This window comes from Streptomyces rishiriensis, from assembly GCF_030815485.1.
GTDB classification, from domain to species: Bacteria; Actinomycetota; Actinomycetes; order Streptomycetales; family Streptomycetaceae; genus Streptomyces; species Streptomyces rishiriensis_A.
This window is the reverse complement of record NZ_JAUSWV010000002.1, coordinates 1,715,298-1,771,926: the sequence shown is the minus strand read 5'-3', so window position 1 is coordinate 1,771,926 and position 56,629 is coordinate 1,715,298. Positions and strand designations below refer to the sequence as shown.

The following is a 56,629-nucleotide window of genomic DNA, read 5'->3' as shown; positions in this document are numbered from 1 at the left end:
GAGCGCGTCAACGGTTATGACGACGTGACCTGAGAAGCGTCGGAGAGCTCTTAAGGTCATCCCCGTGACCAGCGAGATCACCCTCTTCGTCAATCCCGCGGCGGGCCGCGGCCGGGGCGCCCACGCGGCGCGGCCGGCCGCTTCCGCGTTGCGGACGGCCGGCTACACGGTGCACACCGTCATCGGCGCGAACGCCGAGGACGCCCTCGCACGCGCGCGTGCCGCCGTCGCCGACGGCACGGGCGCCCTGATCGCCGTCGGCGGCGACGGGCTGACCCATCTCGCGCTCCAGGCCGTCGCCGGCACCCGCACCCCGCTCGGCCTGATCGCCGCCGGCACCGGCAACGACTTCGCCCGTGCCCTCGGCCTGCCCGTCCGCGATCCGGCCGCCGCCGCCCGGCTGGCCGCCGACGCCCTGAAGGGCGCCCGGATCCGCGACGTGGACCTCGGCCGGGTGGGCGACCGCTGGTTCGGCACCGTCCTCGCCTCCGGCTTCGACTCCCGCGTCAACGACCGGGGCAACCGCATGCGATGGCCCACCGGACGCGCCCGGTACGACCTCGCGATGCTCGCCGAACTGGCCGCGTTCCGTCCGTTCCCGTACCGGATCACGCTCGACGGCGGAGCCGTCCGGGAGGTCGAGGCCGCCCTAGTCGCCGTCGGCAACGGGACTTCCTACGGCGGCGGCATGCGGATCTGCCCCGGCGCCGACCTCGCCGACGGGCTGTTCGACATCACGGTCGTCGGGGACTGCCGCCGGACGACGCTGCTGCGGGTGTTCCCGAGGGTGTACCGGGGGACGCACGTCGACCATCCGAAGGTCACCGTGCTCCGGGCGGCGAAGGTCGAGATCGCCGCCGAGGGCGTCTCGGGATACGCGGACGGGGAGCGGCTCGGGGCACTGCCGCTCACCGCGCGGTGCGTGCCCGGCGCGGTGCGGGTCATCGGCGCCTGAGACGGGCCGCCCGTGCGCCCGTGAGCTGGGCGTACCGAGGTTTGCCGGCGCCGGATCCGGATAATGATCGTCCTGTTGTCAGTGCGGCCCGGTACGCTCGAAAGCACGATGACAGAGGATCTCTCACCGGCCGAGCGGTACGCGGCAGCACGTAAGCGCGCTGTCGAGCAGGCCACCTCGCTCGCGTCCTTCCGCGAGATGTACGACTTCGGTCTCGATCCCTTCCAGATCGAGGCCTGCCAGGCGCTCGAGGCGGGCAAGGGCGTCCTGGTGGCCGCCCCCACGGGCTCGGGCAAGACGATCGTGGGCGAGTTCGCCGTCCACCTCGCGCTCCAGCAGGGCAAGAAGTGCTTCTACACGACGCCCATCAAGGCGCTGTCGAACCAGAAGTACTCCGACCTGTCCCGGCGGTACGGCAGCGACAAGGTCGGCCTGCTCACCGGCGACAACAGCGTCAACTCCGACGCCCCGGTGGTCGTGATGACCACCGAGGTGCTGCGGAACATGCTGTACGCCGGCTCGCAGACCCTCCTCGGGCTCGGGTACGTGGTGATGGACGAGGTGCACTACCTCTCCGACCGCTTCCGGGGCGCGGTGTGGGAAGAGGTGATCATCCACCTTCCGGAGTCGGTCACCCTGGTCTCGCTGTCGGCGACCGTGTCTAACGCCGAGGAGTTCGGCGACTGGCTCGACACCGTGCGCGGCGACACCGAGGTGATCGTCTCCGAGCACCGGCCCGTGCCGCTGTTCCAGCACGTGCTCGCCGGGCGGCGGATGTACGACCTGTTCGAGGAGGGCGAGGGCCAGCGCAGGGCCGTCAACCCCGACCTCACGCGGCTGGCCCGCATGGAGGCGAGCCGGCCGTCGTACCAGGACCGCAGGCGTGGCCGCAACATGCGCGAGGCCGACCGTGAGCGGGAGCGCAGGCAGCGGTCGCGGGTGTGGACGCCCGGGCGGCCGGAGGTCATCGAGCGGCTCGACGCCGCGGGGCTGCTGCCCGCCATCACGTTCATCTTCAGCCGTGCCGCCTGCGAGGCCGCCGTCCAGCAGTGCCTGCACGCCGGGCTGCGGCTGAACGACGAGGACGCGCGCGCCGAGGTCCGCGCCCTGGTCGAGGAGCGCACCGCCGCCATCCCCCACGAGGACCTGCACGTCCTCGGCTACTACGAGTGGCTGGAGGGTCTGGAGCGAGGCATCGCCGCGCACCACGCGGGCATGCTGCCGACCTTCAAGGAGGTCGTCGAGGAGCTGTTCGTGCGGGGCCTGGTCAAGGCCGTCTTCGCCACCGAGACGCTCGCTCTCGGCATCAACATGCCCGCCCGCTCGGTGGTGCTGGAGAAGCTCGTCAAGTGGAACGGCGAGCAGCACGCCGACATCACTCCCGGCGAGTACACACAGCTCACCGGCCGCGCGGGCCGACGGGGCATCGACGTCGAGGGGCACGCGGTCGTGCTCTGGCAGCGCGCGATGAGCCCCGAGCACCTCGCCGGTCTCGCGGGCACCCGCACGTACCCGCTGCGCTCCAGCTTCAAGCCGTCGTACAACATGGCGGTCAACCTGGTCGAGCAGTTCGGGCGGCACCGCTCGCGCGAGCTGCTGGAGACCTCGTTCGCGCAGTTCCAGGCGGACCGGTCGGTCGTCGGGATCTCCCGGCAGGTGCAGCGCAACGAGGAGGGGCTCGAGGGCTACAAGGCCTCCATGACCTGCCACCTCGGCGACTTCGACGAGTACGCGCGGCTGCGCCGCGACCTCAAGGACCGCGAGACCGAACTGGCCAAGCAGGGCGCGAGCCAGCGGCGCACCGAGGCCGCCGTGGCACTGGAGAAGCTCAAGCCGGGGGACGTCATCCACGTGCCCACCGGCAAGTACGCCGGGCTGGCGCTGGTGCTCGACCCGGGTCTGCCGGCCGGCCGGGCCAACGGCCACCGGGGCTTCGAGCAGCACGACGGGCCGCGTCCGCTGGTCCTCACCGCCGAACGGCAGGTCAAGCGGCTGGCCTCGATGGACTTCCCGGTGCCGGTCGAGGCGCTGGACCGGATGCGGATCCCGAAGTCGTTCAACGCGCGCTCGCCGCAGTCCCGCCGCGATCTCGCCTCCGCGCTGCGCACCAAGGCCGGGCACATCCGGCCGGAGCGGGCCCGTAAGCAGCGCTCGCAGGCCGCCGACGACCGTGAGATCGCCCGGCTGCGCACCGCCATCCGCGCGCACCCGTGCCACGGCTGCTCCGACCGTGAGGACCACGCCCGCTGGGCCGAGCGCTACCAGCGGCTGCTGCGGGACACCTCCCAGCTGGAGCGTCGTATCGAGGGACGCACCAACACGATCGCCCGTACGTTCGACCGGATCGTGGCCCTGCTGACCGAGCTCGACTACCTGCGGGGCAATGAGGTCACCGAGCACGGCAAGCGGCTCGCCAGGCTCTACGGCGAGCTCGACCTGCTCGCGAGCGAGTGCCTGCGGGCGGGCGTCTGGGAGGGTCTCGCCCCCGCCGAACTGGCCGCCTGTGTCTCGGCACTGGTCTACGAGTCGCGGGCCGGTGACGACGCCATGGCGCCGAAGCTGCCCTCGGGCAAGGCGAAGGCCGCGCTCGGCGAGATGGTGCGCATCTGGGGTCGGCTGGACGCCCTGGAGGAGGACTTCCGGATCAGCCAGACCGAGGGCGTGGGACAGCGCGAGCCCGATCTCGGTTTCGCCTGGTCGGCCTATATGTGGGCTTCCGGAAAGGGGCTCGACGAGGTGCTGCGCGAGGCGGAGATGCCCGCCGGTGACTTCGTGCGCTGGTGCAAGCAGGTCATCGACGTGCTGGGGCAGATCGCTGCGGCGGCTCCCGCCTCCGCCGGGGGCTCGACGGTGGCGAAGAACGCCCGCAAGGCCGTGGACGAGCTGCTGCGGGGGGTTGTCGCCTACTCGTCGGTGGGGTGATGCCGTCCGGCGGGCGCGGGTCGTGCGTGGCCGGTCGCGTCCGCGTGGCGGGACCGCGTGGCGACGCGGGCCCGTGACCGCTCGCCTGGCCTCCCGCGCCCGGTGAGCGCGAGCTGACCACCTGGTCGGTGTCGGCCGGCAGCCGGCCGGACAGCGCGTCGCTCGGCGTGGTGCCGACCGGAATCGTGACGGAGCACGCGTCGCCGAAACCCGGTCCCCGCGCCCTGCGGCGGCTCGGCTCAGCCCTGGCCGAGATAGGCCCGCCAGCCGCCGTACGCCGTGATGTCCTCCGCGCCGGTGAGGGCGGACGGTTCGCAGAGGAAGCCGGGGGCGTGGCTGCCGTCGGCGAGTTCGACACTGCCCAGGACCATCGGGCGGGGCAGCGAGGCGAGCAGGCGGCCGAGACCCTCCGCCGGGAGGCGCCAGATCTCCACCTCGATCGCGGCGCCGCCTTCTCCCTCGTGGACGAGGCCCGGCTTGGGCGGCGTCGTGCGCAGGGCGTGCAGGCGGTAGACCGGGGACGTCGTGGTGGTGCGGTCCAGCACCGCGCCCAGGGACAGCAGTTGAGGGTTGAGGGGCTGGCCGGTCAGATGGGCGCCCGCCACCGCCACGGACACCTCGGGGCGCAGCAGGTCCGCGATCCGGGCCAGCCGGTCGTCCGTGAAGGCCGGGCCGACCAGCATCACGCCGAAGGGCAGGCCGTCCACCTCGCCGGCCGGGACGGCCGCCGCCGCCAGGTCGAAGAGGTTCGTGGAGTTGGTGAAGCGGCCCAGGCGGGCGTTGGCGCCCAGCGGGTCGGCGGCCACCTCGGCGAGGGTGGGGTGGCCGGGGGCGGTGGGCAGCAGCAGGGCGTCCGAGTCGGCCAGTTCGGTCAGGGCGCGGTCGCGCAGGGCCGTCAGGCGTTCGCTGTCCGTGTAGAGCCGGTGGGCCGGGACGTCGCGGGCCCGGGTGATGATGCCGGCGACCGTCGGGTCCAGGCCCTCGCCGCCCTCCGCGGTCAGCTTGTCGACGAAAGCGCCTACGGCGGTGTAGCGCTCGGCGACGAACGCGCCCTCGTAGAGCATCGCGGCGGCCTCGGTGAACGGGGTGAGGTCGATACCGCGGATCGCGGCCCCGGCCGCCTCGAGCCGACGTACCGCGGCCTCGTAGGCCGCCGCCCAGCCCTGGTCCAGTTCGCCCAGCTGGTCGAGGGGCGGGACCGCCACCCGCCAGGGGCCGGGGTCGCGGGCGGGGAGCGAGGGGAGGGCGCGGCCGGCCGGTGACGCCATGTGGGCCAGGGCCCGCTCCGCCTCGGGGAGCGTGCGGGCGAACACCGTCACACAGTCGATCGAGGCGCAGGCCGGGACGACCCCCTCCGTGGGGACCAGCCCCCGGGTGGGCTTGAGGCCGACGATGCCGTTGAAGGCGGCCGGGACCCGCCCCGAACCCGCCGTGTCGGTGCCCAGGGCGAGGTCGGCGATGCCGAGGGCCACCGCGACGGCCGAACCGGAGCTGGAGCCGCCGCTCACCCGCGACGGGTCGACGGCGCCGCGCACCGCGCCGTGCGGGGAGCGGGTGCCCACCAGGCCGGTCGCGAACTGGTCCAGGTTCGTGGTGCCCAGCACCAGGGCGCCGGCCGCGCGGAGGCGGGCCACGGCCGGGGCGTCGGCGGCGGGCCGGTAGGCGTACGCCGGGCAGCCCGCGGTGGTGGGCAGTCCCGCCACGTCGATGTTGCCCTTGACGGCGAGCAGCCGGCCGGCGAGCGGGAGGCGCTCGCCGCGCGCCAGCCGTTCGTCGAGCGTACGGGCCTCCGCCTCGACGTCCGAACGCGGCCGGAGGTCGATCCAGATCTCCGGGCGGTCCGTGGCCTCGATGCGGGCGTACGCGGCGCGGACGCGGGACACGGTCGTGGACATGCGTGCTCCTTGCGTGGTGGGGTCGATCGGCCCGGTCAGCCCGCGGCCGGGGCCAGGACGAGCAGCGCCGTCCCCGCCTCGACCTGGTCGCCGGGCCGGGCCAGGACCTGTGCGACCACGCCGTCGACCGGCGCGTGCACCCTGGACTCCATCTTCATCGCCTCCAGGGCGAGCAGCGGCTGCCCCGCCGTCACCTCGTCGCCCGGCGACACGTTCACCTGCCAGACGGAGGCGGCGAACTCGGCCTCGACCAGACGGCCGCCCGGCGGTAGCGCCACCTCGGCCACCGGAGCGGCCGGCGCCTCGGCGGCCGCCGCCCGCGCGAACTCGCCTGCCGCCTCCCAGGCGTCCCGCTCCGCCGCGAACGCGCTCTGCTGCCGGGACCTGAACTCCGCTATGGGGCCCGCGTGTCCGGCGAGGAAGGTCCGGTACTCGGCGAGCGAGAAGATGCCTTCCTCGACGCGCGGCACGAAGCGGCCCGAGACGATGTCGGCCCGTAGGTCGAGGAGTTCGTCCGCCTCGACCGGATACCAGCGGATCCGGTCGAAGAAGCGCAGCAGCCAGGGCGAGCCCGGTTCGAACGCGCCGCGCTGCTGCCAGGGCGACCACACCTGGGTCGTCCGGCCCACGAACTGGTAACCGCCGGGTCCCTCCATGCCGTAGACGCAGAGGTACGCGCCGCCGATGCCCACCGAGTTCTCGGCCGTCCAGGTGCGCGCGGGGTTGTACTTGGTCGTCACCAGACGGTGGCGCGGGTCGAGAGGGGTGGCGACCGGGGCGCCCAGGTAGACGTCTCCCAGGCCCAGGACCAGGTACTCCGCGGCGAACACCGTGTCGTAGACGTCCGCCACGGTGTCCAGGCCGTTGACCCGGCGGATGAACTCGATGTTCCAGGGGCACCAGGGGGCGTCGTCGCGGACGCCCGCCATGTAGCGGGCGATGGCCTCGCGGGTCGCGGGGTCGTCCCAGGACAGCGGGAGGTGCACGGTGCGGGAGGGGACGACCAGCTCGTCCGAGGGCGGCAGGGCGGCCGTCATCTCCCTGACCACGGCGAGGAGTTCACGCTGGGGGAGGCGGCCTGGGTCCGTCCGGATCTGCAGCGAGCGGATGCCCGGGGTGAGATCGGTGACGCCGGTCAGGTCCGCCGCGGCCACCGCCTCCATCAGCGCGTGGACCCGCATGCGCAGTGCCAGGTCCAGCTGGAGGGGTCCGAACTCGACCAGCAGGTTGTCGTCGCCGCTGCGCCGGTAGGCCACGTCGCCGTCCCGGGCCAGCACGCCCCCGTCGACGATCTCGGGGCGGGGCGCACCGTCCACGTCCACCGGCGCGAAGCGGACCGTGTCGCCCGGGCGCAGCTGGCCCAGCTTCCAGCGCTCGGAGCTGAGCACCGTGGCCGGGCACACGAACCCGCCGAGGGACGGGCCGTCCGGGCCGAGCAGCACCGGCATGTCGCCGGTGTAGTCGACGGCGCCGACGGAATAGGGGGTGTCGTGGATGTTGGACGGGTGCAGACCCGCCTCGCCGCCGTCGGTCCGTGCCCAGCGCGGCTTGGGCCCGACCAGCCGCACACCGGTGCGGGCCGAGTTGAAGTGGACCTTCCAGTCGGCGGCGTAGAAGTCACGGATGTCGTCCTCGGTGAAGAACTCCGGTGCCGCGTGCGGGCCTTCGACCGCGCCCAGGTGCCAGAGCGGGGTGAACTCCGGGCGGTCGGGGACGGGCACGGCGGTGCCCTCGACGACCGTTCCGCCGTGCAGGACGTCACCCGTGCGCAGCGCCCGCCCGCCGTGGCCGCCGAACCGGCCCAGCGTGAACGTGCTCGCGCTGCCCAGGAAGGCGGGGACGTCCAGGCCGCCCGCGAACAGGACGTACGTCCGCAGGCCGTGCTCGTCGGGTGCGCCGATCTCCAGCAGGGCGCCGGCCGGCACGGTCACCGGTTCCCAGCGCGCCACCGCCGTGCCGTCCACGGTGACGGGTGCCGGCGCGCCCGTCACACACACCGTGGTGGCGTGGGTGAAGCGCAGCGCCGGGCCCTGGAGGGTGCACTCCAGGCCGGGGGCGCCCTCGGGGTTGCCGAGCGCCCGGTTGCCGAGGCGGAACGAGCGGTCGTCCATGGGGCCGGACGGCGGGACGCCGACCTGCCAGTGGCCGGTGCGGCCGGGCCAGTCCTGCACGGTGGTGAGCGTGCCGCCGGAGACGACCTCGACGCGGGGGGTCGGGTCGGTGACGGTCGCGAGCGTCGCCGTCGAGTGGGCCGCCGTCACGAAGCGGGGATCCGCCAGCGCCGCCCGGACGAGCCCGAGGTTCGTCTCGATGCCGTCGACGCGGGTCCGGGCCAGAGCCTCGTCCAGGCGGCGCAGCGCGTGCGCGCGGTCCGGGCCGTGGGCGATCACCTTCGCGAGCATCGGGTCGTACGACGTCGTCACCTCGGTGCCCGTCTCCACCCAGCCGTCGACGCGGACCCCGGCCGGGAACTCGACCCTCGTCAGCAGTCCGGCGCCGGGCCGGTGGTCGCGGCTGGGGTCCTCCGCGTAGAGACGTGCCTCGACGGCGTGGCCGCGCGGCGGGCCGGGGTCGCGGACGACGTCCCGCTCACCGCGCGCCAGGCGCAGCATCCAGGCGACCAGGTCGACGCCGTAGATCTCCTCGGTGACCGGATGTTCCACCTGCAGCCGGGTGTTGACCTCCAGGAAGTAGGCCTCCTCGCGCGCCGCGTCGTAGACGAACTCGACCGTGCCGGCGGACCGGTAGCCGACCGAGGCGCACAGGTCGTGCGCGCTCGAGGCGAGCCGCTCCCGGATGTGGGCGGGCAGGCCGGGGGCCGGGGCCTCCTCCACGACCTTCTGGTTGCGGCGCTGGAGCGAGCAGTCCCGGTCGCCGAGGACGACGACCCTTCCCGCCCCGTCTCCGAAGACCTGCACCTCGACGTGGCGGGCGTGCTCCACGAGCCGTTCCAGGAAGACGCCCGCGGAGGAGAAGGAGGCGGCGGCGACCCGCTGGACGCGCTCCCAGGCGTCGGTCAGTTCGGCGGCCGAGCGACAGGCCGACATGCCGATCCCGCCGCCACCGCCGGTGGCCTTGAGCATGACCGGGTAGCCGATGAGCCCGGCCCGCTCCAGCGCCTCGGGCAGGTCCGCCAGGAGTCCGGTGCCGGGGGCCAGCGGCACACCCGCGGCCTGCGCCGCCGCCCGCGCGGTGTGCTTGGCGCCGAACAGCTCCAGCTGCTCGGGCGTCGGACCGACGAAGACGATCCCGGCGTCGGCGCAGCGGCGCGCGAAGGCCGCGTCCTCGGAGAGGAAGCCGTAGCCCGGGTGGATCGCGCCCGCGCCGGTGTCCTTGGCCGCGGCCAGGACCAGGTCGGCGTCGAGGTATGACTCCTTGGCGGGGGCCGGGCCGAGCCGTACGGCCTCGTCGGCGAGCCGGACGTGGGGCGCCGAGCGGTCGGGGTCGGAGTACACCGCGACCGTCCGCAGGCCCAGTTCGCGGGCCGTACGGATGATGCGGACGGCGATCTCGCCCCGGTTGGCGACCAGCAGCGTGTCGAAGGTCATGCGGCGTCCGCCCCGTCGATGGTCATCCGCACGGCCGTCGGCTCGAAGCCGTTGCAGGGGTTGTTGATCTGGGGGCAGTTGGAGACCAGTACCAGGACGTCCCGTTCGGCACGGAGCGTGAGCGAGAGACCCGGCGCGGAGAGTCCGTCGACGATGCCGAGGGTGCCGTCCTTCTCGACGGGCACGTTCATGTACCAGTTGATGTTGGAGACCAGGTCCCGCTTGCCGAGGCCGTACCGGGCGCCCTCGGCGAGGAAGTTGTCCACGCACGCGTGCTGCGCGTAGGTGTGGTGGCCGTAGCGCAGGGTGTTGGACTCCTTGGAGCAGGCGCCGCCGACGGTGTCGTGGCGGCCCACGCCGTCGGCGGTCACCGTCATCAGGGCGGTGTGCTCGTTGGACATCAGCACACTGCCCGTGGTGAGGAAGATGCCGCCCTGGGCGTGGATCGTGTCGGGCGCGCTGTAGCGCACGGACGTGTCGTGGGCGTCGTACACCAGGAAGTCGACGGCCTGGTTGCCGTGCAGGTCGGTGATGGTCAGCGTCTCGCCCTCGCGGACGGTCGACGACCAGGAGGCGCGGGCCGCCACCACTGTCTTCGTGCTCATGCGAGCCCCCTCGCGGTCAGGAATTCGGCGGTGTTGAGGAAGGCGCGGCGGCCCTCGGGCGTGGCGTCCCACAGCGGGTCGCCCGGCCGGGTGGCCGTCGCCCGCCAGGCGAGGACCTCCAGCGGGGTGCTGACGTACCGCGGCCGGGGGTCGGCCGGGTGCGGCACGTTGGCGATCAGGACCGTCACGTCCTGTTCGGCCCGCAGGGTGACGCTGCCGCCCGGGCCCGCCGAGCCGGTGAAGCCGAGGGCGCCGTCGCCCTGGATCTCCACCCCCTGGAAGAAGGACAGCGAGGGCGGCAGATCGCGCGGCTCCAGGCCGTTCTTCGCGGCGGCCAGTTTGAACAGCTCCCGGCCGGCCGGGGAGGCGGACTGCGGACTGCCGTCGCCGTACCGCTCGGTGTTGCGTACGAGGGTGGAGGTGCCGCACAGGGCGTCGTGCCGGCCGGCGGTGTCGGCGACGACCGAGGCGAGGACGCGGCCCTGGTCGGACAGGAGCAGCACGCCCTCGCCGAGGTAGGCGTTCCACTGGACCTTGACCGTGTCGGCGACGTTCAGCCGCTCCCAGGGCCGGCCGTCCGCGTACAGGAGCAGATGGGCGCAGGCGTCGCCGTGCAGGTCGGTCAGGCGCAGTTCGGTGCCGCGCGCGAGGACCCGGTGGGTGTAGTTGCCGCCCGCGACCGTCTCGGCCCACACCAGGTGGCCCGCTTCGCGGGGCGGGTCCTGCCAGTCCCGGGCCGGGACGACCGGCATGGCCTCGGCCCGGGCGCCCTCCTGTGCCCGGGCGTGGGCGCGTGCTCCGTCTGTGGTCGCTGTCGCCGCCATTGCGGACCTCCGCAGCTCGGTTCCGTCGCTGTCGCGGTATTTCTGTCGCGCGACAGAAATTAGGTCCGGGGCGGGTCGCCGCCGTTGCTCTCCGGTTGCGGTGCGGTTACCGACTCCTCACGGGCTCGTCCGAAGATCGCCGGCCGGGGCCGTGTGCGAGGATCGAACGCATGGGGACCAGCAGCGGACGTCGAGTGGGCCGCCCGCGGGCCGCGCAGCGCCCGGACAGCGGGCTCGCACCGCGCGCCGAACTGCTGCTGGCCGCTGCGGAGTTGTTCACCACGCGCGGTTACGCCGCCACCACCACCCGGGCCGTCGCCGAACGCGCGGGAATGCGCCAGGCCTCCATGTACCACTACGTCTCCGGCAAGGAGGAACTGCTCGCGGCGCTGCTGGAGTCGACGGTCACGCCCTCGCTGACCTGTGCCCGTGAGCTGCTCGCGGACGACTCGCGGACGGCCGAGGACCGGCTGTGGGAGCTGTGCCGCACCGACGTGGAGCTGCTGTGCGGCGGCTCGCACAACCTCGGCGGGCTCTACCTGCTGCCCGAGGTGCGCACCGAGCGGTTCGCCGGCTTCCATGCCGTGCGCGCCGAACTCAAGGACGCCTACCGTCAGTTGATCGCGGCGACGGTAGCGGGCGGCGCGCTGGCGAAGAGCGCGCTGGATCTCCGTACCGACCTGGTCTTCGGTCTCATCGAGGGCGTCATCCTCGTGCACCGCTCGGATCCCGAGCGTTCCGTCTCCGCGTTCGCCCGTGCCACCGCCGACGCCGCTCTGCGCATCGCCGGGAACTGAACACCGCCCGAGCCACTGACGGGTGCTCGTCTCATCCGTCCCGGTGAACTGTCCCGCACGCCCGTCCGTCGTCACACGATGTGTTCGAACAGATGCGGCGCGTGCAAATGGGCTGAGGTTACTCCACGTACGGAAGCGGTTTCAGGCGGTTGCGGAATATGACACGGCGATGATCCGGTCGGACTAAGCTCGCCCGCGGCGCACCGAGTTGAGGCGTATTCGTGCGCTTGTTCCCAAACTTCCCGAAGATGCCGACAGATCCCTACAGAGGGTGCCCACATGGTGAGTGTTCAGTCCCCACCCGGTCGCCGAGAACTTCCCTACGCGCGTGTGCTGTTGTTGCCGGCGATACTGATGGCCGCGTCGACCGGAGCCGCCGTCGCCCTGGTGGCGGTGCAGGCCCGGCTCGCCGTCGGCGTCTGCGGAGCCGTCGCCACCCTCCTGGTGATCGCGACGGGAGCCGAGTCGGTACGCCGTGGGCGGCGCCTGCGGGAACTGCGCGAAGAGCGTGACCGGCGCGTGGCGTACCTGGAACGGCGGGTGGCCGGCCACGCGGAGGAGAACCGCCGTCTCGCCGAGGAGTTCGTGCCCAACGCGGTGGAGTGGCTGCGGGCCGGAAATTCCCCCAGGGAGGTGATGCGCGACTTCAGCGAGGGTGATCCCGACTTCCGCGAACTCGACGACGCGCAGCGGGCCGTGATCAGGAAGATCCTCGACATCGTCGACCACGAGGAGTCCCTGCGCGACTCGGCCCAGCGCTCCTTCGTCAGCATCGCCCGCCGCGTGCAGGCCATCGTCCACCAGCAGTCCGCGGAACTGCGGGAGATGGAGGAGGACCACGGCCGCAACCCGGAGGTCTTCGACGACCTGCTGCGCATCGACCACGGCACCTCACTGATCGGCCGCCTCGCCGACTCCATCGGCGTGCTGGGCGGCGGCCGGCCCGGCCGCAACTGGCCCCAGCCGGTCCCGCTGTACAGCGTGCTGCGCGGCGCCATGTCCCGGATCCTGGAGTACCGCCGCATCCAGCTCGACTCCATCGCCAAGGTGAACATCCGCGGCCTGTCCGTCGAGCCGCTCATCCACGCGCTCGCGGAACTCCTGGACAACGCCACCCGCTACTCGCCCCCGCAGAGCAAGGTGCACGTCAACGCCGTCGAGGTGCAGACCGGCATCGCCATCGAGATCGAGGACGCCGGCGTCAGCCTCAGCGAAGAGGCCCGCGCCAAGGCCGAACGCATGCTGGAGCAGGCCAAGGCGGGCGTGGACATCCAGGACGTCGGCGGCACCCCGCGCCTGGGTCTCGCGGTCGTCGGCCGTCTGTGCACGTCGTTCAACCTCCAGGTCTCGCTGCGCACCTCGGCCTACGGCGGCGTACGGGCCGTCCTCATCGTGCCGAGCGAGATGCAGACCTCCGACCCCGCCCCCGGCTTCGCGCACGGCATCGGAGCCACCGCCGTACCGCAGATCGACCTGAGCCAGATCGGCGAGGGCCCCAAGCGCCCGCCCAAGAAGCGCCGCCCCACCAACGCGCGTATCCCGGCCGGAGTCTCCCTGACCGACGACGAGGTGCCCGAGGTCACCGAGTGGACCGACCAGGGGCTGCCGCAGCGGCGCAGCAAGACCACGATCCCGATCACCCAGCGCTACGCCGAGGCGTACGCCGCGCAGGAGGCCGAGCGCCTGGGCAAGCCCGACCCGTTCGCCCAGCGCAGGCCGGAGCCCGAGCCGGAGCCCCAGAAGAAGCGGGAGCCCGGCCTGGCGTTCGAGGCCTTCTGGGAGGGCCTGGTCAAGGCGGCCCCGCCCGGCGTGCACCCGACCGACTTCACCCGTAATCCCACCGCATATCTGCACCTGATCGAAGACAAGGCCAAGCCCGGGGCCGACGATGAAGGGGACCTCACGTGATCCAGCAGCGCCAAAACTTCGACTGGCTGCTCAAGGAGCTCTACGACGGGGTTCCGGGCATCGAGATGATCGTGGTCCTCTCGGCCGACGGGCTGCGCATCGCCCGCTACGCCGGCGACCCCGACGCCGCCGACCGGGTCGCCGCCGCGTGTGCCGGCCTGCAGAGCCTGGCCGCCGCGGTGGGGCAGGAGATCCACTCGAGCACCGGTGAGATGGACATGGTCGTCATCGACCTGAGCGGCGGCTACTTCTACATGATGTCGGCCGGCGCCAACGCCTACCTCGCCGTCCTCGCCGACGTGCGCTGCGAGGCCAGCCGGATGAGCGGCATGATGCGCGACCTCGTGGTCCGGATCGGCGCCCATCTGACCAGCCCGCCCCGCCGCAACGGGCAGAGCGTATGACGCCTCCGCAACGCCGCCGGCGACAACCCCTGCCACAGCCGCCCCCGCCGCCCCCGCCGCTTCCGAAGGACGAGGCGGAGGGGGAGGGCAAGAACCCCGAGCGGCTGTACATCATCACGGGCGCGGACGGCGAGCGCGCACCCGTCGACCTGGTCACGTTAGTGGTGGCGCGTGCCGAACCGCCCTCGTCCGCCACCCCGGAGCAGACGGCGGTGCTGCGGATGTGCGCCGCCCCGCTGTCGGTGGCCGAGATCTCGGCCTATCTCGGCCTGCCCTTCAGTGTGGTGACGGTGTTGCTCACCGAGATGCTGGCGGCCGAACTCGTCCAGGCACGCGCCCCCATCGTCCGGCAGCAGCTCCCCGACCGTTCCCTTCTCGAAGCGGTGATGCATGGACTTCAACGGCTCTGACACGATCCCCGGCCCACGGGCCGAGGACCATCTGCCGCACACCACCACGGCCGCGGCGAAGATCGTCATCGTGGGCGGCTTCGGCGTCGGCAAGACCACCATGGTCGGCTCCGTCAGCGAGATCAGGCCGCTGACCACCGAAGAGACCATGACCCAGGCGGGCATCGGGGTCGACGACAACTACGGGTCCGAGACCAAGACCGCCACCACCGTGGCCATGGACTTCGGCCGGATCCGTATCACCGAGCAGGTCGTGCTCTACCTCTTCGGCACGCCCGGCCAGGAACGCTTCTGGTTCCTGTGGAACGGGCTGTTCGAGGGAGCGCTCGGCGCGGTCGTCCTGGTCGACACCCGCCGCCTCGAGGTCAGCTTCGAGGTCATGGGCCGGCTCGAGGAGGGCGGCGTGCCGTTCGTCGTCGCCGTCAACACCTTCCCCGACGGGCCCCGTTACCCCATCGACGACCTGCGCGCGGCCCTCGACCTGCCGCCCGAGATCCCGATCGTGGAGTGCGACGTCCGCCGCCGCGCCTCCAGCCGCGACGTCCTGATGACCCTCATGCGCTTCCTGCACTCCCTGGCCCTGACCCGCAGCCTCACCTGACCCGTACGGCAGCACCTCCCACACACCGGATTCAGCACAGTTTCGGAGCGACCCCCTGTGACTCCCGAACACCCCACCCCGAACGGCCCGCACGACCTCGCCCTGGACCCGCCGCCCGGCTGCCCCGCGCACGGCCGCGGTCCCGGCGGACTGGCCCGCCTCTACGGCCCCGGCGCGGAGGACCTGAACGAACTGTACGAGCGGCTGCGCGAGGAACACGGCCCCGTGGCGCCGGTCCTGCTCCACGACGACCTGCCGATGTGGATGGTCCTCGGGCACGCCGAGAACCTGCGCATGGTGCGTACCCCCTCGCAGTTCACCAAGGACAGCCGTATCTGGTCGCAACTGCTCGACGGCAGGGTCAGGCCCGACCACCCGCTCATGCCGCACATCGCCTGGCAGCCCATCTGCGCCCACGCCGAGGGCGACGAGCACAAGCGGCTGCGGGGCGCGGTCACCTCGGCCATGGCGACCATCGACGACCGCAGCGTGCGCCGCTACATCAACCGCTCCAGCCAGCGCCTGGTCAACCGCTTCTGCGAGGAGGGCCGGGCCGACCTGGTCGGCGACTTCGCCGAGCACCTGCCGATGGCCGTGATGTGCCATGTCCTCGGCATGCCCGACGAGTACAACGACAAGATGGTGCACGCCGCCCGCGACGCGCTCAAGGGCAGCGAGACGGCGGTGGCCAGCCACGAGTACGTGGTGGGGGCACTCGGCCGGCTCACCGCCCGCCGCCGCGCCGAGCCCGAGGACGACTTCACCAGCCACCTCATCGGCCACCCGGCGGAACTCACCGACGACGAGGTGAGGGAGCACCTGCGCCTGGTGCTGTTCGCCGCCTACGAGGCCACCGTCAACCTCCTCTCCAACGCGCTGCGCATGGTCCTCACCGACCCGCGTTTCCTCGCCCAGCTCAACGGCGGCCAGATGACGGTGGCGGAGGCGGTCGAGCAGTCCCTGTGGGACGAGCCGCCGTTCAGCACCATCTTCGGCTACTTCGCCAAGCAGGACACGGAGCTGGGCGGTCAGCGCATCCGCCGGGGCGACGGTCTCTTCTTCGCGCCCGCCCCCGGCAACGTGGACCCCCGGGTACGCCCGGACCTCTCCGCCCACATGCAGGGCAACCGCTCCCACCTCGCCTTCGGCAGCGGCCCGCACGAATGCCCCGGCCAGGACATCGGCCGCGCCATCGCCGACGTCGGCGTCGACGCGCTGCTGATGCGGCTGCCGGACGTGCAACTCGACTGTGACGAGGACGAGTTGCGGTGGACGATGTCCATCGCCTCGCGGCATCTGGTGGAGCTGCCGGTCCGGTTCGAGCCGAAGGACCAGCAGGACGTCAAGCACAAGCCGAGCCACGCCCCGATCCCGCCGCAGCGCCCGACGCGTCCGGTGAGCACGGAGCCGCGGCCCGCGCCGGCGCCCGCCCCCGCACCGGTGGCCGCCGCGGCCCCCGCACCGCTTCCCGCGCCGCCCGTCCCGCAGGCGACGGGACCGGTCCGCAGGCCCAACGCCTGGCGGCGCTTCCTGTCCTGGTGGCGCGGCTACTGAGCGGCGCCCGCCGACGGAGCGGCGGCCCAGCCGTCGTACGACGTCCAGGCCTCGAGCACCCGGCCGCTCCGCAGCCGGAGTTCCGTCCCCGTGAGCGGATCGGTGAACTCGAGCTCCCGCGCCAGCAGCTGAAGCGGGCGCCGGAAGTCACCGGCCGGCACGGGGGCGGCCACCTCCGGGTAGAGCGGATCGCCGAGGATGGGCACACCGAGCGCGTTCATGTGGACCCGCAGCTGGTGGGTCTGCCCGGTGGCGGGCAGCAGCCGGTACCGGCCCAGTCCCCGCGCACCGTGCTCGACCAGCTCGACGCGGCTCACGGCGTTCGGCTCGCCCGCCACCTCGTAGGCGGCCAGTACCCCGCGCTCCTTGACGATCCGGCTGCGCACGGTCCGGGGCAGGACGAGCTCCGGATCGTACGGCGCGACGGCCTCGTACACCTTGCGCACCCGGCGGTCGCGGAACAGCGACTGGTACGCGCCGCGCTCCTCGGGGCGCACGGTGAACAGCACGAGCCCCGCCGTCAGCCGGTCGAGCCGGTGCGCGGCGCCCAGCGCGGGGATGTCCAGCTCCCGCCGCAGCCGGGCCAGCGCGCTCTCGGTGACATGGCTGCCCCGCGGGGTGGTGGCCAGGAAGTGCGGCTTGTCGACGACGACGATGTGCTCGTCGCGGTGCACGATCTCCAGCGGGAACGGCACGGGCACCTCGGGCGGCACGTCACGGTGGTACCAGACGAACATCCCCGGTACGTAGGCCGCGTCCGGCGCCACCGCCCGCCCGTCGGCGCCGACGACGAGCCCGGCCTCCAGCAGCCCGTCCACGATCCCGGCCCGCGCCGGGCCCAGCCGCTCGACCAGGTGCTCCCGCACGGTGGCCCAGGCACCCTCGCCGGGCAGCCGGACCCGCACCGCGTCGATCCCGTCGCGCTGCGGCAGCGGGGAGGGCGGGGGAGGTGTACGGCGTCTCATCGGGGCAAGCCTACGGGCCGGAAAACCCGTTGGTCGGGCCGTGCTCCCTTGGCAGGATGCGGATCATGCCCTTCACTGCCGACGTCGTCCTGCCCGCCGGAACCCTGTCGGCGGTCCCCCAGCCCGTTCTGCGCACCGGCGACGGACTGCTGCTCCGCCCATGGCGGGCCGAGGACGCCCCCGCCGTGTACGCCGCCTTCCAGGACCCGGCCATGCACCAGTGGCACATCAGGGCCGCCGACTCCGAGGAGGAGGTGGCCGGCTGGATCGAGGAGTGGCGCAAGAGCTGGCCGGAGGAGCGGAACGCGCAGTGGGCCGTCGCCGACACGGAGACCGGCGAACTCCTCGGGCGGGTGGCGCTGCGCGGCATCCTGCTCGCCGAGGGCGTCGCCGAGGTCGCGTACTGGACGACCAGGGCGGCCCGTGGCCGGGGAGTCGCCCCCCGGGCCACGACCACTCTCACCCGCTGGGCCTTCGACGAGATCGGCTTCCACCGCCTGGAGCTGATGCACGCCACCGCCAACGAGGCCTCCTGCCGGGTCGCGGACAAGGCGGGCTTCCTCCTGGAGGGCACCAGGCGCAGCGCCGCCCTCCACCAGGACGGCTGGCACGACATGCATCTCCACGCACGCGTCCAGGGCGACTGACCGAGGCCCGCCGCGGGCGCGGGGCCGTCGACTCGTCGGCCCCGCGGCCCTGCGTACGAGAGCCGGTCGCCGACCCGACGCACGTGTCGGCCAGTCGCACCGCCCGGCGGCCGCCCCGGCGCACTTGCCCGTCCGACTGCCGGCCCGATACCCGTACCGGCTCGATACGGGTATCGGCCTTTCGTGCCGGTCCGACGGTCCGGCGGTCCGCCCGACGCGCACGCGTGTCCGAGCCGTGCGCCGGACCGCTTGGCCCCTGTTGGGTCCGTGGTCGGCTCATCGGCCGACGCGACTGCCCGTCCGGCGTGTCCGGCCGGCGGTCAGGCCGGCGCGCACATGGCTGCCCACGTGCGCGTCGGCCTGACGTGCTCGTCCGCCGGACGTCCGGCGCACCGTGCCCGCCGGGCTACGCGACCGCCGTCTCCGGTACGGCCGCCGCCGCAGGCGCCGATGTCCGCCTGCGGTAGGTCCGGAAGGCCACACCGACCGCGAGCGTCGCGCCGAGGAACAGCACGGTGAACCACTGGAAGTACCAGTGGCCGCCCGCCGGGTCGTACACCGCCGCGCGCGGCCAGGCCAGGTTGACCGTCATCAGCAGGCCGTAGAGGAGCGCTAGGGCGTTCACCGGGACGCCCCAGCGGCCCAGGGAGAACAGGCGGGCGCCCGTCTCGTCCGTGCCGGCCGAGGAGAACCGGCCGCGCAGCCGACGCACCAGCAGCGGGCCGGTGACCATCGCGTAGGCCAGGTACAGCATCACGATGCAGGTCGTGCCGATGGCCAGGAAGGCGTCCGGTGAGGCGAAGTTGAGCGGCAGCAGGGCGGCCGCGAGGACGCCGACCACCAGCGCCGGGGCGCTCGGCATGCCGGTACGGGGGTTCACGCGTGCGAGGCGGCCGGAGAACGGGAGCTGTCCGTCGCGGGCCATGGAGAACAGCATCCGGCAGGCCGCCGTCTGGATGGCGAGCGTCGCCACCGCGATCGCGACCACCACGTCCGCCAGCAGCAGTTTGCCGACCCCGTCGCCGAGGCTGCTGGTGAGGACGTAGCTGAGGCCGTCGACCCCGAGGCGCCCGTCGGTGAGGCTGGGCGCGGCCAGCAGTCCGCCCAGCACGATCAGCCCGCCGAGCAGGCCGGCCGCGCCGAGCGCGGTGAGGATCGTGCGGGGCGCGGTGCGCCGCGGGTGGTGCGTCTCCTCGCTCATCTCGCCGGCGCTGTCGAATCCGATCATCACGTACGCGGCCGTGAACGAGCCGACGAGCAGCGCCCCGAACAGGCCGCTCTGCGCTGCCCCCGTGGTGTGGAAGGTGATGCTCGGAGTGCGCTCCGAGTGGGTGAGCAGCAGCACGACGATGAGGAGGGCGCCGATGATCTCGGCGGTCACGCCGACCCGGTTGATCACGGACATCACGCGGTTGTCGACGAGGTTCACGCACGTGGTCAGCGCCAGCAGGAGCACGCCGAGCAGCGCCGCGTTGGCCGCGCCGTCGGGTGAGGTGGGCGCCGGGTCGGTGCCGATCAGCTGGAACCCCGACCAGATCGCCGGCAGCACCATCTGGAGCGCCAGCGCGGCCGCGGCGACCACGACGATCTGTCCGATCACCATGATCCAGCCGGCGAACCAGCCGAAGGAGGGCGTCGACAGCCGTGACGACCACTGGTAGATCGCGCCGGAGATCGGATAGCGCGCCGCCAGCTCCGCGAAGCAGGCGGCGACCAGCAACTGACCGACCAGCACGACCGGCCAGGCCCAGAAGAAGACCGGGCCGCCGAAGGCGTACCCGAAGGCGAAGAACTGGAAGACGGTCGTCAGGACGGAGATGAAGGAGAACCCGGCGGCGAACGAGGCGTACCGGCCGAGGCTGCGGTGCAGCTCCTGGCGGTAGCCGAACTCGGCGAGGGAGCCGTCGCCCGGGTCGGGGGAGTGCGGCGGGTCGGGGCGTACGTCGGAAGGGGTCGTTGTCGTCACGGCGGAACCTGCCTTGGGCCCAGAGGGACGTAATTCCTGTCGGGCGACAGAAATTAGGGACGCGCTGTTTCGTACGCGTCACGCCGCCGTGTCCGGGGCGGGCCCAACTCCTCACGCCCCCGCGCACCTCACCCGCCATCGCGTCACATCGCGTCTCCGGCACCAGGTGGTCGAGGTGGGCGGCCGCGCCGAAACCGCCCGGCACCACGACGTGAGCGCGCCCACCTCCGACCTGGGGGTGGGCATGGGCACGCGGGCAACCTGTGGGCGACATGGGGACGCCGGAGGAGATTCAGCGCGGCATCCGCAACCGTTTTCCGACCACCCCGGCCATCCGGGCGGCGCTGATGAACGGCGCTGTCGTCCACGACGGCATCGTCACCGCTCTCCAGCCGGCCGTCATCGTGCCGCTGGGCCTGGCGGGCGCTGCGGAGCACCCGGGCGGGATCGTGGGCGTCGCGGTCCTGGTCGGCGCCTCGGTGCTGCGGGGCACGGTCTTCGGGGCGCTGTCCCACGCCCTGGGTGTGCTGGTGCGGGAACGGGAGTCGAGGATCGGCGTCGGCGTCGACACGTTCCTGCTGCTGCCGCTGCCCTTCGTCTCCGGCGCGGTCATGGCGCCGGACCGGATGCCCGGCTGGATACGGCGAAGACCCGTTTCGACCCGCTCGACGGGGCGTTTGCCGCGGGCCGTTCGGCCTTGTCCGCGGACCCGGACCGGAGCGTGGTGTTGCCGCGCTGCGGTGCGTTCCTCGCGCTCGCGGCGGCGGCCGTGTGGGTCTCGATCCGGACGTGCTGGTCGTACCGGCGGTCGGTACGGCCACGGGCCGGGGCGGGCCCGGGGTCGCCGGGGCGGCCCGCGCCACGAGGGCGGGCCGCTTACGCCCAGGTCACGCGGCCGGTGCCGCGCCCTCCTGCTCCGCCTCCACCCGCGCGTTCCAGTCCCGCTTCGAGGCCTGCCAGCCGTCCTCGTTGTGGCCGAGCCGCCAGTAGCCGGAGATCGACAGGTCCTCGCGGGGGATCTGAAGCTCGACGCGCAGGAGTTTGCGCAGCTCCTTCACGCAGGCGGCCTCGCCGTGCACGAAGGCGTGCAGGCGGCCCTCGGGGAACTCCAGCGCCCGTACGGCCTCGACGAGCCGCTCGCCGATCGGCCGGTCGCCGCGGTGCAGCCAGACGATCTCCACGTCGGAGTCGACCTTCTGCTCCTCCTCGGGGCCCGACACCTCGATGAAGGCGTGGGCGACGCTGCCGGCGGGCAGCGACTCCAGGGCGGCCGCGATGGCCGGCAGGGCGCTCTCGTCGCCGGCCAGCAGATGCCAGTCGGCGGCGGTGTCGGGCGCGTAGGCGCCGCCGGGGCCCATGAAGCGGACCGTCTCGCCCGGCTGGACGCGCGCGGCCCACGGCCCGGCCAGGCCCTCGTCGCCGTGGACCACGAAGTCCAGGGTCAGTTCGCGCAGTTCGGCGTCCCAGTTGCGCACGGTGTAGGTCCGGGTCACGGGCCACTGCTCGCGGGGGAACTCGGCCCGGATGCGCTCCAGGTCGAAGGGCTCGGGGTAGGTCACGCCCTCGGGGCCGAAGAGCAGTTTGACGTAGTGGTCGGTGCAGCTGCCCGCGGTGAACTCGGCCAAGCCCTCGCCGCCGAGGACGACGCGCTGCATATGGGGGGTCAGCCGTTCGGTGCGGACGACCTGCGCGGAGTGGGGCTTCCGCGGCTTCCGTGCCGGACGTTCTGCCATGACGGCCTCCCATGAGGGTATGGTTAGGGTTACCTAAGTTAGCATCTCTCCCCCCGGTGATGCCCGTCCCTTTCGAGAGGTCGACTCACCTCTCATCCGGATCTCATGCAGAGAATGGCTCCCGGACTCCGCGATCGTCGGTCCTCGGCACGGGGGCGACGCTCACGCGCGCGGGGCGCCCAGCGTCGTCAGCAGCCGCTGGAGCGACCCGCCGAGGCCCCAGCGCCGCGCCAGTGCCTCCAGTGTCGCTCCGTCCCGCGGCGCGCGCGGCAGGGCGGTGTCCACGTCCGGCAGCGGCACGTCGTCGGCGACCTCGACCACCTTCGGTGCGACGGCGAGGTACGGCCGCGCCTCGTTCAGCCGGTTCCGCTGGGACGGGGTGAGCTTCGCCCGGGGGTCGTCGACCGCTGCCACGATCCCGGCCAGGTCGCCGAACTCGGCCAGCAGTTTGGCCGCGGTCTTCTCTCCGATGCCCGGCACGCCCGGCAGGCCGTCGCTCGGGTCGCCGCGCAGCAGCGCCAGATCCGCGTACCCGCTCCCGTCGACGCCGTACTTCCCGCGCAGCCACGCCTCGTCCGTGAGCTGGAGCGTGCCGACGCCCTTGAGCGGGTACAGCACGCGCACTCCACGTGCGTCGTCCACCAACTGGTAGAGGTCGCGGTCGCCGGTGACGATGTCCACCGGGCCCTTCGCCCGCCCGGTGAAGGTGCCGATCACGTCGTCCGCCTCGTAGCCCGCGACGCCCACCCGTGCGATGCCGAGCGCGTCCAGGACCGCCTCGATGATCGGCACCTGCGGCGAGAGCGTGTCCGGCACCTCCTCCTCGTCCGGCCCGGACTCGCGCACCTCGGCGACACGGTGCGCCTTGTAGGAGGGGATCAGGTCGACCCGCCACTGGGGGCGCCAGTCGGCGTCCATGCAGGCGACGAGCCCGTCCGGCCGGTGGTCCTTCACCAGCCGGTCGATGAATTCCAGCAGCCCGCGCACGGCGTTCACCGGAGTGCCGTCCGGCGCCTTCACGGAGTCCGGGACGCCGAAGTAGGCGCGGAAGTAGAGCGAGGCGGTGTCGAGGAGCATCAGTCGTCCGGTCACGCCCCGCATCATGCCGCACGCGTGCCTCGACCATCGGCGCGTATCCACTCCCGTGGCATGAGTGAACCTCCTGTGAAACTTGCTGTGAACCGAGCCACTCCTCCGTTTGTACGCCGTGAAGAAGCCGATCGTCGTCGCCCTCTGGTCGCCGCACGGGGCGTACAGCGACTACGACCTGAAGAAGCTCGGGGATCCCGAGGGCGCCTGGGGCAAGCGAGACGGCGTGCACACCGTCGCCCGCAAGGGCTTCGCCGCCGACAGCCCCGAGGTCGGCGAGTGGCTGAAGAACTTCAGCATGACCGAGGCCCAGCTCACCGGTCTGGAGGCGCGGATCCGGAAGGCCGGCAAGGGCAAGGAGCAGGACGCGGTCCGGACCTGGCTGAAGAAGAATCCAGCTCTGGTCGAGAAGTGGGTACCGGTCACCGATTCGGGGCAGGAAAGCCGGGCGGCCCGGTGACCTGACAGCACCGTGACCGCCCGACGAGGGGCGGGCACCGACGCACGGCCTTCCGGGCCGGCGTCGGGGCCCGCCCCTCGTGTCGTCCGGGCGCGTTCCTCCCTGTTCCGGCGGCGCGCACCGCCCGCCACGGCGCCGGCCGGCGCCAGGTCGGCCCACCCCCCGGCACGGCAAGGATCCGGCCAAGTACGGAGAGCTACGCCCGCACCCGGGCCGGGGTCTTCGCGAAGCCGGGGACGAGCGGGAACATGCGCGGCCGTCCGCGCATTGAACCGTAGAGCCGCAGTGCGGGTCCGTGCCCGGCGCATCCGGGGGGCCGATCGGCTGGCGCGAACTGTGAGGTCCGGTGTGACGCCCGGTGTCCTCGATGTGACGGGCGCGTGAAACGGTTTGCCGAACATGCGTAGGGTGCAGACAACTCCTCGGAGGGCGTGGAGGACGTCACGGCAGCGACGAGCTAAGGAGGGAGCCGAAGCGATGGGCGACCACAAAGAACAGCCCCTGCGGGTGGGCGCGGCCGTGCGGCGCCGACGCCGGTCCCTGGAGCTCACCCTCGCCGTCGTGGCCGAGCGCAGCGGCCTGTCCGTCCCGTTCCTCAGCCAGATCGAGAACGAGCGCGCACGGCCCAGCACCAGCTCCCTGGAGAAGGTCGCCGACGCCCTGCGCACCACGGCCGTCGAACTCCTCGCCGCCGCCGACCCCGCGTGCAGCGTGGACGTCGTACGCGCGGAGGTGAGCGAGCCGGCATCCGAGCCGCGCTCCCGGTCCCTGGTGCGCGGACACCACCAGATGCACGCCTCGGAGTTCACCGGCGACCATGAGGCCGGCCGTGAATTCCAGTACCGCAACGACCAGTTGATGTACGTGGCCGACGGCGCCGTGGAGATCGAGGCGGAGGGTCGCGCCTACCGTCTCGGTCGCGGCGACACCCTGTACCTCACCGGTGGGGTCCGCCATCGCTGGCGGGCGACCGTGCCGGACACCCGGGTGGTCGTCGTCGCCGTGGCGGAGCACATCGAGGCGGTACGGGACCGGGACCGGGGCCGGAAGCGCTAGTGCGGATCGTCTCGCTGGTGCCGTCGCTCACGGAGGCGGTGGCCCGCTCCGTGCCCGGCGCCCTGGTCGGCGTCACCGACTGGTGCACCCACCCGGCGGACCTGGGCGCCACCCGGGTCGGCGGAACCAAGAACCCCCGGGTCGACCGGATCGTCGGCCTCGCCCCCGACCTGGTGATCGCCAACGAGGAGGAGAACCGGGAGCCGGACCTGGCCGCTCTGCGAGCGGCCGGCCTCGACGTGCTGGTGACGGAGATCCGGAACGTCCCGCAGGCCTTCGGTGAGCTGGCACGCGTGCTCCGGGCGTGCGGGGCGCCCTCGCGGCCGGAGTGGCTCGACCAGGCGGAGAGGGCCTGGGCGGCGCCGCCGGCGTTCACCCGCCGCAGGACGGCCGTGGTACCGATCTGGCGCCGCCCGTGGATGGTCCTGGGCCGCGACACCTTCGCCGGGGACGTGCTGGCCCGCCTCGGCGTCGACCAGCTGTACGCCGGGCACGCCGAACGCTATCCGCGGATCCCCGCCGGGGAACTCCTCGCCGCCGCGCCGGACCTGGTCGTCCTGCCGGACGAGCCCTACCGCTTCACCGCCGACGACGGCCCGGAGGCCTTCCCCGGGCTGCCCTGCGCCCTGCTCAGCGGACGGCACCTGACGTGGTACGGCCCGTCGCTCGCGGAGGCGCCGAAGGTGCTGGGCGAGGCGCTGCGAGCAGCTCACCGCTGACCAGCCCGCGGACGGTGTGCGCGGCGGCCACGATCCACGCGGCGACGAGGACGACGTACAGCGCGCAGGCGAGCACGTCGTAGACGACCAGCCCGGTGTGCCGGGCCAGCGCCGCCGCTCCGGTCACACAGGTGCCGACCGGGAAGGTGAACGCCCACCAGGTCATCGCGAAGTCCATCCCGTGCCGGCGGGCCCGCGCCACATGCGCGGTGGCCAGGCCCAGCCAGAGCAGCGCGAACCCCATGACGGGCACCCCGTACAGCATGGCGAACACGGCGAGACCGCGGCTGTCCGGGCCGGGCAGGATCCCCGGAGCGACCTCGGCGAACTTCCCGACGGCGGTGGTGGACTGCCCGAGCGGGCCGAGGACGAGGAACAGGGTCGGGGTGAGGGCGAGAGGCAGCGGGCCGCCCGTCAGCAGCCGCCCGAACACGAGCGGCAGCATGACGAACGTGGCGAGCAGGCTCAGTCCGAACAGCGCGAAGCACGCCAGGAGCAGCGTCTGCCGCGGCTGCCCGGCCGGCAGGTACGGCACCAGCAGCGGTCCGAGCGCGGCGGACACCATGGGCGCGACGAGCGGCAGCAGCCACACGGGCGTCGCGTCCGATGCCCGCACACGATGGCGGACGGCCATCAGATACGGGACGGCCGCGGCGGCCGTGAGCGCGACCGCCGTCCCGACGGTGAACAGCACGGCGTCGAGGGCGACCGCGGCCCGGATGCCGATCAGGTCCCGGCCGACGACGACGGCGCCGCCCCCGACGGCGAGCAGCGCCATCGCCGTACAGCCGTGGAAGGGCGCCGTCGCCGGATCCAGCAGATGGGCGCGGGCCTGGTCGCGGTGGTGGCGCCAGTGCAGGGCACGGGCGCCGAGCAGGGCCGACAGCAGGACGAAGGAGAGGACCCAGCAGGCGGTGAGGAGCGATCGCAGCCCCGGAGGGTGCGCGGGGAGCGCGGCTCCCGCCGGGGCGAGGATCGCGGTTCCCATGACCGTGGCGTACCAGTTCGGTCCGAGGTGACGGACGGCGCCGGCGCGGGCACGGGGGAGGGCGTAAAGGGGCTGGGCGGCGGTGACCATGGCTCCACGGTCGCCCCGTCGTCCGGCCGCGACCAGGGAGTATGACTCTATGGGGGCATAAGCTGGGTTTATGGGGAGTGTCGAGGAACAGCGCGCGGACACCGCGCCGGGGTCGATCGCGCACCGCGTCCCGGACCTGGGCGCGCTGGAGCTGCTGCTGGCGGTGGCACGGCTGGGCAGCCTGGGCGCGGCCGCGCGGGAGCTCGGCATCACCCAGCCCGCCGCCAGCAGCCGGATCCGTTCCATGGAACGCCAACTGGGCGTGGCCCTGGTGGACCGGTCGCCGCGCGGTTCCCGGCTCACGGACGCCGGCGCGCTGGTGACGGACTGGGCGGGGCGGGTCGTCGAGGCGGCACGGGCGTTCGACGCGGGAGCGCAGGCGCTGCGGGTCCGCCGTGACTCCCGGCTCCGGGTGGCGGCGAGCATGACGATCGCCGAGTACCTGCTGCCCGGCTGGCTGCTCGCGCTGCGCGCCGGGCGGCCGGACACGGCGGTGTCGCTGCTCGCGGGCAACTCGGCGGCCGTCGCCGAGCGGCTGCTCTCCGGGGAGGCGGACCTCGGCTTCGTCGAGGGCCTCACGGTGCCGCCCGGCCTGGACTCCGCCGTGATAGCCCACGACCGCCTGATCGTCGTGGTCGCGCCCGCCCACCCGTGGGCCCGCCGCCGACGGCCCCTCCCCGCCGCCGAACTGGCCTCGACGCCGCTGATCCTGCGCGAGAAGGGCTCGGGGACCCGTCAGGTGCTCGACACGGCGCTGGGCGGCCTGGCCCGGCCGCTGATCGAGCTCTCCTCGACGACAGCGGTCAAGGCGGCGGCGGTCAGTGGGGCGGGGCCCGCGGTGCTGAGTGAGCTGGCGGTCGGTGAGGAGCTCGCCATGCGGCGGCTGGTGAAGGTGCCGGTGGAGGGGGTCGCGCTGGCGCGCGATCTGCGGGCGGTGTGGCCGACCGGGCATCGGCCCGCGGGACCGGCGCGGGAGCTGCTGTCGCTCACCCGGGGGTAGGTTCTTCGCCCCGCCGCCAGCCGCCCGCCGCCCGTCCCTCTCCCGTCTGCGGGGGCTGTGCCGCAGGACCTCCCGTTTCTGGCCCGGGCTCCCTGCCGACCCTGAACGGGCCTCGTCCTCACGGGGCCGACCGGCCGGATCGCGCCGCCGTCACCAGGGCGCGCATGACGCGTGCGTCCTCGTCCATCTCCGGGTGCCACTGGACACCCAGTACCCAGGCCGCCGACGGCAGTTCGACGGCCTCCACGGTGCCGTCCGTCGCGTACGCCGACGGGATCAGGCCCGCGCCGAGACGGTCCACGGCCTGGTGGTGATAGGCCGGAACGGAGGTCTCCTCCTCGACGGCCCCCGCGTACCGGGTGCCGGGGACCGGCTTGACCGGGTGCCTGCCGAAGGCGCCGACGACCTCCGCGTGCCCGTCGATGTGCTGCGTCAGGGTGCCGCCGAGCGCGACGTTCAGCAACTGCATCCCCCGGCAGATGCCCAGCAGCGGCAGATCGGCCGCCAGCGCGGCCTCGATCAGGGCCAGCTCCCAGGCGTCCCGTTCCCGCGCCGGCGGCCCGGTGCGCGGGTGCGGCTCGGCGCCGTAGCGGACCGGCTCGACGTCGGGCCCGCCCGCGATCACCAGGCCGTCGAGGCGGGCCACGGTCGCCGCCGCGTGCTCGGGAGCGTCCGGCGGGAGCATCGCGGCCAGCCCGCCGGCCCGCTGCACCAGCCGTGGATAGCCGACGGGCAGCAGCACGGCGTCCAGCGCCCACACGCCCCAGCGTGCCGCGGACTCCAGATACGTGCTGACGCCGATCAGCGGCCGTGAGCCGTCCGTCATGTGCCCTCCCGCTCCCGCAATGGACCGTGGTCGTACCATTTCACGCGAGGAAGCCCCTGAGCAGGGCCGCCGTCCCCGCGCAGTGCTCCCGCGTCATCTCCCGGGCCCCGTCCGCGTCACCGTCCAGCACCGCCTCGACCAGCGCCAGGTGCTGGCGCTGCGAGTGCTCCAGGTTGCGGACGAGGAGCGGGATGCAGTCGAGCAGATCGTTCACCGTGGCCCGGACCGCCGCGTACCGCGCGGTCAGCGAGGGTGAGCCGCACAGCTCGGCCAGGGTCAGGTGGAGCATCGTGTCCAGGCGGCGGTAGTCGGCCAGCGGCGCGTCCGCCGTGTCGGCCAGGGCGTCGCGCAGGCGCTCCGCCTGTTCGTCCGTCAGCCCGTGCGTCGCGCACAGGCCCGCGGCGCCCACCTCGAGCACCTCGCGGAAGCGCAGCACGTCCTCGATGTCGACCTCCGCGATCCGCCGCCGCAGCTCGTCCTCGCCGCCGGCGTCCGCACGCGGCAGCACGAACGTTCCGCCGTAGCGGCCCCGACGGGACTCGACCAGTCCCTGGTCCTGGAGGACCTTCAGCACCTCGCGCAGCGTCACCCGGCTGATCCCGAGCCGCTCCGCCAGGTCCCGCTCGGCCGGCAGCCGTTCGCCCCCGGGCACCAGGCCCAGTCGCACCACCTGGAGTATCTGCTCCAGCGCCTCCTCGAAGCCGTTCCCGGCCCGCACCGGCCGCAGTACCGGCGTCAGCCGGTCGTCCGGTCCGCCGTCAGCGTCCACCGGCATCTGGCCGCGCCCCCTTCCCAAGCAATGGTTCTCGGCAATACCTTATGGCTCCCGGCCCGCCCGCAGAAGACGAAGGAGCCGGGGAAGCCGAAGGAGGCCCTCCCGTGGCAGACCGCACACCCCCGCTCAGCGTCGAGGAGCTGCACGCTCACGTCGCGAGCGGTGAGATCGACACTGTCGTCCTGGCCTTCCCCGACATGCAGGGACGTCTCCAGGGCAAGCGGTTCGCCGCCGGATTCTTCCTCGACGAGGTCCTCCGGCACGGCACCGAGGGCTGCAACTACCTCCTCGCCGTCGACACGGAGATGAACACCGTCGAGGGCTACGCGATGTCCTCCTGGGAGCGCGGCTACGGCGACTTCGCCATGCGCCCCGACCTGTCGACCCTGCGCCGGGTGCCCTGGAACGCCGGTACCGCCATGCTGATCGCCGACCTGGCCTGGAACGACGGCTCGCCCGTGGTCGCCGCCCCGCGCCAGATCCTGCGCCGCCAGCTGGAGCGCCTCGCCGGGCTCGGCCTGACCGCCCAGGTCGGCACCGAGCTGGAGTTCATCGTCTTCAAGGACAGCTACGAGGCCGCCTGGGACGCCAACTACCGCGGCCTCACCCCGGTCAACCAGTACAACGTCGACTACTCGGTGCTCGGCACCGGCCGGGTCGAGCCGTTGCTGCGCCGCATCCGCAACGAGATGGCCGGCGCCGGACTCACCGTCGAGTCCGCCAAGGGCGAGTGCAACCCCGGCCAGCACGAGATCGCCTTCCGCTACGACGAGGCCCTGACCACCTGCGACCAGCACGCGATCTACAAGACCGGCGCCAAGGAGATCGCCGCCCAGGAGGGCGTCTCACTGACCTTCATGGCCAAGTACAACGAGCGCGAGGGCAACTCCTGCCACATCCACCTCTCGCTCACCGACGCCGACGGCGCCAACGTCATGGCGGGCGAGGGGGAAGGGGGGATGTCCGACGTCATGCGGCACTTCCTCGCCGGACAGCTCGCCGCCCTGCGCGACTTCTCCCTCCTCTACGCCCCCAACATCAACTCCTACAAGCGGTTCCAGCCGGGCTCCTTCGCCCCGACCGCCGTCGCCTGGGGATACGACAACCGCACCTGCTCCCTCCGCGTCGTGGGCCACGGCCGTTCGATGCGCTTCGAGAACCGGCTGCCCGGCGGTGACGTCAATCCCCACCTCGCGGTCGCGGGCCTGGTCGCGGCCGGCCTGTACGGCATCGAGCAGAAGCTGGAGCTGCCCGAGCCCTGTCCCGGCAACGCCTACGCCGCCGAGTACGCACACGTCCCGACCACCCTCCGCGAGGCCGCCGAGCTCTGGGCGGCCAGCCCCATCGCGCTGGCCGCGTTCGGCGAGGAGGTCGTGGCCCACTACGGCAACATGGCGCGTGTCGAGCTGGAGGCCTTCGACGCGGCGGTCACCGACTGGGAGCTGCGCCGCTCCTTCGAACGTCTCTGACGCAGCCGCCCGTCCCCCGCGCGTGAAAGGCCCTTCCTTGTCCGGTCCCTCCCTGTCCGGTCCTTCCTCGTCCGGTCCTTCCTCGTCGGACCCGCAGTCGCTGCCGCACGAGCTGATCGTTCTCAACCCGGCCACCGAGGAGGTCGTCGCCACCGTCCCGGCCGCCGACCCGGCCGACGTGGACCGGGCCGTCACCCGCGCCGGTGGCGCCCAGAGGGCCTGGGCGGCAGCCGCCCCCGCCGACCGGGCCCGGCTGCTGCGCCGCTTCGCCGACGTCGTCGACGCCCACGTCGAGGAACTGGCGCTCCTCGAGGTCCGCGAGGCCGGTCATCTTCTCGGCAACGCCCGCTGGGAGGCCGGCAACGCCCGCGACCTGCTCCTCTACGCCGCCGGCGGCGTCGAACGGCTCCTGGGCCGCCAGATCCCCGTGCCCGGCGGCTGGAACATCACCTTCCAGGAGCCGCTCGGCGTGGTCGGGGTGATCGCTCCGTGGAACTTCCCGATGCCCATCGCCGCCTGGGGCTCCTTCCCGGCCCTCGCGGCAGGCAACGCCGTGGTCCTCAAGCCCGCCGAGACCACCCCGCTCACCGCGCTGCGCCTGGCCGAACTGGCGCTGGAAGCGGGCCTGCCGGAGCACCTCTTCCAGGTACTGCCCGGCCACGGAGCGGTCGCCGGCCGCGCGCTCGTCGACCATCCCGGCGTGGCGAAGATCGTGTTCACGGGCTCCACCCGCACCGGCCGTGAGGTCATGGAACGCTGCGCCCGGCAAGTCAAGCCGGTCACCCTGGAACTCGGCGGCAAGAGTCCCAACATCGTCTTCGCCGACGCCGACCTGAAGGCCGCGGTCGACCCGTTCTCCTTCCTCGACAACTCCGGCCAGGACTGCTGCGCCCGCACCCGCGTACTCGTCCAGGAATCGGTCTACGACGAGGTGGCCGACCACCTGGCGCGGGAACTGGCCGCCGTGACGGTCGGTGACCCGGCGGACGAGAAGACCCGGATGGGCCCGCTGATCTCCCGGCAACAGGTGGACCGCGTAAGGTCGTTCGTACCGGACGACGCCGAGGCGCTGCGCGGCACCGCGCCCGACGGCCCCGGCTTCTGGTTCCCGCCGACCGTCCTCACCGGCGCGGCGCCCGACTCGCCCGCCGCCCGCGAGGAGATCTTCGGCCCCGTCGCCGTACTGCTGCCCTTCACCGACGAGGCGGACGCGATCCGGCTCGCCGACGACACCCCCTACGGCCTCTCCGGCTCCATCTGGACCCGGGACGTCGGCCGGGCGCTGCGCGTCTCGCAGGCCGTCCGGGCCGGCAATCTGTCCGTCAACTCCCACTCCAGCGTTCGCTATTGGACCCCCTTCGGCGGCTACAAGCAGTCCGGCGTCGGCCGGGAACTGGGTCCGGACGCCCTGACCGCCTTCACCGAGACCAAGAACGTCTTCATCAGCACGGAGGGCCCCGCACAGTGACCGCATCCTCTGACGAGATCATCTGCCGCCGTCTGGTCGGCCGCACCGCCGTCATCACCGGAGCCGGCAGCGGCATCGGCCTCGCCACCGCGCGCCGGCTCGCCTCCGAGGGCGCGCACGTCGTCTGCGGCGATGTCGACGAGACCCGCGGCAAGGCCGCCGCCGACGAGGTCGGGGGCACCTTCGTGAAGGTCGACGTCACCGACCCCGAGCAGGTCGAGGCGCTGTTCAGGACGGCTCACGACACCTACGGCAGCGTCGACATCGCCTTCAACAACGCCGGCATCTCCCCTCCCGACGACGACTCCATCCTGGAGACCGGCCTCGAGGCCTGGAAGCGCGTCCAGGAGGTCAACCTGACCTCCGTCTACCTGTGCTGCAAGGCGGCGATTCCCTACATGCGGCGTCAGGGCAGGGGCTCCATCATCAACACGGCGTCCTTCGTGGCCCGGATGGGCGCCGCCACCTCGCAGATCTCGTACACCGCGTCCAAGGGCGGCGTCCTCGCCATGTCCCGTGAGCTGGGCGTGCAGTTCGCGCGGGAGGGCATCCGAGTCAACGCCCTCTGCCCGGGTCCGGTCAACACCCCGCTGCTCCAGGAGCTGTTCGCCAAGGACCCGGAGCGGGCCGCCCGCCGACTGGTCCACATTCCCGTCGGCCGGTTCGCCGAGGCCGAGGAGATCGCCGCCGCCGTCGCCTTCCTGGCCAGCGACGACTCCTCCTTCGTCAACGCCTCCGACTTCCTGGTGGACGGCGGGATCTCCGGGGCCTACGTGACTCCGCTGTAGGCCGCCTCGCGCCGGCCGGCCTACAGGAAGGTCCGCCCCTCACCCCGGTAGGTCGGCACGGTCGCCGTCACCGTGTCCCCCTCGACGAGGTGCAGCACGTCGAACCGCTCGCACAGCTCACCGGCCTTCGCGTGCCGGAACCACACCTTGTCGCCGATCAGGAGATCGTCGGCGGGGGAGCCGAGCAGCGGCGTCTGCACCTCGCCCGGCCCCTCCTGGGGATCGTAACGCAGCCCTTCCGGCAGGTACGGCACAGGCAGCCGGTCGGGCCCGGGGGCGCCGGACGCGGGATACCCGCCGCCGAGGACGGTCACGATCCCCACCCCCGGCCGCCGGACGACGGGCTGGGCGAACAGGGCCGCCGGACGTCCGCTGAAGGACGTGTAGTTGTCGAACAGCCGCGGCACGTACAGCCCCGATCCGGCCGCGATCTCGGTGACCGCGTCCTCGGCGGCGGTGTGCTGCACACTGCCGGTGCCGCCGCCGTTGACGTACTCCAGGTCCGGCACGACGGCCCGCACCGCGCGCACGACCGCGGCGCGGCGCTCGGCGAGCTCGCGCCGGGCGGTGGCCTGCATCAGCCGGATGGCACGGGACCGGAAGGGCCGCCCGGCGACGGCGTCGCCCACCCCGGCGATGTGCCCCTCGTAGGCCATGATCCCCACCAGCCTGAAACCGGGCCGCCGGGCGATCGCCCTCGCCACGTCGGCGACCTGGGCGGGGGAGTGCAGCGGCGAGCGCAGGGCGCCGACCCGGACCCGGCCGCCGAACAGCTTCAGCGCGGTGTCCAACTCCAGGCAGACCCGCACGACTTCGCGCCCCTCGCCGCGCGCCCCGTCGATGAGGTCGAGCTGGGAGACGTCGTCGACCATGACCGTGACGGCCGCGGCCAGTTTGGGATCGGCGGCCAGCTCGGCGAAGGCGGTGCGGTCCGCCGACGGGTAGGCGAGGAGGATGTCCTCGAACCCGGACCGGGCCAGCCACAGGGACTCGGCGAGGGTGAACGACATGATGCCGGCGAAGCCGTCCTTCGCCAGGACGCGCTCCAGGAGCGTCCGGCAGCGGACGGACTTGCTGGCGACACGGATCGGTTTGCCGTCGGCCCGGCGGACCAGGTCGTCGGCGTTGGCGTCGAAGGCGTCCAGGTCCACGAGGGCGAGAGGGGCGTCGAGATGGGCGGTGGCCCGGTCGTAACGGGCCCGGTCGGCGGCGCGCGCAGTCATGAACGCAGCCTGCCAGACAGGATTACCGCAGGGTAGGGGGACGTTCCGGGCAGAAGCCCCGGGCGTCGCGGACCGGTTCCCGTTCGCCCGGCGACAAGCCGTAGAGTGACGCGCACGCACGGAGGACGGCTCCGGCCGGCCAGCCGTGCCGGGATGCCGGTCCGCCCGTGCGGGTATGTGTGCCCGGAGCGGACCGCAGCGTCCGCACGGGGCCGCCCGGGCACGAGATTCGTCCGCCCGCGTACCAGAACGACGGCCCGGGGACGAGGAAACGGGGGGTGCATGAGCACCGAAGCACGCCGCGCCTCGGTCCCCCCGCGCCCGGACGTGCCGCCCCAGCCCGGAGTCCCGCCCCGCCCGGCCACCCCGCCCCGCCCGTCGGGACCCCCGGCGGCCCCGACGGACCGTGAGAGCACCGGCCGGGCGCCCGCCGAGCCGCCGAAGCGCGACCCCGCGCACCGGGTGATCCCCGACGGGGAGCAGCAGGATTCCGCCGCGCCGCCCCGGACGCCGACCGACCCACCGCGGCAGCGAGCCGTGCGGAAGGACGCGCGCGAGGAGGCTTCCGGCACGCCCGGGCCGCAGCAGCAGGGCGCGCGCCGGACGCCGGCCGGCCCGGCCGGAGCCGCCTCCCGGGGCGAGGCCACAGCCGCGGACGGCTTCCTCTCCCCGGACCCGGACGCCCCCCTGTCCCGTACCGCCCCCCGCTCCACCGACCCGCGGCCCCGGCACCCGGACGCCCTGACCCCGCCTCCGCCGCCCGCGTCGGCCCGTTTCCCGGACACCCCGCCGCAGCCGTCCCGCCCCGGCCCGGCGGTCCCACGACGCGACGACACCGGGACGCCCTCGGGAGCCGAGGAGCGTCCGGCCGCCTCCCGCCCCGCCCCGCCCCACGACTTCCGCCGCGCCCCACGGCCCACCAGGCCGGCCCCCCGCACGGGCGACGCCGCCCCGCGCCCCGGCACGCCTTCGCCGCGCCCCACCGACGGGACGCCCACCCGCCCGGTCGGCCCCGACGGCTCCCCCTCCACGGGCGCCTCCGCCGTCCGCCCCGCCGGCGACGGGTCCCCGCTTCCCGCCGCACCCGAGAGCCGCCCTTCCGCGGGCGCCGCCCCTCCCCGTTCCACCGGCCCCGAGGGCGCTCGTGCCGCAGGTCCGGGCGGCTCCCGTCCCACCGACGCCTCCTCGGGCTCGGGCACGTACCCCACCCGCGCGGATGGTTCCCGGCCCGCCGCCGCGGACGGCTTCTTCTCCGCCGGTGCGGGCGCCCGCCCTGTCCCGCCGTCCGCCCGTCCCGTGGTCCCGCCGCCGCCCTCCCGTCCCGCGGGCTCGACGGATGCCCCCGAGGCCTCGCCGGGCGCGCCCGTGTCCGACCGGGCCTGGTCGCCGTTGCCCCGCAGCTGGGTGCCCGCGCCCGGACGGAATCGGCGGGAGGCGGAGGCGTCGGGCGCCCGGGGCGGTCCGCGCGGTGACTCCCGGGCGGCCCCGGCGGTGCCGGACGACGGGCCGGCCTGGAGCCCCGGAGCGGCCGTTCGGCAGCCCGGTTTCGCCGTACCGCCCGCCCCTGCCGGGCCCCCGGCGCCGATGACCCCGCAACGGACCGACGGCGGCGGCTCCGGCGTGCCGAGCGGTCCCGATCCGTCTCTTTCCTGGAGCGCTCCCATGACCCCGGGCGGCGCCCCCGGCGCCACCCGGCCCGTGGTCACGTTCGCGCGCCCCGAGGGGTACGGGGACACGCACCGGACCTTCGGCCGGCGGGGACGCGTCGCCGCGGCCGCCGCCTGTGTCGTCCTCGGGCTGGGGCTCATCGGCGGTGCCGTCACCGGCAGTTGGCTGATCGGGGACTCGGCGGACGCCGCCGAGCGCAGCACGTACACCACCGCCGGGGGCCTGTGGCACAACGTGCCGGTCGACCAGCTGTTCCCGCCCACGGTCGACGGTCAGGGCGCCGGTCCCGGCGGCGCCGACCGCACCTGGACCCGGATCGCCGTCGCCCCGGACGGCGACTGCGCCGACGCCCTCGACCCGCTGCTGCTCAAGGTTCTCGCGCCGGTCGGCTGCCGGCGGCTCCTGCGGGCCACCTACACCGACGCCACCGAGAGCTATGTGACCACCGTCGGTCTGCTGTTCACCACGGCCGACGCGGCCGCCATGCGTTCGCTCGACACCCGCTTCACCAAGGAGAAGCTGGCGGAGCGGACCGATCTGATGCCCCGGCCGTACGCCGCGAAGGACACCGTCGCCGCCGCCTTCGGCGACAAGCAGCGTGCCGCGTGGACGGTCTCCGTCCTCACCGACGCGCCCGTCGTCGTCTACTCCGTCTCCGGCTGGGCCGACGGCCGCGTGGTCGACACCCCGCAGCCGGCCCCGGCGGCCACCGCGGCGGGCGCCACCACGGCCCCCGCCCAGGCGGGCCTCGGCAACGAGGCCCAGGGCCTCGCCGACCGCATCGAGCGCGGCCTGCGCAAGACCGCCGTCACGCCCTCGGAGCCGCCCTCATGAGCACCCGCAGGACTCGCACGACCCGCAGGGCAGGGCTCCTGTCCTGCCTCCTGGCCGCCGCCGTCGTCCTCGTGCCGCCCTCCACCGCCTACGCCGACGGCATCCGCGCCAAGCAGTGGGCCCTGGAGGCACTGCACACGCAGGAGGCCTGGCAGACCACCAAGGGCGCCGGCATCACCGTCGCCGTCCTGGACACCGGCGTCGAGGCCGACCACCCCGACCTCACCGGCAACGTGCTCACCGGCAAGGACATGGTCGGCTTCGGAGCCGGACCCGGCGACCGCGCGTGGGCCCGCCACGGCACCGCGATGGCCGGCATCATCGCCGGTCACGGCCACGGCTACGGCAACGGCGACGGGGTGCTCGGGGTCGCCCCCGAGGCGAAGATCCTGCCCGTCCGCGTGATCCTGGAGGACGGCGACCCGCAGCGCACCAAGGCCCGCAACACCCGTGGCAACGCCCTCGCCGAGGGCATCCGCTGGGCCGCCGACCAGGGCGCCGACGTCATCAACCTCTCGCTCGGAGACGACTCGGCCTCCGCGCATCCCGAGCCCGCCGAGGACGAGGCCGTCCAGTACGCGCTGAAGAAGGGCTCGGTCGTCGTCGCCTCGGCCGGCAACGGCGGCGAGAAGGGCGACCACATCTCGTACCCGGCCGCCTACCCGGGCGTCATCGCCGCCGCCGCCGTCGACCGGTACGGCACCCGTGCCTCCTTCTCCACCCGCCGCTGGTACGCCACGGTGAGCGCGCCCGGCGTCGACGTCGTCATCGCCGACCCGGACCACAAGTACTACGAGGGGTGGGGGACCAGCGCCGCTTCCGCCTTCGTCTCGGGGGCCGTGGCGCTCATCAAGGGCGCCCACCCCGGGCTCACCCCGGCCCAGATCAAGAAGCTCCTGGAGGACACCGCCCGCAACGCCCCCACCGGAGGGCGCGACGACTCCCGCGGCTACGGGTTCATCGACCCGGCCGCCGCGATCACGGCTGCCGCCGGACTCGAGCCGGAGGGCCTGCGATCGGCGGCCTACGCGGAGCGGTACTTCGGCTCCGGCCCGGACCGTCCGGAGGCGGACGAGGACACGGCCGGCTGGGCGGGCCTGCTCGCGGGCGGCGCCGGGGGAGTGCTGCTGGTGACGGCGGTGGCCCTGTGGCGCGGCCGCCGCGAGCGCGAACGGCCCGAGACCTACGAGGCGCTCTAGCTATTCGGCGGACGGCGAGGCGGATCCCGACGCGGATCCCGAAGCCGACGCCGCGGCGCCGCCGTCACGCAACGCCGACACCGCCGTCCGCGCCACCTGCTCGACCAGCGAGATCCCGGCCGCCTGCGTCGTGTTGCCGTTCGACAGCACGGCCACGAGGCAGTCGTGGCCGTCGACGGTCACCCGGCCGATGCTGTTGACGTCCCACAGCCCGGTCGTGCTCCGCGCCAGCCAGCCGTTCTTCAGCGCCCACGAGGACCCGTCCGCCGCTGCCGAGACACCCCAGCGCTGATCGACGGCTATCCGCCCCATCAGGCCCCGGAGATACGTCCGTGACGCCTCGCTCAGCTCCGAGTCGTCCCCGAAGACCTGCCGGAGCAGGATGAGCTGATCGCCGGCCGTGGTCTGCGTCAGGCCCCACAGCATGTCGGCGCCGCCCGCGGTGTCCGTCAGCCCGAACCGCTCGTTCGCGGCGTCGAGCCCCGGCGCCTTCCCGATGATCCGCCACAGCGCCGACGCCGAGTCGTTGTCACTGTTCTCGATCATCGCGGTGGCGTACGTCTTCTCGGCCGCCGTGAGGTGCCGGTCCGCGTCCTGCGCCTGCAGCAGCAGCGTCGCCAGGATGTCCACCTTGACGATGCTCGCCGTGTCGAAGGCGTTCTCGCCGTACGTGGCGTCGTCACCGGAGTCCAGGTCGAGCACGGCCGCGGACACGGCCGCGTCGCCCGGCACGGTCACCGACCTCATCGCGGACGCGAGCAGTGCGTCGTGGTCCACCTCGGGCGCCGCCACCGTCTCCACCGACACCTTTCCGCTGTCCGACCCGGACGCCGACGGCGTCACGGAGGACGACGATACGGCTCCCGTCCCCGGGTGCCCCTGCGCCTTCACATAGACGGTCCCGCCCGCCGTCGCGCCGAGGACGGCGACCGTGGCGAGCGCGGTGTACAGGAGCGGCCGGCGCCGGGCGGGCTGAGCGCGGCGGCTGCGACGTGCTCTGGAGGACTCCATGACCGTCGATGCTCGGGGCGCTGACTGTGCGCGCCGTTAGACGGAGGTTAGAGGCACGTCAGGGATGTATGAGAATCCGGTGAAAGACGTCACCGCCGTGTTTCGGGCCCCGCACGAGTCCCGTGCCGTCCCCCCGATAGGGTCGACGACCGTGGCGAACAAGAACATTCCCGACCCCGGCTTCTCCGACGACGACGGCTCGGCCGACCCCCGGCTGACCGCGGCGCTCGCCGCCTGGGCCGAGGACCGCACCGCCGTCGGCCCGGTCCTGGCGGCCCTCAAGGGCGCCCGGCTCCTCGTGCCCGTGGTGGCCGTGCTCGGCGAGGTGGAGGAGGACGAGAACGGGCTGCGCCGCGAGAAGACCAGCGACATGGCCGTGCCCACGCTGAAGGCCGGCGCCCGGACCGCGCTGCCCGCCTTCACGTCCACGGAATCCCTCGCCCGCTGGGACCCCGAGGCCCGCCCGGTCGCCGTACCCCTGCACCAGGCGCTCCAGGCCGCCGCCCACGAGAAGGCGGACACGGTCGTCCTCGACCTGGCCGGGCCGGTGGTGTTCGAACTGACCGGACCGGCGCTGCTGGCGCTCGCCGAGGGCCGTACGTCGGCCGACCCGCTCGCCGACCCGGCGGTGCGGGCGGCGGTACGGGACGCCGTGGCCGCCGAACCGGCGGTCCTCAGCGCCCACCTCGGGCCCGGACAGGCGGACGGCACCCTCGCCCTCGTCCTCGGCACGGACGCCGTCCCCGCCGAGACCGCCCGCGCGGTGGCAGCCCGGCTCGCCGCCGACGAGACACTGAGGGCCCGCCTGGTGCGCGGCCTCGACCTGGCACTGCTGCCGGCCGGGACGACGCCTCCTGGCGAGCCCCTGTACGTGAAGAGCTGAACCGGCGGCTGGGCCGGTCCGGTGGAGGTACCGGCTCAGCCGTAGAGCGGACCCGTGTACTTCTCGCCCGGGCCGTGACCCGGCTCGTCCGGGACGAGGGACGCCTCGCGGAACGCCAGCTGGAGCGACTTCAGACCGTCGCGCAGCGGCGCCGCGTGGAAGGAGCTGATCTCGGTCGCGCTTCCGTCCAGCAGGCCGGCGAGGGCGTGGATCAGCTTGCGGGCCTCGTCGAGGTCCTTGTACTTGTCGCCCTCCTCGGTGAGCCCCAGCTTCACGGCGGCGGCGCTCATCAGGTTGACGGCGACCGTCACGATCACCTCGACGGCGGGGACCTCGGCGATGTCGCGGGTCATGGCGTCGAAGTCGGGGGTGCCGGGGGTCTCGGCGGGGCCGGCGGGGGAGGAGTCACTCATGCCCCACACGATAGGCGCAGGCCGGCCCGGTCCCCGTACCGAGGCTCGATTGGCCGTTCCTGGCGCAGGCTGCTAATCTCGTGTAACGACCGGTCGGACACGCGTGCCCCTCAGCAGGCGGATCCGGCCCACAAGTGGAGGCTCCGAACTCCCACCCGACCGTCCTCGCGGACGGCGGGTCACCCCGGTCAGGCGGCCACCATCGTTCCGTACGGACGATGGAGTCGCCCGGTAGTGCGCCCCGCGTTCACGCGGCGGTGCTCCGGTAGTGCTTGGAGCCCCGCATGTGATCGTTCGGGGCATTTTTTGTGCTTCGGCGTGGTTACTGGTCTGACAACCAAGACGTTACGCGGCCGTTCGCCAGACCGCCGCGTGGTGCTATCTAGGAGGATCCATCAGCGCCGAGCCCCGCATCAACGACCGGATTCGCGTTCCAGAGGTGCGACTTGTCGGTCCCAGTGGCGAGCAGGTGGGCATCGTCCCCCTGGCCAAGGCACTGGAGCTTGCCCAGGAGTACGACCTGGACCTGGTCGAGGTCGCGGCGACAGCCCGCCCCCCGGTCTGCAAGCTCATGGACTACGGGAAGTTCAAGTACGAGTCGGCCATGAAGGCCCGTGAGGCGCGCAAGAACCAGGCGCACACGGTCATCAAGGAGATGAAGCTCCGGCCGAAGATCGACCCGCACGACTATGACACCAAGAAGGGTCACGTCGTTCGGTTCCTCAAGCAGGGCGACAAGGTCAAGATCACGATCATGTTCCGCGGTCGTGAGCAGTCCCGGCCCGAGCTGGGCTACCGACTGCTGCAGCGTCTCGCGGAGGATGTCGCGGACCTCGGGTTCATCGAGTCGAACCCGAAGCAGGACGGCCGAAACATGATCATGGTTCTCGGTCCGCACAAGAAGAAGACCGAGGCGATGGCCGAGGCCCGTCAGGCGCAGGAAGCCCGCAAGGCCGAGGCGAAGGCCAACCCGGGCCGCTCGCAGAACGCCGCGGACGCCGACGCCGTCAACGCCGATGGTGACGCCGATGTCGTCGCCGCCGAGGATGACGTCGAGGCCCCTGCCGAGGCTTCCGCCGAGGCGTGATCCGCGGGACGCGAGTCCCGAGGACATAACCGATACCAGCGACGTTCCACCGTGCCCGGTTTCACGACCGGGCACCGGAACGCCACCGACGAGGAGAGAACGGCGCTATGCCGAAGAACAAGTCGCACAGCGGTGCCAGCAAGCGCTTCAAGATCACCGGCTCCGGCAAGGTGCTCCGTGAGCGTGCCGGCAAGCGCCACCTGCTCGAGCACAAGTCGTCCCGCGTGACGCGTCGCCTCACCGGCAACGCCGAGATGGCCCCGGGCGACGCCGCGAAGATCAAGAAGCTTCTCGGCAAGTGACGTCGGGCGCGTGACGCGCGCCTGACCTCAGACCGGGACCCAATCGATTCCGGGTCGTGTGAGTCCCACCACGGCCCCGCTACAAGGAGTTAAACAAGTGGCACGCGTCAAGCGGGCAGTCAACGCCCACAAGAAGCGCCGGGCGATCCTCGAGGCGGCCTCCGGCTACCGCGGTCAGCGTTCGCGCCTGTACCGCAAGGCCAAGGAGCAGGTCACCCACTCGCTGGTCTACAACTACAACGACCGCAAGAAGCGCAAGGGCGACTTCCGTCGGCTGTGGATCCAGCGCATCAACGCGGCTGCCCGCGCCAACGGCATCACGTACAACCGCTTCATCCAGGGTCTGAACGCCGCGAACATCGAGGTGGACCGCAAGATCCTGGCCGAGCTGGCCGTGAACGACGCCACCGCGTTCGCCGCGCTGGTCGAGGTCGCGCAGAAGGCCCTCCCGGCGGACGTGAACGCGCCCAAGGCCGCGTGACGCCGCGCCGGCTCCGGCCGACGTGACTGAAGGACCCGCAGGTTTCGGCCTGCGGGTCCTTTTGCTGCCGACGCCCGTCGGGTCCGTCGTTCGGGTGGCCGGCCGTACGCGGCCGGTCGCGCAGTTCCCCGCGCCCCCTGGGGGGTTGCAGTCGCCCTCGCTGCCAAGTCGGCCGCACTGATACCGAAGGTGAACCACATGTCCTCCGCCAGCCCCGAGCCGATCTCCCCCCGTTCCCCCCGCGTCTCCGCCGCCCGGCGGCTCGCCCGGCGGAACTTCCGGGGCAAGGAGCGGCTGTTCCTCGCGGAGGGACCGCAGGCCGTGCGGGAGGCGGCCGCGCACCGGGCCGGCGACGACGCGACCCTGGTGGAGCTGTTCGCCACCGTCGAGGCCGCGGAGCGCTACGCCGACATCATCGGCGAGGCCCGCGCCGTCGGCGCCCGCGTGCACCTCGCCGACGAGCAGGTCATCGAGGACATCTCCACCACCGTCACCCCGCAGGGGCTCGTCGGGATCTGCCGGTTCCTGGACACGCCCTTCGAGGAGATCCTCGCGGCCCGGCCGAAGCTGGTCGCCGTACTGGCCCATGTGCGCGACCCGGGCAACGCGGGCACCGTCCTGCGCTGCGCCGACGCCGCGGGCGCCGACGCCGTCGTCCTGACCGACGCCTCCGTCGACCTCTACAACCCCAAGGCCGTCCGCGCCTCCGTGGGCTCCCTCTTCCACCTCCCCGTGGCGGTCGGGGTCCCCGTCGAGCGGGCCGTGGCCGGGCTGAAGGACGCCGGGGTACGCATCCTCGCCGCCGACGGCGCGGGGGACGACGACCTCGACGACGAGCTGGACCGGCGGACGATGGGCGGGCCCACGGCGTGGGTGTTCGGGAACGAGGCCTGGGGACTCCCGGAGGAGACCCGGGGGCTCGCGGACGCCGTCGTGCGGGTTCCCCTCCACGGGAAGGCCGAGAGCCTGAACCTCGCGACCGCCGCCGCCGTATGTCTCTACGCATCGGCCCGTGCACAGCGCGCCTCCGGAGGGTGCCGCTCCGTCACCGAGAGCTAGTAGGGTGACCAGCTCGGGGGCCCCTCAGTCGTCTGAGAGGTGGGGTACGGGGAATGAGCGTCGGCATGAGCAGTACACGGGATGCGCAGCCCGCGCCCGACGCCGCCGCGCCCCGGCCGGCCGCTGACCCCGCCGGTCTCGGCATCGACCCCGACGACCTGCCCGACGGGCTCGTGGTCGCCGACGAACACGGGCACGTCGTCTGCTTCAACGCCGCCGCCCAGCGCATCACCGCCGTCCCGGCCGCGGACGCCCTCGGGCAGCGGCTCGAGAAGGCCCTGCCGCTGGAGGACCTCGAAGGCCGCCGCTGGTGGCAGCTGACCGACCCCTACGGCGGCCTCGCCATCCGGGTGGGACAGCCCGAGCGCAACCTCCTGCTGCCGGGCGGACGCGAGGTGCTCGTCACGGTGCGGTACGTCCGCGGCGAACCCACCGGACCGGTCCGCCGGGTCGTCGTCTCGATCCGCGACACCGAGGCCCGCCGCCGTACCGAACGCAGCCACGCCGAGCTGATCGCCACCGTGGCCCACGAGCTGCGCTCGCCGCTGACCTCGGTCAAGGGCTTCACCGCCACCCTGCTCGCCAAGTGGTCGAGGTTCACCGACGACCAGAAGCGGCTGATGCTGGAGACCGTCGACGCCGACGCGGACCGGGTCACCCGCCTCATCGCCGAGCTGCTCGACATCTCGCGCATCGACTCGGGCCGGCTGGAGCTGCGCCGCCAGCCCGTCGACATCGGCGCGGCGGTGGGACGGCACATCCAGGCCTACGTCGCCGCGGGACAGCCCGCCGACCGGTTCCTGCTGCGTCTGGAGCAGCCGCTGCCCGCTCTGTGGGCCGACCCCGACAAGGTCGACCAGGTCCTCAGCAACCTCCTCGAAAATGCGGTGCGCCATGGCGAGGGAACCGTCACGATCGACGTCACGCCCTCGGCGTCCCCCCGCGAAGGGGAGGACACCGGTACGTCGGTCACGGTGAGCGACGAGGGGGCAGGCATCCCGGAGGAGTCCATGAACCGCGTCTTCACCCGCTTCTGGCGGGGCAGCAAGCGCGGTGGCACGGGCCTCGGGCTGTACATCGTCAAGGGCATCGTCGAAGCCCACGGCGGCGTCATCACGGTCGGCCGCGCCCCCGGCGGCGGCGCCGAGTTCCGATTTACCCTGCCCGTGAGCGCCCCGGCGTATCTCACCTGAGAACCGGCCGGGCGGCCCGCGGGCGCATGCGTATACCTCCACCCCGTTAGACTCGGCCTTTGGCACCTTTGTGTCCCATGGACGGCCCTCTGACCTCAGCGTGAGTCGGTGACGGGGACCTTCAGCCAGCCAATCGGAAGCACGGGAAGAGATGTCGGCACCGAATAAGTCGTACGACCCGGTAGAGGTCGAGGCCTTGAAACCGGAAGAGATCGAGCGCATGCGGGACGGGGCGCTCGCCGCCTTCGCCGCCGCGGACTCCCTCGACGCGCTCCAGGAGGCCAAGGTCGCGCACACCGGCGGCGCCTCCCCGCTGGCCCTGGCCAACCGCGAGATCGGCGCCCTGCCGCCGCACGCCAAGGCGGCCGCCGGCAAGCTGGTCGGCCAGGCCCGGGGCGCCGTGAACAAGGCCCTCGCCGCCCGCCAGGAGGAGCTCGAGGCCGAGCGCGACCAGCGCGTGCTGGTCGAGGAGGCGGTGGACGTCACACTGCCGTACGACCGCGAGCCGGCCGGCGCCCGCCACCCGCTCACGACGCTGTCGGAGCGCATCGAGGACGTCTTCGTGGCCATGGGCTACGAGGTCGCCGAGGGCCCGCAGGTCGAGGCCGAGTGGTTCAACTTCGACGCGCTCAACATCGGTCCGGACCACCCGGCCCGCGGCGAGGCCGACACGTTCTTCGTGCAGGGCCCGCAGGGCGGCACCGAGTCCGGTGTCGTGCTGCGCACCCACACCTCGCCGGTCCAGATCCGCTCCCTGCTCGGCCGTGAACTGCCGGTGTACGTGATCTGCCCCGGCCGCGTGTACCGCACCGACGAGCTGGACGCGACGCACACCCCGGTCTTCCACCAGGTCGAGCTGCTGGCCGTGGACGAGGGCCTGACCATGGCCGACCTCAAGGGCACCCTGGACCACATGGTCCAGTCGCTGTTCGGCGAGGGAATGAAGACCCGGCTGCGGCCGAACTTCTTCCCCTTCACCGAGCCGTCCGCCGAGATGGACATGGTCTGCTACGTCTGCCGCGGCGAGTCCGTCGGCAACCCCGACCGCCCCTGCCGCACCTGCTCCAGCGAGGGCTGGATCGAGCTCGGCGGCTGCGGCATGGTCAACCCCAAGGTGCTGGCCGCCTGCGGCGTCGACCCGGAGAAGTACAGCGGGTTCGCCTTCGGGTTCGGCATCGAGCGGATGCTGATGTTCCGCCACAACGTCGAAGACATGCGAGACATGGTCGAGGGTGACGTCCGGTTCACCCGGCCGTTCGGGATGGAGATCTGATGCGGGTCCCGCTTTCCTGGCTGCGGGAGTACGTCGACCTGCCGGCCACCGAGACCGGCCGTGACGTGCAGGCCAAGCTCGTGTCGGCGGGCCTCGAGGTGGAGACCGTCGAGCCGCTCGGAGCCGACCTGAAGGGCCCCCTCGTGGTGGGCCGGGTGCTCACCATCGAGGAGCTCGAGGGCTTCAAGAAGCCGATCCGCTTCTGCACCGTCGACGTCGGCACCGCCAACGGCACCGGTGAGCCCCAGGAGATCGTCTGCGGCGCCCGCAACTTCGCCGTCGGCGACAAGGTCGTCGTGGTCCTCCCGGGCGCCGTCCTGCCGGGCAACTTCGCCATCGCCGCGCGCAAGACGTACGGCAAGACCTCCCACGGCATGATCTGCTCCGGCGACGAGCTGGGCATGGGCGACGACGGCAGCCACGGCATCATCGTGCTGCCTCCGGAGACCGAGGTCGGCAAGGACGCCATCGAGCTGCTCGAGCTGGTCGACGAGGTCCTGGACATCGCCGTCACCGCCAACCGCGGCGACTGCCTCTCCATCCGGGGTGTCGCCCGTGAGGTCGCCATCGCCTACGGTCTGCCGCTGCGCGACCCGGCGCTGATCGACGTACCGGCGCCGAACGCCTTCGGCTACCCGGTGCGGGTCTCCGAGCCGATGGGCTGCGACCGCTTCACCGCCCGCACCGTCACCGGCCTGAGCCCCGAGGCGCGCTCCCCGATCTGGCTGACGCGCCGGCTTCAGAAGGTCGGCATGCGCCCGATCTCGCTCGCCGTCGACATCACCAACTACGTGATGATGGAGATCGGCCAGCCGCTGCACGCCTACGACCGTTCGCTGGTCCAGGGCGCCATCGGCGTGCGACGGGCCGGGGAGGGCGAGCGGATCGTCACCCTCGACGGGGTGACGCGTGAGCTGCACGCCGAGGACCTGGTGATCACCGACGACCGCGGTCCCATCGGCCTCGCCGGTGTCATGGGCGGCGCCAACACCGAGATCGCCGATCACGAGGCCGCCGAGACCGGCGGCGCCTCGACGACCGACGTGGTCATCGAGGCCGCTCACTTCGACGCGGTGTCGATCGCGCGTACGGCCCGTCGGCACAAGCTGTCCTCCGAGGCGTCCAGGCGCTTCGAGCGCGGTGTGGACCCGCAGGCCGCGGCGGCCGCCGCGCAGCGCACCGTCGACCTGCTGGTCCTGCTCGCGGGCGGCACGGCCGACGCGGGCGTCACGGAGATCATCGCCCCGTCCGCCCCGCACACGATCAGTGTCCCGGCGAACCACCCGGACAAGGTCGCGGGCGTGGAGTACGGCCGGGAGACCGTCGTCCGCCGCCTCCAGGAGATCGGCTGCGACGTGTACGGGCAGGACGAGCTGATCGTCACCGTCCCGTCCTGGCGTCCCGACCTCGCCGAGGTCAACGACCTGGCGGAGGAGGTCATCCGGCTGGAGGGCTACGAGAACCTGCCCTCCACGCTGCCCAAGCCGCCCTCGGGCCGCGGTCTCACCCACCGCCAGCGCCTCCACCGCCGCGTCGGCCGCGCCCTGGCCGGCTCCGGCTATGTCGAGGCGCCGAACTACCCGTTCATCGGCGAGCAGGTCTTCGACCAGCTCGGGCTGGACGCCGACGACCCGGCCCGCCGTGTCGTCCGGCTGACGAACCCGCTCAACGACGAGGAGCCCGTGCTCCGTACGTCGCTGCTGCCGGGCCTCCTGGCCGCCCTGCGCCGCAACGACGGCCGGGGTTCGCACGATCTGGCGCTGTTCGAGACCGGGCTGGTGTTCCTCCCGCAGGAGGAGCAGCGCGTCGCCGGGCACCTGCCCGTCGACCGCCGTCCCACCGACGAGGAGATCGCGTCGCTGGACGCCGTGCTGCCCGCGCAGCCGCGCCATGTCGCCGTCGTCCTCGCGGGCGCCCGCGAGCAGGCCGGCTGGTGGGGCAAGGGCCGTCCGGCGGACTGGGCCGACGCCGTCGAGGCGGCGCGTGCCGTCGCCCGCGAGGCCGGGGCCGAACTGCTCGTGCGCAGCGGGCAGTACGGGCCGTGGCACCCGGGCCGGTGCGCCGAGCTGCGGGTCGTCGTCGACGGCGCCGAGCGCGTCGTGGGCCACGCCGGTGAGCTGCACCCGCGGGTGCTGAAGGCGCTGGGGCTGCCCTCGCGCACCTCCGCGATGGAACTGGACCTGGACGTGCTGGAGCAGGTCGGCGACGACACGCCCCAGGCGCCGAGCATCTCGGTGTTCCCGGTGGCCACGCAGGACGTCGCCCTGGTCGTCGACAGGTTCGTCCCGCACGCCGAGGTCGAGGCCGCGCTGCGCGAAGGCGCCGGCGAACTGCTCGAGGCGATCCGGCTGTTCGACGTGTACGAGAACGCGGAGCAGCTCGGTGAGGGGCGCAAGTCCCTCGCGTACGCGCTGCGTTTCCGGGCGGACGACCGGACGCTGACCGTCGACGAGGCGTCGGCCGCCAGGGATGCGGCGGTTGCCCTGGCGGGCGAGCGGACGGGCGCGGTCCTGCGGGCCTGATGCCGACCCGCCGCCGTGGCGGCCGGTCGCGCACCTGCGTGCCCCCGGGTGCGGGGGTGCGCGACCGCACCCGGGGGGAACCTCACCCGTCGGGATGAGATCTCCCGATGGCCGGTCCTTCCGGGCCATGACCTCGACAGAATCGGACCGGCCTTTCGGGGCCGGTCCGATCTGCGTTGTCGGGGCCTGGACGGGGGACCAGCGACATGTTCGGCATCAGGGCGTTGCGCCGGGCCCTCGCTGGGGCTGCCCACGGCCGGCATGTGCGCGAAGGGGCGCGTGACACCCGCGCCGCCACGGTGACGCGTGACGCAGCAGCGGTGAATCGCCGGGCCGTCGCTTGATGAGGGGGGCGCCGACGGCCCGGCGAACCTCTTGCGAGGCATTCCAGTCAACCGACCGGAAACGCTCCGCGACAGTGCGCGCACCCTGCGAACGCGCGTACTCCGTTCACACCCCGTGTGAGGGCGGACCCACTACTCTGACGGCACCGAGGCACCGGGGGGCACCCATGCAGCCCAACACTCTGCTCGACGCGATCCTGGACGAGGCGGGCGTCTCGCACGCGGGCCTCGCCGCCCATGTGAACCAGGCCGGACGGGCCCGCGGCCTGGCGCTGCGGTACGAGCACACGGCGGTGGCCCGGTGGCTGAAGGGCCAGCGGCCGCGGGGCCAGGTGCCCGACCTCATCTGCGAGGTGCTCGCCGGGCGGCTGCACCGGCCGGTCACCCTCGACGACATCGGCCTGGGCGTGCCGGGCGAACCGGCCGGCCCGCACAGCTCCTCGCTCTCCGGCTTCGTCGAGCGGGCCACCGCCCTGTGGCGCTCCGACGAGCAGCAGCGCCCGCACCTCCTGGGGGCGCCCGCCGTCACCGGCACGCCGGCCGTGATGCCGGTGTGGGAGTGGGAGAACCCGCCGGAGGACGTCGACGTCTCCCGGGGCGGCCGCCATCCGGTCACCTCGGCCGACCTCGAGATGCTGCGGGCCGCCCGAGCCCACTACGAGCAGATGTACCGCAAGGCGGGGGGCATCGCGACGCGCAGCCGCATCGTCGGCTTCCTCAACGCGGAGGCGGCGCCGCTGCTGCGCGGCAGCTACACCGACGAGACGGGCCGTCAACTGCACCGTGCCACCGGCGGGTTGGTGGCCGTCGCCGGGATCTGCGCGTACGACTCGGACGCGCACGGCCTGGCCCAGCGCTACTTCCACCAGGCGCTGCGACTGGCGAAGGCCAGCGGGGACCGGGGGCTCGGGGCGTACGTCATCGCCCTGCTCGTCAACCAGTCGCTGTTCATGCGGGAGTACCGGCAGGCCGTCGCCTTCGCGGAGGCCGCGCTGCGGGCGGCTGGCCGGCACATCACGCCCGCCCTCGCCTCCGACCTGTACGCCATGCAGGCCAAGGCGTACGCCCACCTCGGCGACGGCACGAGCGCCCTGTCCTGCATCCGGCGTGCCGAGACCGCCGCCGATCACATCCGGCGTGGACACGAGCCCGACGAGACCGGCTATGTCCAACCGGGCCTCGTCAACGTCCAGGTGGCGGAGGCGCTGCTCAGTCTCGGCGACCTCGCCGCCGCCGCCGAGCACGCCGCGGCCGCCGTCGGCACCCCGGCGCACGACCGCGGCCGGGTGCACCGGCTCGCCATGCTCAGCACGATCGAACTGCGCCAGGGCAACACCGACAAGGCGGTGGCCACCGCGGTGCAGATGGCCGAACAGGCCCGGGGAATGGAGTCCCGGCGGGTGCGCGACAGACTCCGGGCGGTGCGCGAACATCTGGTGCGCAGCGACTGCGCGGGCACGGCGGAGGCCGCCGAACTCATCGACGGGGCCCTGCGCGTACCGCTCTAGGCGGGACGCAGCGGGGTAAGGGACCACCGACGCCGTAAGCCGACACCCACACCGACACGACATCTCCACAGCCATCCACACCGACGGCTACGCCGACGCTGCACAGTTCCTGCTGCGATATTGCCACTCACTCGACGGAAGGTGGCAGAACCGTGCAGTGGACGAAACAGAACGAACAAACTGTGTATGAAAACCGCTGGTTCAGCGTCAACCTGGCAGATGTGGAGCTGCCTGACGGCCGGCACCTCGAGCACTTCCTCATACGGCTGCGGCCGGTCGCGGTGGCGACGGTCGTGAACCGCGCCAACGAGGTTCTCCTGCTCTGGCGCCACCGCTTCATCACCGACAGCTGGGGATGGGAACTCGCGGCGGGAGTGGTGGAGGACGGCGAGGACATCGCCCGCGCGGCCGCCAGGGAGCTCGAGGAGGAGACCGGCTGGCGGCCGGGGCCGCTGCGCCACCTGATGAGCGTGGAGCCGTCCAACGGGCTCACCGACGCCGTCCACCACATCTACTGGTCGGACCGCGGCGAGTACCTGGGGCACCCGGTGGACGACTTCGAGTCGGACCGCCGGGAATGGGTCCCCCTCAAGGTCGTTCCCGACCTGGTCGCCCGGGGGGAGGTGCCGGCCGCCAACATGGCGGCCGCACTGATGCTGCTACACCACCTCAGGCTCGCCGACGGCTAGTCGCGGGAGGCGGCCGCGGGACCGGCCGTGGCCGGGGTTCAGTGGGCCAGCGCCTGCCAGACCGTCGCGACCAGTGCCCCCAGGGCCGTGAGCGCCGCCAGCGAGGGCAGCGGCCAGCGCGCGTGTTCCAGCGAGATCATGCGGGTGTTCAGCTCGTCCAGTTCCTTGGCGGTCTCCTCCGTGCGGTGGGACAGCAGGGCCAGCCCGCCCTCGACGCGGGCGTAGGCCACATCGAGCCGGCGACGTAACTCTGCGAGTTCTCCATGAACCGCGGGATGCCCGGGGTCGGCGGTCACGTGTCCGCTCCCTTCCGTAGTCGTCTCACATCCCTTGCATGCACATGACGAGTGAACCCGCCTGGTGGGCCGGTGGGGAGAGTGTGCGCGCGGCATATGCGGACCCGTGGCGCACACGACGTGTGAATGCCGCGGGCCCGGCACTCCGAGGAGCGCCGGGCCCGTGGGAACACGGTCGGTGATCAGTACGCGTAGAAGCCCGAGCCGGTCTTGCGGCCGAGCCGGCCCGCGTCCACCATGCGCTGGAGCAGCGGGGGAGCGGCGTACAGCGGTTCCTTGTACTCGTCGTACATGCTCTGCGCCACCGAGGCGACGGTGTCCAGGCCGATGAGGTCGGACAGCTTCAGCGGCCCCATCGGGTGGGCGCAGCCCATCTCCATGCCGTTGTCGATGTCCTCCCGGCTGGCGATACCCGTCTCGAACATCCGGATCGCGGAGAGGAGATAGGGGATCAGCAGCGCGTTGACGACGAAGCCGGACCGGTCCTGGGCGCGGATCGCGTGCTTGCCCAGCACCTTCTCGGCGAACAGCTGGGCCCGGCTGAGCGTGCCCTCCGAGGTGGTCAGCGCCGGGATCAGCTCGACGAGCTGCTGCACCGGGGCCGGGTTGAAGAAGTGGATGCCGACGACGTGGTCGGGCCGCGAGGTGGCGACCGCCAGCTTCACCAGCGGGATGGAGGAGGTGTTGGAGGCGAGGATCGCGTCCGGACGGGTCACGACCTGGTCGAGGACCTGGAAGATCTCGGTCTTGACCTGCTCGTTCTCGACCACGGCCTCGATGACCAGGTCACGGTCGGCGAACTCGCCGAGATCGGTGGTGAAGCTGAGGCGCGCGAGTGTGGCGTCCCGCTCCTCCTCGGAGATCTTGCCGCGCTCGGCGGCCTTGGCCAGGGAGTTCAACAGCCGGGTACGGCCGATCTCCAGGGCTTCGCCGGTGGTCTCGGCGACCTTGACGTCGAGGCCGGCGCGGGCGCAGACCTCTGCGATGCCCGCTCCCATCTGGCCGCAGCCGACCACTCCGACCCGTGAGAGATCTCCCGCTGGGGTGCCCGTCACATCAGTCCCTTTCGCCGCGCTGACTCAGATGGCCGGGGCAGGTCTGCCGGGTCCCGGTCGCCCTGCTCCGATCGTGCACGTTACTAGCAAGTATCGATGATCGATCGTCGGGGTGGAGGCATGCTGTAGCGCGAAACGATCCGTGACCGAGCGGATCCGCAGAGTGTGTGGGGATGTGTGCGATGGGGCGACTGACCCGGCGGGCGTTCGCGCTGGCAGCGCTGTCGGCGTTCACCACGACGGGCGCGGCGGCCGCTCCCCCGGGGGAGCGGCGGGCGGCTACCGAGATGCGGGGGATGTGGATGGCGACCGTCTCCAACCGGGACTGGCCGTCCCGCCCCGGCCTGACCGCCGCGGCGCAGCGCGCCGAACTGATCGCCATGCTCGACCTGGCGGTGAGCAGGCGGCTCAACACCGTGATCTTCCAGGTGCGGCCGACGGCCGACGCGCTGTGGCCCTCTCCGTACGAGCCCTGGTCGCAGGTCCTTACGGGCACCCAGGGCAAGTCACCGGGCTGGGACCCGCTGGGCACGGCGGTCACCGAGGCGCATGCGCGCGGACTGCAGTTGCACGCCTGGTTCAACCCCTACCGGGTCGCGACCCATGACGACCCCAGGAAGCTCGTCGCCGCCCACCCCGCGCGAAGGCACCCGCAGTGGGTGGTCCCGTTCGGCGGGAAGCTCTACTACAACCCGGGCCTGCCCGAGGTCCGCGCCTTCGTCCAGGACGCGATCCTCGACGCCGTCCAGAAGTACCCCCTGGACGCCGTGCACTTCGACGACTACTTCTATCCGTACCCGGTGGCCGGCCAGACCTTCGACGACGAGGCCGCGTACGACGCCTACGGCGGTGCCTTCCCCAGCCGGGCGGCCTGGCGGCGGGACAACGTCGACCGGCTGGTGCTGGAGACGGCCGCCCGGATCAAGGCGGTGCGGCCCGGCACCCAGTTCGGGATCAGTCCCTTCGGGGTGTGGCGCAACGCCTCCACCGACTCGCGCGGCTCGGACACCCGGGCGCTCCAGTCGTACGACGACATCTACGCGGACACCCGCAGATGGGTGCGGGAAGGCTGGATCGACTACGTCGTCCCGCAGCTGTACTGGAACATCGGGCTGACGGCCGCCGACTACGCCAAGCTCGTGCCCTGGTGGGCGGAGGTCGCGAAGGGCAGCCGTACCCGGCTCTACCTCGGTGAGGCCCTCTACCGGGCGGGTGACCCGACGCAGCCCGCGGCCTGGCAGGACCCGGCCGAACTGTCGGACCACCTCGACCTGGCCGCCGCTCACCCGCAGGTGCGCGGGCATGTCTTCTTCGCCGCCGGGGACGTGCGCAGGGACCGGATCGGGGCGATGGCGCGGGTGGTCGCCGATCACTACCGGCAGCCGGCGCAGCCCCCGCGGTGAACTACTGCTGTTCCTCGGCCGTCCTGTGACGGATCTCGGTGTCGGGGCCGGGCGAGCACACGCCCTCGTGTCCGTCCGTGAAGCGGACCCGGTACGGGGGATTTCCTCCCTGGCCCATGACTTCGACGATCTCACCGACCTTGTCGTGCTGGCCGACCACCCTGCCGTGCTGGACGAACTGGTCGCCCTTGGTTGCGCGCATCTGCGGGGCCTCCTCACCGGGTGCCGCGGTACGTCTGCCGTGCCTAGCCGCGCGCCCGCTGCGTGACGGCGATGCAGACGAGCACGGCGGCGGCCGTCAGCGGAGCGGCGGGCGTGACGTGCTCGCCCAGCAGCAGCACCGACCACACCAGTGTGAGCAGGGGCTGGGCCAACTGCAACTGGCTGGCCTTCGGGATGCCGATGACCGCCATGCCCCGGTACCAGACCACCAGGCCGAGGAACTGCGAGCCCGCCGCCACCCACAGCAGCCCGGCCAGGCTGTGCGCGGTCAGGTGGGCGGGTTCACGGGTGAGGGCGAGCACGGCGCCGGGCACCGTGAGCGGCAGGCAGAACACCAGCGCCCAGCCGATGACCTGCCAGCCGGGCATGACCCGGGCCAGCCGGCCGCCCTCGGTGTAGCCGGCCGCGCACACCAGCAGCGCTCCGAACAGATACAGATCGGCGGTGGTCAGGGCCCCGCCGCTCTGCTGCACGGTGAACGCCACCACCGCGGCGGCGCCCGTCAGCGCGGCCGCCCAGAAGGCCCGGGAGGGGCGGGTCCCCATGCGCAGGGCGGACAACAGCGCTGTGGTCAGCGGAAGCAGACCGACCACGACGGCGGCGTGCGCGGTGGTGGACGTCCGCAGCGCGAGCGTGGTGAGCAGAGGGAAGCCGACGACGACCCCGGCGGCCACGACGGCGAGTCCCGCCCGGTGCCGCCGCGCGGGCAGCGGAACGCGGAGGGCCAGCAGACACCCACCCGCGATCAGCGCCGCCAGGACGCTGCGCACGGCGACCAGCGACCAGGGGCCGAACCCCTCCAGGCCCCAGGCGGTCGCGGGGAACGTCAGGGAGAAGGCGAGGACACCGAGGCCGGCCAGGAGAGTGCCGAGGCCGCTCGCCTGCGGCGCGCCGACGTGAGCGCCGGCCGAGGCGTCGGCGCGGGAGTTTCCGTGGGCGCTGACCGCTATCGCGGATCGGTCAGTAGCGCTACTCTCTGTCTTCATGCAAGAGCGTAGCAGTGTGGGTGAGCTGGCGGATCGGCTGCGGCGGGAACTCGACCGCTACTCTCCCGGTGGAAAGCTCCCATCGAGCCGGGCTCTGGTCGAACGGTTCAGGGTGAGCCCGGTGACCGTCTCGCGGGCACTGGCGCAGCTGGCCGCCGAGGGGCTGGTCGTCACCCGGCCGGGCGCGGGCGCCTACCGGGCCCGGCCGGCGCGGGCGGCCGCCGCCCCCGCGGGCGACACCTCCTGGCAGGAGGTCGCGCTGAGCGCGGACGGCGCGGCCGACCTCGTCCCGCGCTCGGTCGACGCCTCCGGCGTCACCGTGTCGCTGGCCGCCCCGCCGCCCGGCGTGACCGAGTTCAACGGCGGCTATCTGCACCCCTCGCTGCAGCCGGAACGGGCGATGGCCGCGGCCCTGGCCCGGGCCGGACGGCGGCCGGGCGCATGGGGCCGGCCACCCATGGAGGGGCTGCCCGAGCTGCGCGAGTGGTTCGCGCGGACCATCGGCGGCTCCGTCACCGCGGCCGAGGTGCTGGTCAGCGCGGGAGGCCAGACATCGCTCACCACCGCCCTGCGCGCGCTCGCCCCGCCCGGGGCGCCGGTGCTCGTCGAGTCGCCCACCTATCCGGGCATGCTCGCCATCGCCAGGGCGGCGGGACTGCGCCCCGTACCGGTCCCGGTCGACCCGGACGGGGTCAGGCCCGAGCTGCTCGCCGACGCGTTCCGGGCGACCGGCGCCCGGGTGTTCGTCTGCCAGCCGCTGTTCCAGAACCCGACCGGCGCCGTCCTCGCTCCCGGCCGGCGCGCCCAGGTGCTGCGCATCGCGCGGGAGGCGGGCGCGTTCGTCGTCGAGGACGACTTCGTGCGGCGGCTCGCGCACGAGGACGCCGGGCGACTGCCGCGACCGCTCGCCGCCGACGACCCCGACGGCGTCGTCGTGCACGTCGGTTCGCTGACCAAGGCGACCTCGCCGAGCTTCCGGGTCAGCGCGCTGGCCGCGCGCGGCCCGGTCCTGGAGCGGCTGCGCGCCATCCAGGTCGTCGACACCTTCTTCGTGCCCCGCCCCCTCCAGGAGGCGGCCCTGGAACTCGTCGGCTCGCCCGCCTGGCCGCGCCATCTGCGGTCCATCGCCACCGAGTTGCGGGTCAGGCGGGACGCGATGACCGCCGCGCTGCGGCTGACGCTGCCCGAACTGGCGCTCCCGCACATCCCGTCCGGCGGCTACCACCTGTGGCTGCGGCTGCCCGACGGCAGCGACGAAGGCGCGTTCACGGCCGCCGCCCTGCGCGCGGGCGTCGCCCTCACCCCCGGGCGTCCCTACTTCAGCGCCGAACCCCCGGCCGCGCACGTGCGGTTGAGCTTCGCGGCCGTCGCCGGGACGGAGGAGATCGCGCAGGGGGTGCGGCGGCTGCGGGCGGCGTGCGACGAGGTCTTCGGCCGGAAAACGTTCGACACGATGAACGCCGTCCTGTGAGGATCCGGCCATGAATGCCATGAATGCCATGAGCGCCGTTCCGCCCCTCGCCGAGGGCTACGAGATCTCCGCCGACTCCGCCCGCGTCGACGTCGACCGGGTGCACCACTGGCTGTCCACGGACGCGTACTGGGCTCTCGGACGCGAGCGGGAGAAGCAGGAACGGGCGATCGCCGGTTCGCTGAACTTCGGTGTCTACGACACCGCGTCGGGAGAGCAGGTCGCCTACGCACGGGTCGTGACCGACCTCGCGGAGTTCGCGTGGCTGTGCGACGTGTACGTGGACCGGGCGGCGCGCGGCAAGGGCATCGGGACCGCTCTCGTCGCCGCCGTCCGCGACCACCTGCGCTCGCACGGGCTGCGCCGCATCCTGCTCGCCACGCACGACGCGCACGGGGTCTACGAGCAGGTCGGCTTCGAGGCGCTGGAGAAGCCGGACCAGTGGATGGCCCTGATCTTCGCGAAGCCCGGGCCGGCGTGACGGAAACCTCGCGATCGGGACATCGTGAGCGCGGAACGGTTATCTATGGACTTGTCCGGCAGGTCCTGACCCGCCGGTAAGTTTTCTTCCAGCCGTCGGCCGACAGCTCTTGACCTGCGCAGTTACGCGGCTCACCATCACCGCATGCCACTTCGGGTCACGTTCGTCGCCGCCGCTCGCAGCTCCTCGCTGCTCGCGGAACGCTTCGAGGACGACCGACCGCTGGACCAGGACGGCTGGGCTGAGGTGTTGCAGGTGGCCGACGCTCTGCTGCCGCTCGCGGCCGCCGAGCTGCGCTACTGCTCACCGACCCCGCGCAGCCGCGCCACCGGTGACGCGCTCGGCTACGCCCCGCTGGTGCAGCTCGCCCTGCGGGACTGCGACATGGGCCGCTGGCGGGGATTCACGCTGGGCGAGGCGATGGCCCGCGAGCCGGAGGCCGTGGACGCCTGGCTCGCCGATCCGCTCGCCACCCCGCACGGCGGCGAGTCGCTGTTCGCGTTCATCACCAGGGTCGCCGGGTGGCTCGACACCCGGCCGGTGGGTGACGGCGGCCGTATCGTC

The 56,629-nt window shown here is 73.0% G+C and carries 51 protein-coding genes and 1 pseudogene (2 of these 52 only partly in view); 33 read left to right on the top strand and 19 right to left on the bottom strand.

What is annotated here, in order from left to right; translation table 11 throughout:
* The 3 genes from tatC to QF030_RS10305 all read left to right on the top strand — a co-directional run.
* Positions 1-33: the 3' end of a twin-arginine translocase subunit TatC gene (gene tatC, locus QF030_RS10315; RefSeq protein WP_307162350.1), read on the top strand. It extends 927 nt beyond the left edge of the window; only the last 33 of its 960 coding nucleotides appear in the window; the start codon falls outside the window, past its left edge; the stop codon is at positions 31-33.
* A gap of 31 nt (positions 34-64) precedes the next feature.
* On the top strand, positions 65-955 hold the full coding sequence (locus QF030_RS10310) for a diacylglycerol kinase (RefSeq protein ID WP_307162349.1): 891 nt from the start codon (positions 65-67) through the stop codon (positions 953-955).
* Between the two features lie 63 nt (positions 956-1,018).
* Complete coding sequence (locus tag QF030_RS10305) at positions 1,019-3,877, top strand: DEAD/DEAH box helicase (RefSeq protein WP_307162348.1); 2,859 nt, start codon at positions 1,019-1,021, stop codon at positions 3,875-3,877.
* Between the two features lie 239 nt (positions 3,878-4,116).
* Here the strand turns inward: QF030_RS10305 and atzF are convergent, their stop codons facing one another.
* Genes atzF through QF030_RS10285 form a run of 4 tightly spaced genes read right to left on the bottom strand, consistent with a single transcriptional unit; the run spans position 4,117 to position 10,749 of the window.
* Positions 4,117-5,772: an allophanate hydrolase gene (gene atzF / locus QF030_RS10300; RefSeq protein ID WP_307162347.1), complete on the bottom strand. Its 1,656-nt coding sequence runs from the start codon at positions 5,770-5,772 to the stop codon at positions 4,117-4,119.
* Between the two features lie 35 nt (positions 5,773-5,807).
* Positions 5,808-9,320 (bottom strand): 5-oxoprolinase/urea amidolyase family protein, encoded by a 3,513-nt coding sequence (locus QF030_RS10295; protein ID WP_307162346.1) that lies wholly within the window; start codon positions 9,318-9,320, stop codon positions 5,808-5,810.
* Entirely contained in the window at positions 9,317-9,925 is a 609-nt protein-coding gene (locus QF030_RS10290; RefSeq protein ID WP_307162345.1) for an urea amidolyase associated protein UAAP2, read from the bottom strand. The genes QF030_RS10295 and QF030_RS10290 overlap by 4 nt, the downstream gene beginning before the upstream one ends.
* On the bottom strand, positions 9,922-10,749 hold the full coding sequence (locus QF030_RS10285) for an urea amidolyase associated protein UAAP1 (protein ID WP_307162344.1): 828 nt from the start codon (positions 10,747-10,749) through the stop codon (positions 9,922-9,924). Before QF030_RS10285 ends, QF030_RS10290 begins: the two co-directional genes overlap by 4 nt.
* Positions 10,750-10,919: 170 nt before the next feature.
* On the opposite strand from QF030_RS10285, the gene QF030_RS10280 reads away from it, so the two are divergent.
* From QF030_RS10280 to QF030_RS10255, 6 genes are all read left to right on the top strand, one after another.
* A complete protein-coding gene (locus tag QF030_RS10280; RefSeq protein ID WP_307162343.1) occupies positions 10,920-11,546 on the top strand; it encodes a TetR/AcrR family transcriptional regulator in 627 nt (208 codons plus the stop codon).
* 279 nt (positions 11,547-11,825) lie between these two features.
* Complete coding sequence (locus tag QF030_RS10275; RefSeq protein WP_307162342.1) at positions 11,826-13,454, top strand: sensor histidine kinase; 1,629 nt, start codon at positions 11,826-11,828, stop codon at positions 13,452-13,454.
* Positions 13,451-13,858 (top strand): roadblock/LC7 domain-containing protein, encoded by a 408-nt coding sequence (locus QF030_RS10270; protein ID WP_062646899.1) that lies wholly within the window; start codon positions 13,451-13,453, stop codon positions 13,856-13,858. Before QF030_RS10275 ends, QF030_RS10270 begins: the two co-directional genes overlap by 4 nt.
* A complete protein-coding gene (locus tag QF030_RS10265; protein WP_307162341.1) occupies positions 13,855-14,268 on the top strand; it encodes a DUF742 domain-containing protein in 414 nt (137 codons plus the stop codon). Before QF030_RS10270 ends, QF030_RS10265 begins: the two co-directional genes overlap by 4 nt.
* Positions 14,249-14,869: a GTP-binding protein gene (locus tag QF030_RS10260; protein ID WP_020128348.1), complete on the top strand. Its 621-nt coding sequence runs from the start codon at positions 14,249-14,251 to the stop codon at positions 14,867-14,869. Before QF030_RS10265 ends, QF030_RS10260 begins: the two co-directional genes overlap by 20 nt.
* A gap of 57 nt (positions 14,870-14,926) precedes the next feature.
* On the top strand, positions 14,927-16,423 hold the full coding sequence (locus tag QF030_RS10255; protein ID WP_307162340.1) for a cytochrome P450: 1,497 nt from the start codon (positions 14,927-14,929) through the stop codon (positions 16,421-16,423).
* Here QF030_RS10255 and QF030_RS10250 read toward each other — a convergent pair.
* Positions 16,417-17,388, bottom strand: a complete 972-nt coding sequence (locus QF030_RS10250) for a pseudouridine synthase (protein WP_307162339.1) — start codon at positions 17,386-17,388, stop codon at positions 16,417-16,419. The two genes, QF030_RS10255 and QF030_RS10250, sit on opposite strands and share 7 nt — an antisense overlap.
* Before the next feature lie 56 nt (positions 17,389-17,444).
* Between QF030_RS10250 and QF030_RS10245 the strand changes: the two genes are divergently transcribed.
* Entirely contained in the window at positions 17,445-18,035 is a 591-nt protein-coding gene (locus QF030_RS10245) for a GNAT family N-acetyltransferase (protein WP_373428753.1), read from the top strand.
* Positions 18,036-18,441: 406 nt separating this feature from the next.
* Here QF030_RS10245 and QF030_RS10240 read toward each other — a convergent pair whose 3' ends face one another.
* From QF030_RS10240 to QF030_RS10225, 4 genes are all read right to left on the bottom strand, one after another.
* Positions 18,442-20,001 (bottom strand): amino acid permease, encoded by a 1,560-nt coding sequence (locus QF030_RS10240; protein WP_307162337.1) that lies wholly within the window; start codon positions 19,999-20,001, stop codon positions 18,442-18,444.
* Positions 20,002-20,293: 292 nt separating this feature from the next.
* Positions 20,294-20,614, bottom strand: coding sequence for a hypothetical protein (locus QF030_RS10235; RefSeq protein WP_307162336.1), 321 nt, complete (start codon positions 20,612-20,614; stop codon positions 20,294-20,296).
* Between the two features lie 274 nt (positions 20,615-20,888).
* Positions 20,889-21,734, bottom strand: a complete 846-nt coding sequence (locus QF030_RS10230) for a siderophore-interacting protein (RefSeq protein WP_307162335.1) — start codon at positions 21,732-21,734, stop codon at positions 20,889-20,891.
* Between the two features lie 162 nt (positions 21,735-21,896).
* Positions 21,897-22,838 (bottom strand): 5'-3' exonuclease, encoded by a 942-nt coding sequence (locus tag QF030_RS10225; RefSeq protein ID WP_307162334.1) that lies wholly within the window; start codon positions 22,836-22,838, stop codon positions 21,897-21,899.
* Between the two features lie 85 nt (positions 22,839-22,923).
* Between QF030_RS10225 and QF030_RS10220 the strand changes: the two are divergent.
* The 3 genes and pseudogenes from QF030_RS10220 to QF030_RS10210 form a co-directional block, all read left to right on the top strand.
* Positions 22,924-23,283 (top strand): annotated as a pseudogene (locus QF030_RS10220) (glycine betaine ABC transporter substrate-binding protein); the annotation flags it as partial.
* 477 nt (positions 23,284-23,760) lie between these two features.
* The gene (locus tag QF030_RS10215) at positions 23,761-24,339 is read left to right on the top strand and encodes a helix-turn-helix domain-containing protein (RefSeq protein WP_307162332.1); all 579 of its coding nucleotides are present in this window, start codon (positions 23,761-23,763) and stop codon (positions 24,337-24,339) included.
* Positions 24,339-25,058, top strand: coding sequence for a helical backbone metal receptor (locus QF030_RS10210; protein ID WP_307162331.1), 720 nt, complete (start codon positions 24,339-24,341; stop codon positions 25,056-25,058). Before QF030_RS10215 ends, QF030_RS10210 begins: the two co-directional genes overlap by 1 nt.
* On the opposite strand, the gene QF030_RS10205 is transcribed toward QF030_RS10210, so the two are convergent.
* Positions 24,970-26,136, bottom strand: a complete 1,167-nt coding sequence (locus tag QF030_RS10205; protein WP_307162330.1) for a TDT family transporter — start codon at positions 26,134-26,136, stop codon at positions 24,970-24,972. The genes QF030_RS10210 and QF030_RS10205 overlap by 89 nt on opposite strands.
* 70 nt (positions 26,137-26,206) lie before the next feature.
* Between QF030_RS10205 and QF030_RS10200 the strand changes: the two genes are divergently transcribed.
* Positions 26,207-27,136 carry a LysR family transcriptional regulator gene (locus tag QF030_RS10200; RefSeq protein ID WP_307162329.1) on the top strand — a complete coding sequence of 310 codons (930 nt, stop codon included), beginning with the start codon at positions 26,207-26,209 and terminating at the stop codon, positions 27,134-27,136.
* A gap of 118 nt (positions 27,137-27,254) precedes the next feature.
* Here QF030_RS10200 and QF030_RS10195 read toward each other — a convergent pair whose 3' ends face one another.
* The gene (locus QF030_RS10195) at positions 27,255-27,962 is read right to left on the bottom strand and encodes a gamma-glutamyl-gamma-aminobutyrate hydrolase family protein (RefSeq protein WP_307162328.1); all 708 of its coding nucleotides are present in this window, start codon (positions 27,960-27,962) and stop codon (positions 27,255-27,257) included.
* 40 nt (positions 27,963-28,002) lie between these two features.
* Entirely contained in the window at positions 28,003-28,737 is a 735-nt protein-coding gene (locus QF030_RS10190; protein ID WP_307162327.1) for a FadR/GntR family transcriptional regulator, read from the bottom strand.
* Positions 28,738-28,841: 104 nt separating this feature from the next.
* Here QF030_RS10190 and QF030_RS10185 point away from each other — a divergent pair, with 104 nt between their 5' ends.
* The 3 genes from QF030_RS10185 (at position 28,842) to QF030_RS10175 (ending at position 32,462) form a co-directional block, all read left to right on the top strand.
* Complete coding sequence (locus QF030_RS10185; RefSeq protein WP_307162326.1) at positions 28,842-30,206, top strand: glutamine synthetase family protein; 1,365 nt, start codon at positions 28,842-28,844, stop codon at positions 30,204-30,206.
* Between the two features lie 100 nt (positions 30,207-30,306).
* On the top strand, positions 30,307-31,674 hold the full coding sequence (locus QF030_RS10180) for an aldehyde dehydrogenase family protein (RefSeq protein ID WP_307167529.1): 1,368 nt from the start codon (positions 30,307-30,309) through the stop codon (positions 31,672-31,674).
* Positions 31,671-32,462 (top strand): 3-oxoacyl-ACP reductase, encoded by a 792-nt coding sequence (locus tag QF030_RS10175; RefSeq protein ID WP_307162325.1) that lies wholly within the window; start codon positions 31,671-31,673, stop codon positions 32,460-32,462. The genes QF030_RS10180 and QF030_RS10175 overlap by 4 nt, the downstream gene beginning before the upstream one ends.
* A 20-nt stretch (positions 32,463-32,482) precedes the next feature.
* Here the strand turns inward: QF030_RS10175 and QF030_RS10170 are convergent, their stop codons facing one another.
* Positions 32,483-33,685, bottom strand: a complete 1,203-nt coding sequence (locus QF030_RS10170; RefSeq protein WP_307162324.1) for an amino acid deaminase/aldolase — start codon at positions 33,683-33,685, stop codon at positions 32,483-32,485.
* Positions 33,686-35,347: 1,662 nt separating this feature from the next.
* Between QF030_RS10170 and QF030_RS10165 the strand changes: the two genes are divergently transcribed.
* Together QF030_RS10165 and mycP are read left to right on the top strand one after the other, a co-directional pair.
* Positions 35,348-36,187, top strand: coding sequence for a hypothetical protein (locus tag QF030_RS10165; RefSeq protein WP_307167528.1), 840 nt, complete (start codon positions 35,348-35,350; stop codon positions 36,185-36,187).
* Positions 36,184-37,386: a type VII secretion-associated serine protease mycosin gene (mycP, locus tag QF030_RS10160; RefSeq protein WP_307162323.1), complete on the top strand. Its 1,203-nt coding sequence runs from the start codon at positions 36,184-36,186 to the stop codon at positions 37,384-37,386. The genes QF030_RS10165 and mycP overlap by 4 nt, the downstream gene beginning before the upstream one ends.
* On the opposite strand, the gene QF030_RS10155 is transcribed toward mycP, so the two are convergent.
* Positions 37,387-38,397 (bottom strand): serine hydrolase, encoded by a 1,011-nt coding sequence (locus QF030_RS10155; protein WP_307162322.1) that lies wholly within the window; start codon positions 38,395-38,397, stop codon positions 37,387-37,389. It abuts the gene before it with no gap.
* Between the two features lie 151 nt (positions 38,398-38,548).
* Between QF030_RS10155 and QF030_RS10150 the strand changes: the two genes are divergently transcribed.
* Positions 38,549-39,280 carry an SseB family protein gene (locus QF030_RS10150; protein WP_307162321.1) on the top strand — a complete coding sequence of 244 codons (732 nt, stop codon included), beginning with the start codon at positions 38,549-38,551 and terminating at the stop codon, positions 39,278-39,280.
* 35 nt (positions 39,281-39,315) lie between these two features.
* On the opposite strand, the gene QF030_RS10145 is transcribed toward QF030_RS10150, so the two are convergent.
* Entirely contained in the window at positions 39,316-39,693 is a 378-nt protein-coding gene (locus tag QF030_RS10145) for a DUF1844 domain-containing protein (protein WP_307162320.1), read from the bottom strand.
* Between the two features lie 394 nt (positions 39,694-40,087).
* Between QF030_RS10145 and infC the strand changes: the two genes are divergently transcribed.
* From infC to QF030_RS10100, 9 genes are all read left to right on the top strand, one after another.
* Positions 40,088-40,780, top strand: coding sequence for a translation initiation factor IF-3 (gene infC / locus QF030_RS10140; protein WP_307167527.1), 693 nt, complete (start codon positions 40,088-40,090; stop codon positions 40,778-40,780).
* A 107-nt stretch (positions 40,781-40,887) separates the two neighbouring features.
* Positions 40,888-41,082, top strand: coding sequence for a 50S ribosomal protein L35 (gene rpmI, locus QF030_RS10135; protein WP_003977225.1), 195 nt, complete (start codon positions 40,888-40,890; stop codon positions 41,080-41,082).
* A 97-nt stretch (positions 41,083-41,179) separates the two neighbouring features.
* On the top strand, positions 41,180-41,563 hold the full coding sequence (rplT, locus tag QF030_RS10130) for a 50S ribosomal protein L20 (protein ID WP_020132316.1): 384 nt from the start codon (positions 41,180-41,182) through the stop codon (positions 41,561-41,563).
* A gap of 198 nt (positions 41,564-41,761) precedes the next feature.
* Positions 41,762-42,622: a TrmH family RNA methyltransferase gene (locus tag QF030_RS10125; protein ID WP_307162319.1), complete on the top strand. Its 861-nt coding sequence runs from the start codon at positions 41,762-41,764 to the stop codon at positions 42,620-42,622.
* A 53-nt stretch (positions 42,623-42,675) separates the two neighbouring features.
* Positions 42,676-43,815, top strand: a complete 1,140-nt coding sequence (locus QF030_RS10120) for a sensor histidine kinase (protein ID WP_307162318.1) — start codon at positions 42,676-42,678, stop codon at positions 43,813-43,815.
* Between the two features lie 151 nt (positions 43,816-43,966).
* Positions 43,967-45,088, top strand: a complete 1,122-nt coding sequence (gene pheS, locus QF030_RS10115; RefSeq protein ID WP_307162317.1) for a phenylalanine--tRNA ligase subunit alpha — start codon at positions 43,967-43,969, stop codon at positions 45,086-45,088.
* The gene (pheT, locus tag QF030_RS10110) at positions 45,088-47,610 is read left to right on the top strand and encodes a phenylalanine--tRNA ligase subunit beta (protein WP_307162316.1); all 2,523 of its coding nucleotides are present in this window, start codon (positions 45,088-45,090) and stop codon (positions 47,608-47,610) included. The genes pheS and pheT overlap by 1 nt, the downstream gene beginning before the upstream one ends.
* Positions 47,611-48,121: 511 nt before the next feature.
* The gene (locus QF030_RS10105) at positions 48,122-49,462 is read left to right on the top strand and encodes a transcriptional regulator (protein ID WP_307162315.1); all 1,341 of its coding nucleotides are present in this window, start codon (positions 48,122-48,124) and stop codon (positions 49,460-49,462) included.
* A 152-nt stretch (positions 49,463-49,614) separates the two neighbouring features.
* Complete coding sequence (locus QF030_RS10100; protein WP_307162314.1) at positions 49,615-50,151, top strand: NUDIX hydrolase; 537 nt, start codon at positions 49,615-49,617, stop codon at positions 50,149-50,151.
* Between the two features lie 38 nt (positions 50,152-50,189).
* Here QF030_RS10100 and QF030_RS10095 read toward each other — a convergent pair whose 3' ends face one another.
* Entirely contained in the window at positions 50,190-50,447 is a 258-nt protein-coding gene (locus QF030_RS10095) for a hypothetical protein (RefSeq protein WP_307162313.1), read from the bottom strand.
* A 182-nt stretch (positions 50,448-50,629) separates the two neighbouring features.
* A complete protein-coding gene (locus QF030_RS10090) occupies positions 50,630-51,502 on the bottom strand; it encodes a 3-hydroxybutyryl-CoA dehydrogenase (RefSeq protein ID WP_307162312.1) in 873 nt (290 codons plus the stop codon).
* Positions 51,503-51,684: 182 nt separating this feature from the next.
* Between QF030_RS10090 and QF030_RS10085 the strand changes: the two genes are divergently transcribed.
* Positions 51,685-52,905, top strand: a complete 1,221-nt coding sequence (locus QF030_RS10085; protein ID WP_307162311.1) for a glycoside hydrolase family 10 protein — start codon at positions 51,685-51,687, stop codon at positions 52,903-52,905.
* Between the two features lies 1 nt (position 52,906).
* On the opposite strand, the gene QF030_RS10080 is transcribed toward QF030_RS10085, so the two are convergent.
* Positions 52,907-53,107 (bottom strand): DUF1918 domain-containing protein, encoded by a 201-nt coding sequence (locus QF030_RS10080; RefSeq protein ID WP_307162310.1) that lies wholly within the window; start codon positions 53,105-53,107, stop codon positions 52,907-52,909.
* Positions 53,108-53,150: 43 nt separating this feature from the next.
* Positions 53,151-54,113 (bottom strand): DMT family transporter, encoded by a 963-nt coding sequence (locus QF030_RS10075; RefSeq protein ID WP_307162309.1) that lies wholly within the window; start codon positions 54,111-54,113, stop codon positions 53,151-53,153.
* Here QF030_RS10075 and QF030_RS10070 point away from each other — a divergent pair.
* From QF030_RS10070 to QF030_RS10060, 3 genes are all read left to right on the top strand, one after another.
* Positions 54,112-55,584 (top strand): aminotransferase-like domain-containing protein, encoded by a 1,473-nt coding sequence (locus QF030_RS10070; RefSeq protein ID WP_307162308.1) that lies wholly within the window; start codon positions 54,112-54,114, stop codon positions 55,582-55,584. The genes QF030_RS10075 and QF030_RS10070 overlap by 2 nt on opposite strands.
* A gap of 28 nt (positions 55,585-55,612) precedes the next feature.
* Positions 55,613-56,065 (top strand): GNAT family N-acetyltransferase, encoded by a 453-nt coding sequence (locus QF030_RS10065; RefSeq protein WP_307167526.1) that lies wholly within the window; start codon positions 55,613-55,615, stop codon positions 56,063-56,065.
* A 144-nt stretch (positions 56,066-56,209) separates the two neighbouring features.
* On the top strand, positions 56,210-56,629 hold the 5' portion of the coding sequence (locus QF030_RS10060) for a histidine phosphatase family protein (RefSeq protein WP_307162307.1). 174 nt of this gene lie beyond the right edge of the window; 420 of the gene's 594 nt are visible here — the first part of the coding sequence; the start codon lies at positions 56,210-56,212; its stop codon lies beyond the right edge, outside the window.

Bases quoted from the DNA above. Each gene is read 5' to 3' on its own strand.
- QF030_RS10305 (WP_307162348.1), top strand. From the start codon at position 1,019: ATGATCGTCCTGTTGTCAGTGCGGCCCGGTACGCTCGAAAGCACGATG.
- atzF (WP_307162347.1), bottom strand. From the start codon at position 5,772: ATGTCCACGACCGTGTCCCGCGTCCGCGCCGCGTACGCCCGCATCGAG.
- QF030_RS10295 (WP_307162346.1), bottom strand. From the start codon at position 9,320: ATGACCTTCGACACGCTGCTGGTCGCCAACCGGGGCGAGATCGCCGTC.
- QF030_RS10290 (WP_307162345.1), bottom strand. From the start codon at position 9,925: ATGAGCACGAAGACAGTGGTGGCGGCCCGCGCCTCCTGGTCGTCGACC.
- QF030_RS10285 (WP_307162344.1), bottom strand. From the start codon at position 10,749: ATGGCGGCGACAGCGACCACAGACGGAGCACGCGCCCACGCCCGGGCA.
- QF030_RS10280 (WP_307162343.1), top strand. From the start codon at position 10,920: ATGGGGACCAGCAGCGGACGTCGAGTGGGCCGCCCGCGGGCCGCGCAG.
- QF030_RS10275 (WP_307162342.1), top strand. From the start codon at position 11,826: ATGGTGAGTGTTCAGTCCCCACCCGGTCGCCGAGAACTTCCCTACGCG.
- QF030_RS10265 (WP_307162341.1), top strand. From the start codon at position 13,855: ATGACGCCTCCGCAACGCCGCCGGCGACAACCCCTGCCACAGCCGCCC.
- QF030_RS10260 (WP_020128348.1), top strand. From the start codon at position 14,249: ATGGACTTCAACGGCTCTGACACGATCCCCGGCCCACGGGCCGAGGAC.
- QF030_RS10250 (WP_307162339.1), bottom strand. From the start codon at position 17,388: ATGAGACGCCGTACACCTCCCCCGCCCTCCCCGCTGCCGCAGCGCGAC.
- QF030_RS10245 (WP_373428753.1), top strand. From the start codon at position 17,445: ATGCGGATCATGCCCTTCACTGCCGACGTCGTCCTGCCCGCCGGAACC.
- QF030_RS10235 (WP_307162336.1), bottom strand. From the start codon at position 20,614: ATGACCGCGCCGGAGACGAAGGGCAGCGGCAGCAGCAGGAACGTGTCG.
- QF030_RS10230 (WP_307162335.1), bottom strand. From the start codon at position 21,734: ATGGCAGAACGTCCGGCACGGAAGCCGCGGAAGCCCCACTCCGCGCAG.
- QF030_RS10225 (WP_307162334.1), bottom strand. From the start codon at position 22,838: ATGATGCGGGGCGTGACCGGACGACTGATGCTCCTCGACACCGCCTCG.
- QF030_RS10215 (WP_307162332.1), top strand. From the start codon at position 23,761: ATGGGCGACCACAAAGAACAGCCCCTGCGGGTGGGCGCGGCCGTGCGG.
- QF030_RS10205 (WP_307162330.1), bottom strand. From the start codon at position 26,136: ATGGTCACCGCCGCCCAGCCCCTTTACGCCCTCCCCCGTGCCCGCGCC.
- QF030_RS10200 (WP_307162329.1), top strand. From the start codon at position 26,207: ATGGGGAGTGTCGAGGAACAGCGCGCGGACACCGCGCCGGGGTCGATC.
- QF030_RS10195 (WP_307162328.1), bottom strand. From the start codon at position 27,962: ATGACGGACGGCTCACGGCCGCTGATCGGCGTCAGCACGTATCTGGAG.
- QF030_RS10190 (WP_307162327.1), bottom strand. From the start codon at position 28,737: ATGCCGGTGGACGCTGACGGCGGACCGGACGACCGGCTGACGCCGGTA.
- QF030_RS10170 (WP_307162324.1), bottom strand. From the start codon at position 33,685: ATGACTGCGCGCGCCGCCGACCGGGCCCGTTACGACCGGGCCACCGCC.
- QF030_RS10165 (WP_307167528.1), top strand. From the start codon at position 35,348: ATGACCCCGGGCGGCGCCCCCGGCGCCACCCGGCCCGTGGTCACGTTC.
- mycP (WP_307162323.1), top strand. From the start codon at position 36,184: ATGAGCACCCGCAGGACTCGCACGACCCGCAGGGCAGGGCTCCTGTCC.
- QF030_RS10155 (WP_307162322.1), bottom strand. From the start codon at position 38,397: ATGGAGTCCTCCAGAGCACGTCGCAGCCGCCGCGCTCAGCCCGCCCGG.
- QF030_RS10145 (WP_307162320.1), bottom strand. From the start codon at position 39,693: ATGAGTGACTCCTCCCCCGCCGGCCCCGCCGAGACCCCCGGCACCCCC.
- rpmI (WP_003977225.1), top strand. From the start codon at position 40,888: ATGCCGAAGAACAAGTCGCACAGCGGTGCCAGCAAGCGCTTCAAGATC.
- QF030_RS10125 (WP_307162319.1), top strand. From the start codon at position 41,762: ATGTCCTCCGCCAGCCCCGAGCCGATCTCCCCCCGTTCCCCCCGCGTC.
- QF030_RS10120 (WP_307162318.1), top strand. From the start codon at position 42,676: ATGAGCGTCGGCATGAGCAGTACACGGGATGCGCAGCCCGCGCCCGAC.
- pheS (WP_307162317.1), top strand. From the start codon at position 43,967: ATGTCGGCACCGAATAAGTCGTACGACCCGGTAGAGGTCGAGGCCTTG.
- pheT (WP_307162316.1), top strand. From the start codon at position 45,088: ATGCGGGTCCCGCTTTCCTGGCTGCGGGAGTACGTCGACCTGCCGGCC.
- QF030_RS10105 (WP_307162315.1), top strand. From the start codon at position 48,122: ATGCAGCCCAACACTCTGCTCGACGCGATCCTGGACGAGGCGGGCGTC.
- QF030_RS10085 (WP_307162311.1), top strand. From the start codon at position 51,685: ATGGGGCGACTGACCCGGCGGGCGTTCGCGCTGGCAGCGCTGTCGGCG.
- QF030_RS10080 (WP_307162310.1), bottom strand. From the start codon at position 53,107: ATGCGCGCAACCAAGGGCGACCAGTTCGTCCAGCACGGCAGGGTGGTC.
- QF030_RS10070 (WP_307162308.1), top strand. From the start codon at position 54,112: ATGCAAGAGCGTAGCAGTGTGGGTGAGCTGGCGGATCGGCTGCGGCGG.
- QF030_RS10075 (WP_307162309.1), bottom strand. From the start codon at position 54,113: ATGAAGACAGAGAGTAGCGCTACTGACCGATCCGCGATAGCGGTCAGC.
- QF030_RS10065 (WP_307167526.1), top strand. From the start codon at position 55,613: ATGAGCGCCGTTCCGCCCCTCGCCGAGGGCTACGAGATCTCCGCCGAC.